This window comes from Streptomyces sp. NPDC058291 (assembly GCF_042880855.1).
Taxonomy (GTDB): Bacteria; Actinomycetota; Actinomycetes; order Streptomycetales; family Streptomycetaceae; genus Streptomyces.
In genome coordinates, this window is sequence record NZ_JBHVYK010000055.1 from 1 (window position 1) to 55111 (window position 55111).

Below are 55111 nucleotides of genomic sequence, written 5' to 3' on the forward strand. Positions count from 1 at the left end.
CCGCCCCGGCCGGCTGCCCCGCCCGTCCGACCGGCCGGCCCGCCCCGTCCGACCTGCCCGCCCGGCCGCCCCGCCCGGCCGGCCCTCCCCGGCCCGCCGGACCGCGGCCGGCGTCCGGCCCGGCGGGTTTCGACCGGTATCGTGCCGGGGTGCTGACCGTGACCTCCGTGAACGTCAATGGACTGCGTGCCGCCGCGAAGAAGGGCTTCGTGGAGTGGCTCGCGGACACCTCCGCCGATGTGCTGTGCCTGCAGGAGGTGCGGGCCGAGCCGGAGCAGTTGCCGGAGACGGTCCGGGCCCCCGAGGGCTGGCACGTCACCCACGCGCCGGCCGCCGCCAAGGGCCGCGCCGGCGTCTCCCTCTACACCCGCCGCGAGCCGGACGCCGTCCGTGTCGGCTTCGGTTCCGCCGAGTTCGACGGCAGCGGCCGCTACGTGGAGGCCGACCTGCCCGGCGTGACGGTCGCCTCTCTCTACCTGCCGTCCGGCGAGGTCGGCACCGACCGCCAGGACGAGAAGATCCGCTTCATGGACCAGTTCCTCGCCCACCTGAAGGAATTGCGCCAACGCGCCGCCGCCGACGGCCGCGAGGTCCTGGTCTGCGGCGACTGGAACATCGCACACCAGCAGGCCGACCTGAAGAACTGGCGCGCCAACCAGAAGAGCTCGGGCTTCCTGCCGGAGGAGCGCGACTGGCTGAGCCGGGTGCTGGCCACGGCCGACGGCGGCTACGTGGACGTCGTACGGGAGCTGCACCCGGACCTGGAGGGCCCGTACACCTGGTGGTCGTACCGGGGGCGGGCCTTCGACAACGACTCAGGTTGGAGGATCGACCTGCACGTCTCGACGCCCGGTCTCGCGGGCAAGGCGGTGAAGGGGTTCGTGGAGCGGGCGGCCACGCACGCCGAGCGCTGGTCGGACCATGCCCCGGTGACCGTCGTCTACGACCTGTAGGCCGTCGCCCACGTCTCACGGCTCACGGCTCACGGCCTGCGGCTCACGGCTCACGGCCTGCGGCTCACGGCTCACGGCCTGCGGCCCACGGCCGTCGCCCACGGCCCACGGCCGTCGCCCACGGCCCACGGCCGTCGCCCACGGCCTGCGGCCCACGGCCTGCGGGCGGCGCCCAACGCTCCACAGGAGGGCTCCTCAGGGCTCTTTGCGCAGCCGTCGGTCCAACGCCAGGGAGAGTTCCGCCTCCACCACGCTTCGAGCGAGGGGGCGCAGGCGGGGCAGGTCGTGCTCGGTGGCGTGACGCAGGATCAGGTCGGTGAAGAGTTCGGCGAGGGCGTCGGCGTGTTCGCGGACGCGGACGCCCGCCGCCAGGACCTCGGCGAGCGGGATCCCCTCGCCCACCAGGGCGGTGGAGACGTCCAGGAGCCGTCGGCTGATGTGGACGATGTCGTCGCCGTCGGTGCCCAGGTAGCCGAGGTCCAGGGCGGTGGCCAGGTTCTCGGGGGTGACCTGGCCCTCGAAGCGGGCGGCGAGTTCCTCGGGGGTGAGGCGGACCGGCTCCTCCTCGGTGGGGCCGCCGACGCCGATCAGCTCGGCGACGTCGCTGCCCTGGTCCAGGGCGTTCGCCAGTTCGGCGATGCCGGTGAGGGTGTGGCCGCGTTCGAGGAGGGCGGAGATCGTGCGCAGCCGGGCCAGGTGGTGGTCGTCGTACCAGGCGATGCGGCCCTCGCGCCGGGGCGGTGCGAGCAGTTTGCGCTCGCGGTAGAAGCGCAGGGTGCGCACCGTGATGCCGGCCTCGGCCGCCAGCTCCTCCGTCCGGTACTCGCGCTTGTCCGTCACGGGCGAAGCCTATGTTGTACCGCCGGTAACTTTCCTTCTCCCGGCCCCTACCCATCGGTACGGACCTGCTCTACCCTCCGATTGCGCCAGTGTTCACTGGCAGGGTCGATGAGAGTCGCACGGCTGGGAGGTGTCGGGATGACCGAACACGTACGGGTGGCGGTGATCGGGTCCGGCTTCGGCGGACTGGGAGCCGCCGTGCGGCTGCGCCGGGAGGGGATCACGGACTTCGTGATCCTGGAGCGGGCGAGCAGCGTGGGCGGGACCTGGCGGGACAACAGCTACCCGGGGTGCGCCTGTGACGTGCCGTCCCACCTCTACTCCTTCTCCTTCGCACCCAACCCGGACTGGCCGCGCACCTTCTCCGGCCAGGAGCACATCCGCGCCTACCTGGAGCACGTCACCGACGTCTTCGGGCTGCGGCCGCACCTGCGGCTCGACTCCGAGGTGCTGCGGATGACCTGGGACGCGCAGGAGCTGCGCTGGGACGTCGAGACCAGCGCCGGCCGCTACCTCGCCGACATGGTCGTCTCGGCCACCGGGCCGCTCTCCGACCCGAAGATCCCGGCGATCCCCGGCCTGGACTCCTTCCCCGGCAAGGTCTTCCACTCGGCCCGCTGGGACCACGACCACGACCTCACCGGCAAGCGGGTCGCCATGGTCGGCACCGGCGCCTCGGCCGTCCAGATCGTGCCGGCCGTCCAGCCGGACGTCTCCCGGCTGACCCTCTTCCAGCGCACCCCGCCGTGGGTGATGCCGCGCGTCGACCGGGCCGTCAGCGGCGCCGAGCGCGCCCTGCACCGGGCCCTGCCCTTCACCGCGCGGATGCGGCGCGGTCTGCTGTGGGGGATCCGCGAGCTGCAGGTGCAGGCGTTCACCAAGCACCCGAACGAACTCGGCTTCGTCGAGCAGCTCGCCCGGCGCAACATGGCCCGCGCCGTCAAGGATCCGGCCCTGCGCGCCAAACTCACCCCGGACTACCGCATCGGCTGCAAACGGATCCTGCTGTCCAGCACCTACTATCCGGCCCTCACGCGCCCCAACGTGGACGTCGTGGCGAGCGGCCTGAGCGAGGTGCGCGGGTCCACCCTGGTCGCCGCCGACGGCACCGAGGCGGAGGCCGACGTGATCGTGTTCGGCACCGGGTTCCATGTCACCGACATGCCGATCGCCGACCGGGTGGTGGGCGCGGACGGGCGGACGCTCGCGGAGACCTGGAAGGGCGGCATGGAGGCCCTGCGGGGCGCGTCCGCCGCCGGTTTCCCCAACTGGATGACGATCATCGGCCCGAACACCGGCCTCGGGAACTCCTCCATGATCCTGATGATCGAGTCCCAGCTGAACTACCTCGCCGACTATCTGCGTCAGCTCGACGTCCTAGGGGGCCGCGCGGCACTGGACGCCCGTCCGAGCGCCGTGCACGCCTGGAACCGCCGGGTGCAGGACCGGATGAAGCGCACGGTGTGGAGCACGGGCGGCTGCACCAGCTGGTACCTGGACGAGAGCGGTCGCAACACCACCGTCTGGCCGGGGACCACCGCCGAGTTCCGGCGGGCGACGCGCCGCGTGGACCTCGCGGAGTACGAGGTCCTGCGCGCGCCCGCCGGTGCGCGGGCCGCGGGAGAGCGCGACGCCGAGGACACGGGGGTGACGGCGTGACCGCCCTCGACGACCCGGCCGCCGACCCGGCCGCCGACCCGGCCGCCGGGCCGGTCCGCGTGCGGGAGCTGTCCGCCGTCTCGGCCGACGGCGCCCGCCTGCACGTGGAGATCCACGGTCCGGCCTCGGGAGCCGAGGCCGCGCCCGCCGTCGTCCTCGCCCACGGCTGGACCTGCTCGACCGCGTTCTGGGCGGCGCAGATCCGCGAACTCGCCGTCGACCACCGGGTGATCGCGTACGACCAGCGCGGCCACGGTCGCACCCCGGCGAGCCCGGCGTGCAGCACGGACGCCCTCGCCGACGACCTGGAAGCCGTCCTCGAGGCGACGCTCGCGCCCGGGGAGAAGGCTGTCATCGCCGGTCACTCCATGGGCGGCATGACGGTGCTGGCGGCGGCCGGCCGGGACGTCTTCCGGGAGCACGCGGCCGCCGTCCTGCTGTGCAGCACCGGCGCCTCGCGGCTCGTCGCCGAGTCCACCGTCGTCCCGCTGCGGCCGGGCCGGCTGCGCACCTGGCTGACCCGGCGGGTCCTCGGGTCCAGGGCGCCCCTCGGACCGGTCACGCCGGTCGCGATGCGGATCCTGAAGTACGCCACGATGGGCGCCGGCGCGGCCCCGCACATGGTGCAGGCGTGCGCCCGGATCGTGCACGCCTGTCCGCGCCGGGTGCGGCACGCCTGGTCCGACGTGCTGCACCTGCTCGATCTCGACCAGGGCGTCGGACGGTTGGACGTGCCGACGGCGGTGCTGGTGGGCACCGCCGACCGGATGACGCCGCCGGTGCACGCCCACCGGATCGCCGCCGCGCTGCCCCGCTCCCTGGGGGTCACCGAACTGCCCGGCGTCGGCCATATGACGCCGGTCGAGGCGCCCGACCTGGTCACCGGTCGGATCCGCGAACTCGTCATCGCATACACGCAGTCGAAGGAGGGCGCATGAGCAGGGTCCAGCTCGAGGGACAGGTCGTCGTGGTCACCGGGGCGGCGCGGGGCGTCGGGGAGCTGCTCGCCCGCAAGCTCTCCGCGCGCGGCGCGAGGATCGCGCTGGTCGGTCTGGAACCGGACGCGCTGAAGCAGGTGTCCGAGCGGCTGCACGGCGACAGCGACCACTGGTACGCCGACGTCACCGACCACGAGGCGATGGCCCGGGTGGCGTCGGAGGTGAAGGAGCGCTTCGGCAAGGTGGACGTCGTGGTGGCCAACGCCGGTGTGGCCAACGGCGGTCCGTTCGCGGACTCCGACCCGGAGTCCTGGCGCCGGGTCGTCGAGGTCAACCTGATCGGCTCGGCCGTCACGGCTCGCGCGTTCCTGCCGCTGCTGCGGGAGAGCCGCGGTTACCTGCTGCAGATCGCCTCGCTCGCGGCCATCACCCCGGCGCCCATGATGACCGCGTACTGCGCGTCCAAGTCGGGCGTGGAGGCGTTCGCACACAGTCTGCGCGCCGAGGTCGCCCACCAGGGCGTCCGGGTGGGCGTGGGCTATCTGTCCTGGACCGACACGGACATGGTGCGCGGGGCCGACCAGGACGAGGTGATGCGGGAGTTGAGGCAGCGGCTGCCGTGGCCGGCGAACAAGACGTACCCGCTGGGACCGGCGGTGGACCGGATCGTGGCGGGCGTCGAGCGGCGCGCCGCGCACGTGTACGCGCAGGGCTGGCTGCGCGGGATGCAGGGTGTGCGCGGCTACCTGCCCGGCCTCATCGGGACGGTCGGCAGGCGGGAGATGCAGCGGTTCGCGCCCCGCCTGCAGGGGATGCGGACGGGACTGGTGGGAGCAGGCGGGTCCGCCGACGAACAGGCCAGGACTACGCAGCGTAGTTGATCGACATGCGCACCGTGACCGCCCGTGTGAATCTGGTCGAGGCCCCACCACGGGGCTCCAGCCCCCTCATCTCCTACAGGAGTGAACCCACATGGGTATGAAGGACAAGTTCCAGGACCAGTCCGAGCAGCGGCAGCAGCAGGTCAAGCAGAAGGCCCAGCAGGCCAAGGAGCAGGTCCAGCAGCGCGGCAAGCAGCGTCCGGGCGAGGACGCGGAGCGCATGCGTCCGGAGCGCGAGGCGTCGGAGCGCATGCGCCCCGAGCACGAGGCGTCGGAGCGTCGCACCCCGCAGGAGCGGGACCGCGAGCGCGAGCGCGTCGGCTTCGACGAAGAGAGCTTCTGACCCCCCGCTCCGGCGGACGGTGAACGGTGAGCAGGGGCGCCCCGGGCCCGGGGCGCCCCTCCTCGCGTTCCGCGCTCCTCGCGTCCTGCGCGGCTCAGCTCGTACGCGGTGGCAGCCCGGGGCGGGAGCGGTCGGGGACGCCCGTGTGGTCGGGCGGGGTCGCCGGCGGGTTCGTGGCGAGGAGGTCCAGGGCCAGGCGTACGGCGTCGTCGAGTTGGGCGTGGCGGCCCTCGGCCCAGTCGAGGGGGGTGCGCAGGATCTCCAGGTCGGGGGTGACGCCCCTGTTCTCCACCGACCAGCCGTACGCGTCGAACCAGGCCGCGTTCATCGGGACGGTGATGACCGTGCCGTCGCCCAGCTGGTGCCGTCCGGTCATGCCGACCACACCGCCCCAGGTGCGCTGGCCGACGACCGGGCCCAGTCCGAGCAGTTTGAAGGCGGCCGTGATCATGTCGCCGTCGGAGGAGGTCGCCTCGTCCGCCAGCGCCACCACCGGCCCGCGCGGGGCGTTGGACGCGTAGGACACCGGCTGGGCGTTGCGGGTCAGGTCCCAGCCGAGGATCTTCCGCGTCAGCTTCTCCACCACCAGTTCGCTGATGTGGCCGCCCGCGTTGCCGCGCACGTCGACGATCAGCGCCGGTCGTGAGACCTCCCCGCGCAGGTCGCGGTTGAACTGGGCCCAGCCCGAGCCGCCCATGTCCGGGATGTGCAGATAGCCGCACCGGCCGTCGCTCGACTCGCGTACCACCTCGCGCCGTTTGGCCACCCAGTCCTGGTAGCGCAGCGGGCGTTCGTCGACGAGCGGGACGACGGCCACCCGGCGTGGGCGGTCCGCGTCACCGTCGGCCGGGATGAAGGTGAGCTCGACCGTGGTCCCGCCCGCGCCGGCCAGCAGCGGGTAGGGGCCGGCCACGGCGTCCACCGCGCGGCCGTCCACGTGGGTGAGGACCGCGCCCTCCCGGATGCCGGCGCCGGCCAGCGGCGAACGCGCCCTGGAGTCGGAGGAGTCGCCGGGCAGGATCCGCCGGACCGTCCAACCGCCTTCCCGGTGCGCGAGGTTGGCGCCGAGGAGGCCCTGGAGGCGCTGGTAGTGGGGCGGTCCCTCGTTGCGGCGGGCGGCGGTGACGTACGCGTGGGAGGTGCCCAGCTCGCCCAGCACCTCGCGCAGCAGGTCGGCGAACTCGTCCGGTGAGGCGACCCGTTCGACGAGGGGACGGTACTGGTCGAGGATCGCGTCCCAGTCGATCCCGCACATGCCCGGGTCCCAGAAGTAGGCGCGGATCAGCCGGCCGGCCTCCTCGTACGACTGCCGCCACTCGGCGCCGGGGTCCACCTCGTGCAGGATGCGCCGCAGGTCGATCCAGACCGTGGAGTCCGGGTCGCCGGACTCGGTGGCGGGCACCGCGCGCAGCTCGCCCTCGTCGACCACGACCAGCCGGGTGCCGTCCCCGCTCACCGCGAACCAGTCGAGATCGCCGACGAGTTCGGACTTCTTCGCCTTGCCGATGGTGAAGTGCTCCAGGGTGGGCCGCCCGCTCGTGTCGTCCGGGTTGGCGAACGTCTCGCCGAGCGCCCCCGAGATCGGCCAGCGCAGCCACACCAGCCCGCCGCCCGCCACCGGGTGCAGGGCCGAGTACTTGGAGGCGGCGACCGGGAAGGGGGTGACCCGGCTGGCCAGCCCTTCGGTCTCCACGGTCACGGTCCCGTCGGCGCCGTCCCCGTCGTCCTCCACCGGGTCCAGTCCGCCGGCGGCCGGGCGGCCCTCCGGGGTCAGGGCGAAGGGCGAGGGCGTCGCGGAGGACAGGGGCACGAGGTAGGGGCGGCAGCCCAGCGGGAAGGACAGGTCGCCGGTGTGCACGTCGTAGACCGGGTCGAAGCCGCGCCAGGACAGGAACGCGAGGTAGCGGCCGTCCCGGGTGAACACCGGGTTCTCGTCCTCGAACCGGCCGTCGGTGACGTCGATGACCGACCGGTCCTTCATGCGGGCCATCTTGATCTGGCGCAGGGAGCGTCCGATGCCGGGGTGCGACCAGGTCAGCCAGCTGCCGTCGGGGGAGAAGGCCAGGTCGCGGACGGGCCCGTTGGCCGACGCGACCAGCTCGGTGACCTCCTCGGCGGACGCGTCCTCGGCGGACGCGTCCTCGGTCAGGTCGACGAGCAGCAGGCGGCCGTCGTGCGAGGCGACGGCGAGCCGTTCGCCCTGCGGGTCCGCCACCGTCTCCAGCACCCGGCCGAGCCTGCCGGAGGCCAGCCGCCGGGGCGGGCGCCGGCCCGTGGCCCGGGGCAGGTGGGCGATCTCGACGGCATCCTCGCCGTCCGCGTCCGTCACATAGGCGACCCGGCCGCCCGGGCCGAGCATCTCCGGCAGCCGCACCCGCACCCCGGGGGTGTCGGTGATCGTCCGGGCCGGTCCGTCGCGGTGGGTCAGCCAGTACAGACTGCCGCGGACGACGACGGCGCCGGCCCGGCCGGTCTCGTCGACGGAGAGGCCGTCCACGTGCTGGGCGGCCGGGATCTGGTAGGGGCGGCGTCCCGCGCGCGGTCCGCCGATGCGCACGTCGATCCGGCGCGGCTCGGAACCGGCGGCGAGGTCGTCGACGATCCACAGGTCTCCGGCGCACTGGTACACCACCCGGGCGCCGTCGCTGGAGGCGTGCCGGGCGTAGAAGGCGTCGTGGTCGGTGTGCCGACGCAGGTCGGAGCCGTCGTGGGCGCAGGAGTACAGGTTGCCGACGCCCTCGTGGTCGGAGAGGAACGCGATCCGGCCGCCGACGAAGAGGGGGCAGGCGAGGTGGCCTTCGACGTTTTCCAGGAGGCGCTGCCCGTGCAGCCACAGCCGGCCGGTGGCGCCGCCCCGGTAGCGCTTCCAGGCGGCCGGCTCGTGCGGCGGGGTGCCGGTGAGCAGGAGGGTGCGGCGTTCGCCGTCGAGGTCGGCGCACTGGAGGTCGCTGACCGGGCCCCAGGGGAGTTTCCGGCCGGGGGAGCCGTCGGGGGAGACCTTGTAGGCCCAGGTGAAGTAGGAGAAGGGCTCGCCGTGCGAGGCGACGGCGAGGATGTCGGCGTTTCCGTCGGCGTCCGGGGGCGTCCAGCCGCAGACCCGGGTGTCGGAGCTGCCCCAGTAGGTCAGCCGGCGTGCCGGTCCGCCTTCCACCGGCGCGAGGTGGATCTCCGGGACGACGTTGCGCCAGCTCGTGTACGCGATCAGGCGGCCGTCGGGGGAGAACCGGGGGTGTCCGGCCTTCGTGCGGTCCACGGTGAGCCGCCAGGCGCGGCCCGGGTCGGCCAGCGGGGCCAGCCACAGGTCGTCCTCGGCCACGAAGCACAACAGGTCACCATGGAGATGGGGCAGGCGCAGATAGCTCACCTCCCCATGCTTTTCCGGGGGATGGACCCGAGCAACTTATGACATGTGTGCGGAACCGGGCGCGCGTGAGACAGGGCACGTACGAAACGGTTTCGTTTCGCAGTGGACTGCGCTACATTCGGAACGTACGAAGACGGACCCTGCGCCGGTCCGGTCTGGTTCGGTTCGGTCCGCAGCGGGAAGGGGAGCGGAATGACTGAGGTCGCAACGGCGCGTCGCAGCCGCATCACCCCCGAGCGTGAGGCAGAGCTGTACGAGGCCGTGCTCGAGCTGCTCCGCGAAGTCGGCTACGACGCCCTCACCATGGACGCCGTCGCCGCTCGCACCCGGTCCAGCAAGGCCACGCTCTACCGCCAGTGGGGCGGCAAGGCCGAACTGGTGGCCAAGGCGGTCCGCCACGGCAAGCCGGGCAGCTCCGCCGACGCGGTCGACACCGGGACGCTCCGGGGTGACCTGCACGCCCTCACCCTGCGCTCGGACGACTGCGAGATGGAGCAGAACTCCGCGCTGATGCGGGGTCTGGCCATGGCGGTGCACGGCAACCCCGACCTGCTGAAGGCCTTCAAGGAACACCTGGTCGAGCCGGAGATGGCGGAGTTCCGCCGTGTGCTGCAGCGGGCCGTCGACCGGGGCGAGATCCGTGCGGACAACCCGGCGATGGACTTCATGCCGCACATGATGATCGGCGCGTTCGCCGCCCGCACCATGCTCGACGAGCAGCCGCCGACGCAGACGTTCCTTCTGTCGTACATCGACGCCGTGGTCCTCCCCGCCCTCGGCGCACCCACCACCTGACCGTCCCCACGGTCCGCCCATCCTGACGTCACCGCTCACGTCGTCGGGCCGATCAGCCCTGCCTCGCGCCGGGCCGGTCAACCCTGCCCTGCACGCACACGACCTGACCGGGAGTACGCCTCCGTGGCCACGTTCCTCTACAAACTCGGCCGTTTCGCCTTCCGGCGACGCGCCTTCGTCGCCCTCATGTGGGTCGCGCTGCTGACCCTCGCCGGAGTGGGCGCGGCGACCGCGCCCGCGCCGGGCACCACCTCCTTCTCCATTCCCGGCGTCGAGGCCCAGAAGGCCTTCGACCTGCTGGAGCAGCGTTTCCCCGGAGCCAGCGCCGACGGCGCGACCGGGCGCATCGTCTTCAAGGCCCCCGAGGGCCAGAAGATGACGGACGCCGCCAACCGGGCGGCCGTCGACAAGGCCGTCAAGTCCCTGAGCGACGGCTCCGAGGTCGTCTCCGTCGCCGACCCGTTCACGACGCACGCCGTGAGCAAGGACGAGACGGTCGCCTACACCTCCGTCCGGTACGACGCGCCCGGCATGGAGCTGAAGGACGCGACCAGGAACGCCCTGGAGAAGGCCGCGGACGACGCCCGGTCCGCCGGGCTGACCGTCGACGTCGGCGGCGACGCGCTGCAGGCCGGGGCCGAGCCGGGCGCGGTAGGCGAGATCGTCGGTCTCGCCCTCGCCGCGGTGGTCCTCGTCGTCACCCTGGGCTCGCTGGTCGCGGCCGGACTGCCGCTGCTGACGGCGATCATCGGCGTCGGCATCGGCGTCTCGACCATCACCGCCCTCGCCAAGGCGCTGGACCTCGGCGACACCACCTCCACGCTCGCCCTGATGATCGGGCTCGCGGTCGGCATCGACTACGCCCTGTTCATCGTCTCGCGCTACCGCGGCGAGCTGGCCGAGGGCCGCAGCCGCGAGGAGGCGGTCGGACGCGCCACCGGCACCGCAGGGTCGGCCGTGGTCTTCGCGGGCCTCACGGTCGTGATAGCCCTGGCGGGCCTCGCGGTCGTCAACGTGCCGATGCTGACCAAGATGGGCCTCGCGGCGGCCGGCACGGTCGTGGTCGCCGTCCTCATCGCGCTGACCATGATCCCCGCGATGCTCGGATTCGCCGGCGGGAAGGTCAGGGCGACCGGCGAGAAGCGCCGGTCGCGCGGCGGCGTGGCCGAGGCGTCCGCGCCGTCCGGTCCGGCGACGGCGACGGCCGAGCCGTCCGGTCAGGCCGGTTCGTCCGGTCCGGCCAAGCCCGGTCTCGGTGTGCGCTGGGCCAGCTTCGTCATCCGCCGGCCGGCCGCCGTGCTGGTGCTGGGCGTGATCGGGCTGGGCGCGATCGCCGTCCCCGCCGCCGAGCTGGAGCTGGGCCTGCCGGACGACGGCTCGCAGCCGACGTCCACGACCCAGCGCCGGGCCTACGACCTGCTGTCGGACGGCTTCGGCCCCGGCTTCAACGGCCCCCTGATGATCGTGGTCGACGCGCAGAAGAGCGACGACCCGCAGGCGGCGGCCACCTCGGTGACCGACGGAATCAAGGGCCTCAAGGACGTCGTGACGGTGACCCCGGCCGCCTTCAACAAGGCCGGCGACACCGCGACGATCACCGTGATCCCGGACTCCAAGCCCTCCTCGACGCAGACGGAGGACCTGGTCCACGCCATTCGCGACCAGGGCGCCGAGGTCAGGTCCGACACGGGCGCACAGGTGCTCGTCACCGGCACCACGGCCATGAACATCGACTTCTCGCAGAAGCTCAACGACGCGCTGATCCCGTACCTGGGCCTGGTCGTCGGACTGGCCTTCCTGCTGCTGATCGTGGTGTTCCGTTCCATCCTGGTTCCGCTGAAGGCGGCCCTCGGCTTCCTGCTCAGCGTGCTCGCCGCGCTCGGCGCCGTCGTCGCGGTGTTCCAGTGGGGCTGGCTCGGCGGCCTGATCGGCGTCGAGGAGACCGGACCGATCATGTCGATGATGCCGATCTTCATGGTGGGCGTCGTGTTCGGCCTCGCGATGGACTACGAGGTGTTCCTCGTGACCCGGATGCGTGAGGCGTACGTCCACGGCGAGAGCCCGAGCCAGGCCGTGGTGACCGGCTTCCGGCACAGCGCCAAGGTGGTGGCCGCGGCCGCGATCATCATGATGGCCGTGTTCGGCGGCTTCATCAGCTCCAGCGAGTCGATGATCAAGATGATCGGCTTCGGCCTCGCGATCGCCGTCTTCTTCGACGCGTTCCTCGTGCGCATGGCCATCGTGCCCGCCGTCCTCGCCCTGCTGGGCAAGAAGGCCTGGTGGCTGCCGAAATGGCTGGACCGCGCACTGCCCAACGTGGACGTCGAGGGCGAGGGCCTGAAGGCGCTGGACCGGGCGGCCGACGCCGAGGGCGCGGACCCGGACGACGACCGGGAGCTCGTGCGCGCCTGACGCGCGAGACCGGCTGGGAAAGACCGCCGGTGAGGGCTCCGTGGGGACGGGGCGCCCTCACCGGCCTTTCTCTGCCTGTGACCCACTTTCGGGTGACGGGCGGCGGCGGTGAGGGCCCGCAGGGCAGTAACGCCAACGGTTCGGAGCCTTCAGTACATATATGGACATGGAAGCCTACTGTCACCGTAATGTGGACGGTTCGTAACGTGAGGTGGCAATTAGGCGCGCGGAACGGGGTGGGTGGTCGAGTGTTGGCCATGCGGCCGATCTGGCCGTGAACCCGCACCACGCAAGGAGACCTTGTGTCTGCTAACGCTGTTTCCGCCCGCTGTCTCGCCGCCGCCGCGATCGCCGCGGCCGTCGTCGGGACGGTGGCGCTGCCGGCCTCCGCCGCCGACCACCCGCACCACAACCGGTCGAAGGTGGAGATCAGCGCCGTGCAGTACGACGCACCGGGCCGAAACGACCGCTCCGCCCGCTCGCTGAACAGGGAGTGGGTCGAGCTGACCAACAGCAGCCGCCACACCGTCAACCTGGACGGGTGGACCCTCTCGGCCGAGCGCGGCGAGAGCTACACCTTCCGCCACTACCGGCTGGCCCCCCGCACCACCGTCCGCGTCCACACCGGTGAGGGCCGCGACACCAGCACCGACCTGTTCCAGGACCGCCACCGCGAGGTGTGGGACAACTACTCCGACACCGCCACCCTGCGCGACGACCGCCACCGCTTCGTGGACGACGAGTCCTGGGGCCGCGACCGTCACGGCCGTGACGACCGCTACAACCGCCACGACCGCGACGACCGTCACGACCGCGACAACCGTCACGACCGCGACGACCGCGACGACCGTCACGGTGACGGCCACCACCACGGCGGCCGCGGCTGACGTCCACACCCCGGCCATCCCGGCCTGACGGCGAAGCGCCCGACCCCCTCCCCGGGGGCCGGGCGCTTCGCCGTCCCACCGTCCAGTCGTCCCAGCGTCGGCCGCAGGAGGCGCGGTGAAGGCTGGTAACCCCTCAGCTGTGCTGACATGATCCCGATAGCTGCAGCAGGGCAGCAGGGCAACGTCATCATCCCCACGCCGCACCGCGTCGGCTGAGCTGTCCCGGAGGACCGATATGCCGTGCCGAACCCGGGCCGTACTGGGCGTCGCGTGGGGCGCGGCCCTTCTTTCCCTCGCCGCGTGCACGACGGACCGTTCGGACGCCGAGCAGAGCGCGCAGCCCCGGGGCGCCACGGCGCCCGGCAGGACACCGGCAGGGGCCGCGCCCAGCGCCACGCCGCCCCCGCTGCGGAAGCCGCCGGAGTTGGACGCCGACTCATCGGTCGCCGGCCGCCGGCAGGTGACCACCGGCAACGCCGAGGTCCTGTACAGCCGGGGCAAGAAGGGTGACGCCCTCACCGTCGCGGTGAGTTGCCAGGGCAAGGGGAAGATCACGGTAGCGGTGGAGTCTGTGCACGTCTCCTTCCCCCTGGAGTGCGGGGCCCACGGGACCAGCACCGTCGTCAACCAGTTCGCGCTGTCCGAGGCGGAGCGCAGCGGAGTCGTGTCCGTCGAAGCGTCCCCGGCCGTGCGGTGGTCGATGACCATAGGCCATGGCGCCCCGGCACAGGCGGAGCCACCGGACGCCGGTTGAGCTCGGCCGTCGTGGGAGCGGCGACCGGTGCCCTGCCGTCGACCGGTGCCCGGTCGTTCAAGGAGCGCTTCGGTGTTCCTCGCCTCGCCTCGCCTCGCCGCGCCGCGCCGCGCCGCGCCCTGCCGCGCCGCGCCGCGGCAGGGCGCGTGGGTGCGGGGGGCGGTCGGGAGGAGCACTCTGGAAGCAGGAGCTTCGGAGGTGATCGTCATGGCCGCGATGCATACCACGGTCGGCTGGCACGTCGAGCTGGAGTTCGAGGAGGACGACCGGCACACGCGGGCGGTCGCGTTGGTGCGGCTGCCCGACGGGACCGAGGTCCGGGCGCACGGGCATGCCTCACGGCACGACGTGGACTCGAACCAGCCCCGGGTGGGGGAGGAGATCGCGGGCGCCCGCGCCCTCAACGAGATCGCCATGCAGTTGCTGACCAAGGCGCGTCTGGAGATCGACGACGCCTCGGGCCGGAGATCCCACTCGATCAACGTGTAGGCGTCGGGAGGGTGGCCGGCGGACCGGCGGGTCAGCGCGCCGTCGTCGCCGTGCGCAGGGCGCGGAGCAGGGCCTGTGCGCGCGGGTCCGCCGTCACGCTCGACCGGAAGCCGTTGGTGACGTAGCCGAAGGCGGTCCCCGACTCCGGGTCGGCCAGGCCGAGCGCTCCGCCGCGGCCCGGGTGGCCGAAGGAGGCGGGGGACAGCAGGGGGGACGCGGCGCCGTGCAGCATGGGGCCGAGACCGAAGCGGGTGTTCACCACGAGCACCCGGTCCGGGCCGGACGACTGCTCGCCGCGTGCCAGTTCCACCGTCTCCGGCCGCAGCAGGCGTATGCCGCCCTCGACCTCGCCGATCAGAGAGGCGTAGAAGCGGGCCAGACCGTCGGCGGTGGCGATGCCGTTGGACGCGGGCAGGGCCGCGGCCCGGTAGGCGGGGTCGTTCTCGTCGGGCAGCGGAGTGATCGCGGCGAAGGCGCGGCGGGTGAGGGAGGACGGATCGGCGTAGGCGGCCGCGACAGCGGGCTTGGGCCGGGTCTTCAGCGCCCCGGTCTGGGCCGGCGCCTCCACCTGCCCCACGCGCCCCACCCGCCCGCGCTGCGCCGCCGGCAGGCCGAGCCACAGGTCGGCCCCGACCGGTGCGGCGATCTCGTCGGCGATCCACTCCCCGACGGGCCGTCCGGTGATCCTCCGCACCAGTTCGCCGGTCAGCCAGCTGTACGTCTGCGCGTGGTAGCCGTGGTCCGTGCCGGGTTCCCAGGCGGGCGTCTGGGCCGCGACCGCCGCCGCGCCGAGATCGGGGTCGGCGGCCTCGGCGGGAGTCAGCGGCCGGTCCAGCACCGGCACGCCCGCGCGGTGCGCGAGCACGTGCCGGACGAGCGTGCGTTCCTTGCCGGCCGCCTTGTACTCCGGCCAGTACGCCCCGACCGGCGCGTCCAGGTCCAGCTCGCCGCGCTGGTGCAGCAGCAGGAGGCCGGCGGCGACGACGCCCTTGGTCGCCGACCGCACGATCTGGGCGGTGCCCCGCTCCCAGGGGGCCGTCGCCGCCGTGCCGTCCACGTCCCGTGCGCCGGCCCAGAGGTCGACGACCTTGCGCCCGTCGCGGTAGACGGCCACCGCGGCGCCCCGGTCCCCGAGCGTCTCGAAGTTGCGGACGAACGCCTCCCGGACCGGCTCGAAACCCTCGGCCACCGCACCGCTCACGTCCACGCCCGCCCCTTTCGACGAATCGGCCTTCAACTCCTGGGCAACGCCCCCGGCAGGCCTGCGATTCCTCGGTTCGGCTACCCCAGAATGATCGTTACATCGATGTTGCCGCGGGTGGCGTTGGAGTAGGGGCACACCTGGTGTGCCGCGTCCACCAGCTTCTCCGCGAGACCCGGGTCGAGGACGGGGAGCGAGACGCTGAGCGCGACCGCGAGACCGTAGCCCTTGCTCCGGTTGGGGCCGATGCCGACCTTCGCCGCCACCGTCGACCCGGTGAGGTCGTAGCCCGCCCGGTTGCCGACGAGGATCAGCGCGTTGTGGAAGCAGGAGCTGTAACCGGCCGCGAAGAGCTGTTCCGGGTTGGTGCCGTTGCCGTCGCCGCCGAGCTGCGGCGGCATCGCGACCTTCAGCTCGATCTGGCCGTCCTGGCTGGTCACATACCCGTCGCGGCCCCCGTGCGCGGTCGCCTCGGCAACGTACATGATCTTCGTCGGGCGGGTGTCGGCGGTGCCGCCCGCGTCGGCGGTCTCGGTGGTGCCGACTGCGGCGCCTTCTGTCACGGCGGACCCTCCCCAGCGTCTTCCCCAACTGCGTCGAACTACATCGTGCACAAGGTACCGGCCGGTAGGTGGACAGGTTCCCGCCAGGGGGTGGTAACCGCAGGTAACGCCGGTGCGGAGGTGCGGAGGTGCGGAGGTGCGGGGGTGCGGAGGTGCGGGGGTGCGGAGGTGCGGGAGTGTGGGGGTGCGGGGTTCGTGGGGGTTCGTGGGTTCGCGGGTTCGGGGTTCGGGGTGCGGGAGTGCGGGGGTGCGGGTTCGGGGGTCCGGGGCTTAGGGGGTGCGGTCGGCCGCCGCGTGTGCCCGCTGCGCGAGGCCCCACAGCTCCTCGCGCAGCCGGGCGACCTCCGACGCCTCCAGACCGGTGGACGCGAGGAGGGCGCCGGGCACCCGCCTCGCGCGCCCCTTCAGTTCCTCGCCGCGCCCGGTGCACGCGACGAGCACCGAGCGTTCGTCGCGCGCCGAGCGCTCCCGGCGCACCAGGCCCGCCGCCTCCAGCCGCTTCAGCAGCGGCGACATCGTGCCGTAGTCCAGCCGCAGGGCCGCCGCCAGCTCCTTGACGGTCGTCTCACCGCGCTCCCACAACACCAGCAGCACCAGGTACTGGGGATAGGTGAGGCCCAGCTCGTCCAGGAGCGGCCGGTACGCGGCCGTCACCGCGCGCTGGGCCGCGTACAGCGCGAAGCACAACTGCTCGTCGAGGAGCGGCGAGCCGTCGGCGGTAAGTCCGTCGTTCGTCACGCGCCCATTGTCGCGGAGCGCGGGTCGAACCCGAAGGGCAGCTCCAGACGGTGGGCGCGCATGAGGGAGTCGTCGGCGAGCAGATCGCCGGTCCGGCCGTCCGCCGCGATCACCCCCTCGCTGAGGATCAGGGCGCGCGGGCACAGCTCCAGGGCGTACGGCAGGTCATGCGTGACCATGAGCACCGTGACGTCCAACGACCGCAGGATGTCGGCCAGTTCGCGGCGCGAAGCCGGGTCGAGGTTGGAGGACGGCTCGTCCAGGACGAGGATCTCCGGCTCCATCGCGAGCACCGTCGCGACCGCGACGCGCCGCCGCTGGCCGAAGGACAGGTGGTGCGGCGGGCGGTCCTTGAACTCCGCCATGCCCACCTGCGCGAGGGCGTGGTCGACGCGCGCCTCCAGCTCCGCGCCCCGCAGTCCGGCCGCCGCCGGGCCGAACGCCACGTCCTCGCGGACGGTCGGCATGAACAGCTGGTCGTCGGGGTCCTGGAAGACGATGCCGACCCTGCGCCTGATCTCGGCCATGTGCTGTCTGCCGACCGGCAGCCCGGCCACCGTCACGGTGCCGGCGCCGCCGCTCAGGATGCCGTTGAGGTGCAGCACCAGGGTCGTCTTGCCGGCGCCGTTCGGCCCGAGCAGTGCGACCCGCTCGCCGCGCGCGACGGAGAAGTCGACGCCGAACAGGGCCTGATGGCCGTCGGGATAGGCGAAGGCGAGGCCGGAGACCTCCAGGGAAACGTCAGTCACAGGGCCCATCCCAACACGCGGACGACGAGGGCGGCGAACGGGAGGGCCAGCGCGTACGACCACTGCGCGCGGGTCGCGGTGGCCTCGTCGATCACCGGCATCGAGCCGGCGTACCCCCGGCTGATCATGGCCAGGTGCACGCGCTCGCCGCGTTCGTAGGAGCGGATGAACAGCGCGCCCGCGGACTTCGCGAGCACCCCCCAGTGCCGCACGCCCCGCGCCTCGAAGCCGCGCGACTCCCGGGCGACCCGCATGCGCCGCATCTCGTCCGTGATGACGTCGCCGTAGCGGATCATGAAGGAGGCGATCTGCACCAGCAGCGAGGGCAGCCGCAGCCGTTGCAGGCCGAGCAGCAGCTCGCGCAACTCCGTCGTGGACGCCAGCAGGACGGACGCGGCGACGCCCAGGGTGCCCTTCGCGAGCACGTTCCAGGCGCCCCACAGGCCGTTGACGCTGAGGGACAGCCCGAGGACGTCCACCCGCTCGCCCTCGGCCACGAACGGCATCAGCACGGCGAACGCGACGAACGGCACCTCGATCAGCAGCCGCTTCAGCAGGAATCCGGCCGGCACCCGCGCCCGCTGCGCGACGGCCGCGAGCAGGACGGCGTACAGCGCGAACGCCCACATCGCCTCCCGCGGCGTCGACACCACGACCACCACGAAACCGAAGGCGGCGGCGAGCTTGGTGTGCGGCGGCAGGCCGTGCACGGGCGAGTGCCCGTGCCGGTAGAGCCGGTGCGCGTGTCCCGCTCCCATGACGTCAGACGCCGCTCGTGGAGGCCGGGGACACGTCGCCCGTGCGGCGTCGGCGTACCGTCCAGAACACCGCGCTGCCCGCGACGACGGTCGTGCCGACGCCGATCACGCCCGCCAGGCCACCGGAGAGGCGGGCGTCGGCGACGTCCTTGACGCCGTAGCCGGCGAGCGGGGAGTCGGAGGAGGCGTGCTTCTGGGTCCTCTTGTCGATGCCGTGGTCGGTGGCGACCTTCTCCAGACCGTCGGGGTTCGCGGAGGCGTAGAAGCTGACGAAGCCGGCCAGGACGAGGGAGGCGACCAGGCCGGTCGCCCACACCGTGCGCCGCGAGGCGCGGGCCGCCACCGGCGCCGTGCTCGTCCCCTCGGCCGCCGGGACGTCGACGAGGCGGCCGTCCACCCGCAGCTGGAGCCGCTGCCGCAGATCGCGGGCGCCGTGGACGAGGTCCGGCCGGACGGCGACGACGGCGCCCACGGTCAGCGCGGTGATCACGGCCTCGCCGACGCCGATCAGGACGTGCACGCCGATCATGGCGGTGGCCACCTTGCCGATCGCCACGTCGGTGGTGCCGCCGATCCAGTAGATGAGCGTGAAGGCCACGGCGGCGGCGGGCACGGACAGCACGGCGGCCACGAAGGAGGCGGCCGTGACGGACCGGCGCGAGCGCGGCAGCACCTTCACCAGGCCGCGGAAGACGGCGTACGACACGACGGTCGTCACGATCGCCATGTCGGTGATGTTGACGCCGAGCGCGGTCAGTCCGCCGTCGGCGAAGAGGACGCCCTGCATCAGCAGGACCACGGAGACGCACAGGACCCCGGTGTAGGGGCCCACGAGTATCGCGGCGAGCGCGCCGCCGAGCAGATGACCGCTGGTCCCCGCCGCGACGGGGAAGTTCAGCATCTGCACGGCGAAGATGAACGCCGCGACCAGGCCGGCGAGCGGCGCGGTCTTGTCGTCGAGTTCACGGCGCGCGCCGCGCAGGCTCACGGCGATGGCGCCGGCGGCGACGACTCCGGTCACGGCGGAGGTCGGGGCGTTGATGAATCCGTCGGGTACGTGCACCCGACGATGATAGTGGCTTAATGCGAACGGTTCGCAAGAGCGAGGGACTCGTTCGCGCCTCGGAGTCGCGACCCGTGCATCGCACAAGTGAGATATGTCGGCGCAAGCGAGCGCAATCCGCAAAATATGCGACATTGGAGAGGGAGCGGACGCATAGCTTCCGCACAGGTCACGCTGCGTGAGAGGGCCGGCCGATGTCTGTAGTCGAGCAGTACACGCGAGCCCACATCGTCACCGATGCCGACCGGGTCGAGGACACGGCCGTACCCGTGGTGCTGCGCTACGACCCCGAGCGCGATCCCCGTTCCGTGCGCGTCGGGCTGCCCGACCGCCGGGAGTGGACGTTCTCCCGCACGCTCCTCGAACAGGGCCTGCGCGCTCCGGTCGGCACCGGCGAGGTGCGCGTCTGGCCGTGCGGGCGCGTCCAGGCCGTGGTCGAGTTCCACTCCGCGCACGGCGTCTCGGTGGTCCAGTTCGAGTCCAAGACGCTGCTGCGGTTCCTGCGCCGCACCTACACGGCGACGGTACAGCCGGTCAGCCACTAGCCCCACCGCCGGCCGCGCACGGGCCACGCATCGGCCGCGGGCCGTGCACCGGTCGCGGGCCACCGGTCGGTGGCCGTCGGCGCGCGCCCCGGTGTCCGGGAGCCGCTCAGCCGCCCATCCGCAGCAGGGTCGCCACGATCGGGCCGGCCGTGTCGCCGCCGTGGCCGCCCGCCTGGACGACGCCCGCGGCCGCCAGGTCGCCGCGGTAGGCGGTGAACCAGCCGTTGGGCTTGTCCTGGTTGTCGACCTCCGCCGAGCCGGTCTTGGCGCCGTAGTCGGGGCCCAGACCGGACATCGCCTCGGCGGCGGTGCCGGCCGCGGCCGTGTAGTTCATCAGCTCGCGCACCTGCGACAGCGTCGACGACGACATCGTGCGCGAGGCCTTCGCCAGCGTGCGGCCGTCCACCGACGGGGCGACCAGGTACGGCTGGTGGAAGGCGCCCGCCTTCACGGTGGAGGCGACCGACGCCATGTTCAGCGGGTTCATCCGCACCCCGCCCTGTCCGATGAGCGAGGCCGCCATCTGGGCCGCCGACTGCACCGGCACCGCGCCGTCGAAGGACGGGACGCCGATCGACCAGTTGTTCATCGACAGGCCAAACACCTGCTGCGCCTGCCGGGTCAGGCTGTCGTTGTCCAGTTCCGGGGCCTGGCTGATGAAGGCGGTGTTGCAGGAGCGGGCGAAGGACGCCTTGAACGAACCGTCCTTGATCTCGAAGTCGTCGTCGTTGTGGAACTTCCAGCCGCCGTAGGCGAACGTCTTCGGGCAGGGGTGGGTCTTGTCGGCCGAGGCCAGGCCCTTGTCGATGAGCAGCGACGAGGTGATGACCTTCATCGTGGAGCCGGGTGCGAGCGAGCCGTTGAACGCGGTGTTGAAACCGGGGCTCGCGTTGGCCACCGCGAGGATCTCGCCCGTGGAGGGCCTCATCACGACGACCGACGAGCGCACCGTCTTCGCCACCTGCTGTTCGGCGGCGGCCTGGAGGGTCGGGCTCAGCGTCGTCCGCACGGTGCCCGGGGTGCCCTCGCTGAGTTCCAGCAGCGTCTTGTCGGAGGCCTTCTTCGCCTTGGACGCCTTGCCGCGGACGACCCGGAGCTCCACGCCCGCCCTGCCGCCCGCCTTCTTGCCGTACTTCTCCCTCAGCCCGTCCAGCACGGTGCCCAGCGAGGGGTACTTCGCGGCCGTCAGCACGCCGCCGTCCCGGTCGACGGCCTTGACCGGCGGAGTGCCCGATTCGCCGGTGACGAGCCGGTCGCCGTCCTGGAGCTCGGGGTGGACGACGGACGCGTGCCAGTCGACCTGTGCCTTGCCGTTCCTGGGGTTGCGCACCACGGTGAGCGCGCTGTCGTACGTCAGCGGCTTGCCGACGTTCTTGTACTTCACCGTGCCCTTCACGGAGAACGGGACCTTGAGGCCGGCGGCCTTGCCCGGGGTGAGGGTGACGTCCGTGATGTGGGCGTCCCGGGCGTAGCCGGTCAGCAGGGCGGCGGCGGCCGCGGAGTCGTCCGTGACGGCGGCCGCGCGGGCCGTCTCGCCCTGCTGCCAGGCCGTCAGGAACCGGGTGGCCAGGGTCTTCGCCTCGGCCGCCGAGGGAGCGTCGGCCCGGACCCGGGGCACCTGACCGCCGTTGGCCGCGGCGGCGGAGCCGTCGTCGGCGGCGGCTCCGCCGTACAGCGCGTAGACGCCGAGCCCGGCTCCGCCGACCACGACGGCGATCATGCCGCCGACCACGGCCGGTCGCCGCTTGCTGCTTCGTTCCTCGACGCGCCTTCTCTTGCCCACTGTCAGATCCTCCGGATCCCCAGGGGCTCTCCCCCCAGCCCCGCTGCCCTCGTTGCCCTCGATGACCCCAACGACGGCTACCACCCTAGAGTCCCGTCACCCGCGGCGACGTCACGTGTGACGTCAGCCACCCCGGACGCCCGGCCCCCGACCGAGTCGTGCCCGCGCCTGCCCGAGCCTGCCCGCCCCTGTCCGTGCGTGTCCGTCCCTGCCCCTTCCCCGGGGCCCGCGGCCCGCCGGTGTTCAGCCGGCCCTCAGCACCTCGGCCACGAGCGGGCCGGACGCGTCGACGCCGTGACCGCCGTCCTGGGTCATCGCCGCCGCCGCGACGTCGTCGCGGTACCCGGTGAACCAACTGTCGGACCTGCTCTGTCCGTCGACCTCGGCGGAGCCGGTCTTCGCGCCGATCCGGCCGCTCAGCCCGGACATCACGTCGGCGGCGGTGCCGCTGGTGGCGGTGCGGTTCATCATCGAGCGCAACTGCTGCACCGTGCTCGACGACAGCCCGCGCGCCTGCGCCGGTTCACGGCCGTCGAGACCGAGCGGGACGATCACCGGCTGGCGGAAGGCGCCCGTCATCGCGGTCGCCGTCACCGACGCCATGTTCAGCGGGTTCATCTGGACCTGGCCCTGGCCGATCAGACCGGCGGCGGTGTCCGGGCCGGTGGAGGCGGGGACGGAGCCGTCGAAGGACGGGATGCCGGTCTTCCAGTCGAGCCCGATCCCGAACCGGTCCCGTGCCTCGTTCGTCAGCCAGTCGTCCTTGACGTCGTCCGCGAACTTCACGAACGCCGTGTTGCAGGAGCGGGCGAAGCTCTCGGAGAGCGTGGCGCTCTCGTTCGGCTTCATGCCCTTGAGGTTGTGGAAGGTCTGGCTGTCCGAGACCGCCGAGGGCGGACAGGGCGCGGGCCCGTTCGCGGTCGTGAGCCCCTTGTCGATGAGGGTGGCCGCGCTGACGATCTTCATGGTGGAGCCGGGTGCGACCTCGCCCAGGAAGGCTGCGTTCCAGCCGTCGGTGCGGTTGTTGGCGACCGCCAGCACCTCGCCGCTGCTGGGCTTGACCGCCACCACGGACGACTGGGGGTACTTCTGCGCCGCCTTCTCGGCGGCCGCCTGCACGCCCGCGCTGAGGGTGGTGGGGAGCTTGCCGGGCTTGCCCTCGGCGAGGGTGAGCAGCGTGGTGTCGGCGGTGTCCGGGGCGGCGTGTCGGATCGTCAGCTCGACGCCGGGCGTGCCGCCCGCCTTGTCGCCGTACTTGGCGCGCAGCTCGTCCAGGATCGGCCCCAGCGAGGGGTACCTCTCCTTCGTCAGCACCTTGCCGTCACGGTCCACCGCCTCGATCGGCGGCTTCGACGACGCGCCCGTGACCAGCGTGTCGTCCATGTCCTTCAGCTGCGGGTGGACGACCGAGGGCTGCCAGTCCACCAGCGCCTTGCCGGTGGTCACGCCCCGCACGACCGTGAGCCGGCTCGCGTAGGAGAGCGGCTTGGACTTCCCCCCGTACGACACCGTCGCCTTGACCGTGTAGGGAACGACGGCGCCGGACGCCGCGCCCGGCGTGATCTTCACACCGGTGAGGTGCGCGGCGCCGAAGGAGGCCAGCAGCGGCTCGGCCTTGGCCGCGTTGTCGGTGAGATCGGCGGCCGCCGCGGCCCGCCCCTCGGTCCAGGCGGCGAAGAAGGCGGCGCTGGCGTCCTTGACCTCGGACCCGCTCGGCGGCCCGCTCCTGACGGCCGCCGGCGCCGCGTCCCCGGCACCGGTGGCCACGCTCCCGTTCAGCGCGTCGACGATGTTGAAGGCCCCGTAGCCGGCCCCGCCCACCATCACGGCGAAGACGGAGCCGATCACGGCTGCCTTGGCCCCCTTGCGCATCTGTGAACCCCTCCCCGTCGGTGCTTTCGGGCCGCGTCATTTCTGAACGCGTTCAGAAAGCTCTTCTCGGCTCACAGTAAGCGGAAAGGGCGGTGCGTGGCGCGTCGGTTTCCGGAATCGTTAGACCCACGTATCCAGCCACATACGTGAACGCCAGCTGTCGATCGGGATGGCCTGCCCCGTGTACAGGGGCCAGAAATAGATGAAGTTCCAGGCGATGAGCAGGACGAGGACGCCCGCGCCGGTCGCCCCCGCGACGCGGCGGGTCTCGGTCGAGCCCGGTGGGCCGACGAGTGCGCCGATCATCATGGCCACCGCCAGACAGAGGAAGGGCAGGAAGACGACCGCGTAGAACAGGAAGATCGTGCGTTCCTGGTACAGGAACCACGGCAGGTAGCCGGCCGCGATGCCGCAGGCGATCGCGCCCGCCCGCCAGTCCCGGCGGAACAGCCAGCGCCACAGCACGAACAGGACGGCGAAGCAGGCCGCCCACCACAGCAGCGGCGTGCCGATCGCGAGGACCTCACGGGCGCACTTCTGGCTCGCGTCGACCGGACAGCCGTCCTTGCCGGGCGCGGGCGACTCGTAGAAGTACGAGACCGGACGGCCGAGGACGAGCCAGCTCCACGGGTTCGACTGGTACCGGTGCGGCGAGGTGAGGTGCGTGTGGAACTCGTACACCTCGTGCTCGTAGTGCCACAGGCTGCGCAGCCAGTCCGGCAGCCACGTCCAGCTGCCGCCCTTGCCGTCGGTGGCCGCCCAGTTGCGGTAGTAGCCGCCCTTGCCGTCGGCGGCGGAGCGGATCCAGCCCGTCCACGACACCAGGTACGTGACCAGCGCGACCGGGACGGTGGCCAGGAAGGCGAGACCCGTGTCGCGCCGGAGCACCGTCCGGTACGGGTGGCGCGCACCGGCCACCCGGCGCGAACCGACGTCCCACAGGACCGACATCAGGCAGAACGCGGCCATGATGTACAGGCCGTTCCACTTGGTGCCGATGGCCAGCCCCAGGAACAGGCCGGCGCCCCAGCGCCAGGGCCGAAAGCCCAGGCGAGCGCTCTCGGCGACCGTCGCGTTCGGACGGTGGCGGCCGTCGGGGTCCGGCGGCAGCGCGGCGGCGAGCCGCGCGCGGGCCTGGTCCCGGTCGGCGACCAGACAGCCGAACGCGGCCAGCACGAAGAACATCAGCACCCCGTCGAGCAGCGCGGTGCGGCTCATCACGAAGTGCAGCCCGTCCACGGCCATCAGGGCGCCCGCCAGGCACCCGAGGAACGTGGAGCGGAAGAGGCGGCGGCCGATCCGGCACAGCAGGAGGACCGAGAGCGTTCCGAGCAGGGCGGTCATGAACCGCCAGCCGAACGGGTCGAACCCGAAGATCAGCTCGCCCAGCCCGATCACGTACTTGCCGACCGGCGGATGCACCACGTAGGCCGCGTCCCCCGGGATCCGGACGTGCCCGCCCGAGGACAGGATCAGGTTGTTGGCGTTCTTGTCCCAGTTGACCTCGAACCCGCGGTGGACGAGCGCCCACGCGTCCTTGGCGTAGTACGTCTCGTCGAATATCACCGCCTTGGGGCTGCCCAGATGCCAGAACCGCAGCACCCCCGCCACCAGCGTGACCAGCAGCGGACCTCCCCAGGGCGACCAGCGCGTAATCCGGTCCGCCCACCCGTGCGGGACGCCCAGCGCCTGCCACAACCGCGGGCTGGGCTGCGCGTACGGCGGCGACAGCCGCTCGCGGACGTCGGCGGAGGGCTCCGCCGCGTATCCGAAGCGGCGCAGCCGCTGCTGCCACGACGGCCGCCGGTCGTGCGGCGTCCGGCCCTGCCGGTAGTCCGTTGAGTCCATGGAGGACGCGGTACTGGTCACCGCGCCATCGTAGGGAACAGGTCTGTGTGAGTCCCGTGTCTCTGCCCTGCGAGGATGGAAACGTGACAGCCACGCCCCGAACCGCCCCCGGACTCCTCGTGCTCGCCGGCACCCCCATCGGCGACGTCGCGGACGCCCCGCCCCGCCTCGCCGAAGAGCTGACCGGCGCCGACGTCATCGCCGCCGAGGACACCCGCCGGCTGCGCCGGCTGACCCAGGCGCTGGGCGTGACGCCCAAGGGGCGGGTGGTGTCCTACTTCGAGGGCAACGAGTCCGCCCGCACGCCCGAGCTGGTCGAGGAGCTCGTGAACGGCGCTCGGGTACTGCTGGTCACCGACGCCGGGATGCCCTCCGTCTCCGACCCCGGCTACCGGCTGGTCGCCGCGGCCGTGGAGCGGGACGTCCGCGTCACCGCCGTCCCCGGCCCGTCCGCCGTGCTCACCGCGTTGGCCCTGTCCGGGCTGCCCGTGGACCGGTTCTGCTTCGAGGGGTTCCTGCCCCGCAAGGCGGGGGAGCGGCTGTCGCGGCTGCGCGAGGTCGCCCGGGAACGGCGCACCCTCGTCTACTTCGAGGCCCCGCACCGGCTCGACGACACCCTCGCCGCGATGGCCGAGGTGTTCGGCGCGGACCGGCGGGCCGCCGTCTGCCGAGAGCTGACCAAGACGTACGAGGAGGTGCGGCGCGGGCCGCTCGGCGACCTCGCGGAGTGGGCCGCGCAGGGCGTGCGCGGCGAGATCACCGTCGTCGTCACCGGCGCCCCCGAGCGCGGGCCCGAGGAGCTCGACGCGGCGGAACTGGTGCGCCGGGTCCGGGTGCGCGAGGAGGCGGGCGAGCGGCGCAAGGAGGCCATCGCGGCGGTGGCGGCGGAGACCGGACTGCCCAAGCGCGAGGTGTTCGACGCGGTGGTGGCGGCGAAGAACGCGGGGGGCCTGTGACGGCTCCCGCCCCCTCGCGAGGCGGGCGGGCCGGGAGTCTGTGACGGCTGGGGCCGACGTGCTGTGAAGCAGCTCACACCCCCTCTGAGCAGGGCGCATGTCGTCTGAGCATGCGCCCCATGCGGGGGCAAAGGGCTGTCGCCGAAGGCAAAGCCCAGCCCCCTCGCCGGGGCCGCTTCGGCAAGGACAGTCCAAATCGCCTCCAACAGTGGACAGGCCTGATGCCTTGGCGCCCGCCGAGGAGTCCACTGGTCACAGGGACGCACCCGTCCCTCGCTCCCAAGGGCGTTCCGGGGGAACACCCGCGCCGGGAGCGGCTTGCCCAGCGGACAGCAGGAGCTGGCATGAGTGACATCACCGGGCAGACCGGCCTCCGCGACGGCGCGAGCGCCGTCGTCAACGAGTCGTACTCCTTCGCCTGCATGCGGTGCGGGCACGGCTGGGAGCAGTCGTACGAGATCGAGCACCACACCGACGGCGACGGACGCCAGTTCGTCCTCTACGTGGCGGAGGGCCGGATCGTGCCGTCGCCCCTGAGCCGTCCCGCGTGCCAGAACTGCGACGGGCACGTCGTGCGGATCATGCGGGCCGGACAGGTCTCGTCGGTGCGCGACGCGGCCCGGCCGGCCAAGGCGGCGCCCGCGGCCGGACCCGTGCAGGCGCCGACGACGGCGGCCGAGGAGCGCACCGGCGGGACGGACGAGCACCCGGACCACCACTGGCACCTCTCCGACCTCCTGCACCCCTTCCAGCGCAAGGCCGGCTAGCAGGCGGCCCCGGTGAGCACGGAGCCCTTCCGTAGGATCGGGGCATGTCTTCGAACGCCGGCAGGAACGCCGACACCAGCGCCGCGCCGCCGCTTCCGGCCCCCCTAGGGGTGCCGGTGGCCGACTCCCACACCCACCTCGACATGCAGTCGGGCACGGTCGAGGAGGCCCTCGCGAAGGCGGCGTCGGTCGGCGTGACGACCGTCGTCCAGGTCGGCTGCGACGTACGGGGCTCCCGGTGGGCGGCCGAGACGGCGGCGGCGCACGACAGCGTCCACGCGGCGGTCGCCCTGCACCCGAACGAGGCGCCGCGCATCGTGCACGGCGACCCCGGGGGAGACTGGTCCCGGCTGGGCGCCCGCAAGCCGGGCGGCGCGGCGGCGCTCGACGAGGCGCTCGCCGAGATCGACCGCCTGGCCGCGCTCCCGCACGTCAAGGGCGTCGGCGAGACGGGGCTGGACTACTTCCGCACCGGCCCCGAGGGCAAGGAGCCCCAGGAGTACTCGTTCCGCGCGCACGTCGAGATGGCCAAGCGGCACGGAAAGGCGCTGGTCATCCACGACCGGGACGCCCACGCCGACGTCCTGCGCGTGCTGAAGGAGGAGGGCGCCCCCGAGCGCACCGTCTTCCACTGCTACTCCGGCGACGCCGAGATGGCGGAGATCTGCGCCCGCGCCGGCTACTTCATGTCCTTCGCCGGCAACGTCACCTTCAAGAACGCGCAGGGCCTGCGCGACGCCGTCGCCGTGGCCCCGGCGGAACTGCTCCTGGTGGAGACCGACGCCCCGTTCCTGACCCCCGCGCCCTACCGGGGACGGCCCAACGCCCCGTATCTCGTCCCGATCACGGTGCGTGCGATGGCCGCCGTGCGCGGCGTCGACGAGGACGCCCTGGCCACCGCACTCGCCGCCAACACGGCACGCGCGTTCGGCTACTGACGGCGAGGGGACCGGATCGAACACGACTCTCGGTAGTCGCGCCACTTTGGAGAGTGACCGTCCCTCCGCTAGGTTCTGGGGGCCCGATCCGGAGCCCACCCCCTGGAGCGTGTCGGCGTGAGCAACTCGCAGCGCATCGAGTACGAGCCGTGCGGCGGTGGCGGGTCGTACGTGGACCTGCACGACGCCGAGACGGTCGCGTACGGCGTGTACGCGGCCCCCGGGACCTACGACGACACCTACCGGCCCGCCTACGAGAGCTGCGAGCCGCACCCGCCGCACCAGCTCTGCCCGCCGCACGGACCGCACGAGCCCTACGGGTCGCCGCCGCGGCCGCCCGCGACGCTCCAGCTCCCCGCGTCCCTGGTGATGCCCGCGCCGCCGTCCCCGAGGGAGGACCTGGGCGGGCGGGCCGCGCGCCGACGCAGATCGCGCTCCGCCGAGCGCCCGGAGTCCGCGATGCGCCGGCTTCTCCCGCAGGCGCTCGTCGTCGCGTTCCTGGCCGGCGGCACCACCGCGTTCGTCGCCGAGGACAAGGCGGTCGAGCTGACCGTCGACGGCAAGCCGCGCACCCTGCACACCTTCGCCGACGACGTGAGCGAACTCCTCGCCGAGGAGGGCGTGAAGGTGGGGGCGCACGACGTGGTGGCGCCCGCCCCCGGCACGGCCCTGGCCAGCGGTGACGAGATCGCCGTCCGCTACGGACGTCCCGTCCGGCTCACCCTGGACGGGCAGCGGCACGAGCTGTGGACGACCGCGCACACCGTGGAGGAGGCGCTGCGGCAGCTCGGGGTGCGGGCGGAGGGCGCCTACCTGTCCGTCTCGCGCGCACAGCGCATCGGACCCGCCGGGCTCGCGCTGGACGTGCGCACCGAGCGCCAGGTCACCGTCATGGCCGACGGCCGGGCCCGCACCGTCCGCACCAACGCCGCCACGGTGCGCGAGGCGGTCCAGGCGGCCGGGATCACCCTGCGCGGACAGGACACCACCTCCGTCGACCTCGGCAGCTTCCCGCGCGACGGGCAGACGGTCACCGTGCTGCGGATCACCGGCTCCCAGGAGGTGCGCGAGGAGCAGATCCCGTTCTCCGTGCGCCGCACCGAGGATTCCTCGCTGTTCCAGGGCACGGAGGTGGTGGAGCGGACCGGGCAGCCCGGACTGCGGCGCATCACGTACGCCCTGCGCACCGTCAACGGCGTGCGGCAGAGGCCGCGGCGGATCCGCGACGAGGTCGTGCGCACACCGCGCACCCAGGTGGTGAAGGTCGGCACGAAGCCGCGTCCGTCGTCCGTGCGGGGGGCCGATGGCCTGGACTGGCAGTCGCTGGCCGCCTGCGAGTCGGGCGGCCGGCCGAACGCCGTCGACCCCTCGGGCACCTACGGCGGGCTCTACCAGTTCGACACCCGCACCTGGCAGAGCCTCGGCGGCAGCGGGCGCCCCCAGGACGCGCCGGCGGCGGAGCAGACGTTTCGCGCGAAGAAGCTGTACGTCCGCCGCGGCGCCGGCCCCTGGCCGCACTGCGGGACGCGGCTGCACGGGTGAGGCCCGGCGGCGGACGGGAGGGCCGGCGGACCCCCGTACCCTGGTCCCGTGAGTAGCAGCCCCACCCCCGACGCCCTCCTGGGCCCCGCCGACATCCGCGAGCTCGCGGCGGTCCTCGGCGTGCGGCCCACCAAGCAGCGCGGCCAGAACTTCGTGATCGACGCGAACACGGTCCGCCGCATCGTCCGCACCGCACAGGTCCGGCCCGACGACGTCGTGGTCGAGGTCGGGCCGGGGCTCGGCTCCCTCACCCTGGCGCTGCTGGAAGCCGCCGACCGGGTCACGGCCGTCGAGATCGACGACGTCCTGGCCGGCGCGCTGCCGGCGACGATCGCGGCGCGCATGCCGCAGCGCGCCGAGCGCTTCGCGCTGGTGCACTCCGACGCCATGCACGTGACGGCGCTGCCGGGCCCCGCCCCGACCGCGCTGGTCGCCAACCTGCCGTACAACGTGGCCGTGCCCGTGCTGCTGCACATGCTGGAGACCTTCCCGAGCATCGAGCGCACCCTCGTCATGGTCCAGTCGGAGGTCGCCGACCGGCTCGCCGCCGGGCCCGGTTCGAAGGTGTACGGCGTGCCGTCCGTCAAGGCCAACTGGTACGCCGAGGTCAAGCGGGCGGGCGCGATCGGCCGCAACGTGTTCTGGCCCGCGCCGAACGTGGACAGCGGGCTGGTGTCGCTGGTGCGGCGGACCGAGCCCGTCGCGACCACGGCGTCTCGGCGCGAGGTGTTCGCCGTCGTCGACGCGGCGTTCGCGCAGCGCCGCAAGACCCTGCGGGCCGCGCTGGCCGGCTGGGCCGGCTCGGCCGCGCGTGCCGAGGAGGCCCTCGTGGCGGCCGGGATCTCCCCGCAGGCCCGCGGCGAGGCCCTCACGGTCGAGGAGTTCGCCAGGATCGCCGAGCACCGCGACGCCGAGCACCGCGACGCCGAGCGGGCGGAGGACTCCGCGTGAGCGCGGGAGCCGCCGGGGTGACCGTGCGGGTGCCCGCCAAGGTCAATGTGCAGCTGGCGGTGGGCGCCGCCCGCGCGGACGGCTTCCACGACCTGGCGAACGTCTTCCTCGCGGTCGGTCTGTACGACGAGGTCACCGTGACCGAGGCCGCCGGGCTCCGCGTCACCTGCGCCGGCCCGGACGCCGGGCAGGTGCCTCTGGACCGTACGAACCTGGCCGCGCGGGCCGCGATCGCGCTGGCCGAGCGGTACGGCCGCAGCCCCGACGTGCATCTGCACATCGCCAAGGACATCCCCGTCGCCGGGGGCATGGCGGGCGGCAGCGCGGACGGCGCCGGCGCCCTGCTGGCCTGCGACGCGCTGTGGGGCACCGGCGCCTCCCGCGCCGAACTCCTCGCAATCTGCGCCGAGTTGGGCAGTGACGTGCCGTTCAGCCTGGTCGGCGGGGCGGCTCTGGGCACCGGCCGGGGCGAGAAGCTGACGGCCCTGGAGACCGGCGGCGCCTTCCACTGGGTGTTCGCGATGGCCGAGCGGGGGCTGTCGACGCCGGCGGTGTTCCGGGAGTTCGACCGGCTCACGGCCGGACTGGACGTCCCCGAGCCGGTCGCCTCGCGCGAGCTCCTCGACGCCCTCGCCAAGGGCGATGCCGCCGCGCTGGCGGCCACCGTCTCCAACGACCTCCAGCCCGCGGCCCTCTCGCTCTTCCCCGAGCTGGCCGACACGCTCGCCGCGGGGCGCGCGGCCGGGGCCCTCGCCTGCCTCGTCTCGGGCTCCGGTCCGACCACCGCGTTCCTCGCCCACGACCCCGACTCCGCCGCGCACATCGCGCGGGCGCTGGGCGCGTCGGGCACCTGCACAAGCGTGCGCACGGCGTCGGGACCCGCGCCGGGGGCGACGGTCGTCGGAGGCACGCGGTAGGACGGCGGTCGTCGGGGCACGCGATCGGACGGCGGTAATCCGGCTGCCCCGGTGGCCCGCGCCCTCTAAGCTCCGACGGTCGGCCGCACCCTGGGACCGGCACGGGGAGGCAGGCGCGTGGCACCGACGGAACTGGTCGCGGCCGTTCGGCGGGGCGACGCCGAAGCGGTCCGGGAACTGCTGGACGCCGGGGCGGACCCGGAGACCTGCGACCCGGCCGACGGCACGCCCCTGCTGTGCCTGGCCGTCGCCGCCTACGACGAGAAGGTCGCCGAGGCGCTGATCGCGGCCGGCGCCGACCCGCTGCGCCCGCTGCCCGACGGCGACACCCCGCTGCTGCGGGCGGTGGACGGCGGCTCCACGGAGATCACCGCGGCGCTGCTGCCGCAGACCGTGCGGCTGACGCCCGAGGCGCGCGCGGAGCTGCTGGACAGAGCGCGGTTCTGGGCCGGGACCGGAACCGGAACCGGCCTGGCGGCCGAGCTGCGCCGCAGGACGGGGGCCCCGGGACCCGCCGCACGCACGCGGGTCGAGGACCCGGACGCCTTCTGCCACTACGAGCAGATCACCCTCGGCGGGCTGACCGTGCGCGACGGCCATGCCGGAGTGCTCATCGGGCTGGAGGAGAGCTTCGGGGTGGGCGCTCCGTTCGACGAGGTGGTCGCCCGGGCGCTCGTGCGCCCGGACCGGGGTCACGCGGTATGGACGGAGGCGGTGGTCCGGCTGTCCTGGCGAGGGCACGAGGCGACCTGGGCGGACGCCGCCGATCTGCGCGACCACCCGGACCGGCTGCGCCGCCTCTTCGCCGCCGACCTGCTGCGGCTCATGGCCGTCAGTGGCCCGCACGACGGTTACCGACCGCCCGCGGGGCGGGACATCGCGCTGTTCTTCCCCTGGGCGTCGAAGGAGGAGGACCCCGAGGTGCTGGCGCTCGTGCTGGACGCGGTGATCGACGAGGGCGAAGGGTACGCCGAGGACATCGAGGCCCTCGGGCTGCGGTACGCGACGCATCCCGATCCCCGGGTGCGCTGTGTGGTGCCGTCCCTCCTGTCCGGGGACGAGGGGAGCGCGGACGCTCCTTCCGCACGCCTGAAGGCGCTGTACGCGCTGGCGCGCGATCCGGATCCCGCCGTGCGCGAGAGGGCGGCCTACGGGCTGACGCACGTCCGCGGCGATGCGCCCGGCATCGAGGACGCCCTCGCCGGACTTCTCGACGACGAGCTTCGGGAGACCCGGGTGCATGCCGCGCGCGGGCTCGCGCTGCGCGGTGACCCGCGCTGTGTGGACGCCAAGCGCCGGCTGCTTCCCCTCGACCCCGACGGCTGGCCCGACGGGGACCTCGTGCGGGCGATGTGGACTTACGAGCAGACCACGGCGGCGGAGGCAGGAGAGGAACGCGAACGCCCGTTCCGAACCGGCGCGTGAGCCGGGCTCGCGGGGGGTGGCGTCCGCCGGGGGCGCGCAACCAGTCGCCGGCCGCCCGTCCGCCCGTCGGCCCGTCCGCCGGCCGTCGCCGCACGCCCCGACGCCCGCCGGCGCGAGCGAGACGCGCACGCGCCGCCGCTGAACAGCGTGCACGATCTTCACGCGCCCGTGACGGACATCGCGCGCCTCGGAGAGCCGCTCCCCCCGCACGCCCCCTCCGCTCCCGTGGGGTCCCGCCTCCCCCCACCTGGACGGGTGGGAGGGCAGTGCGGGCCGCCGGACTACCCTGGAGGGTCGATCGATCCCCCCGGGCAGGAGAGAAATGGCCGTCAATCTGGTCAATGTCGAGAACGTCAGCAAGGTGTACGGCACCCGTGCACTCCTCGACGGCATCTCGCTCGGCGTGTCCGAAGGGGACCGGATCGGCGTCGTCGGCCGCAACGGCGACGGCAAGACGACGCTGATCCGCATGCTCGCCAAGCTGGAGGACGCCGACACCGGCCGGGTCACCCACTCCGGCGGGCTGCGCATGGGCGTGCTCACCCAGCACGACTCCCTGGACCCGGCCGCGACCGTCCGGCACGAGGTCATCCGCGACCTGGCCGACCACGAGTGGGCCGGCAACGCCAAGATCCGGGACGTGCTGACGGGCCTGTTCGGCGGGCTCGACCTGCCCGGCTTCCCGCAGGGCCTGGACACCGTCATCGGCCCGCTGTCCGGCGGCGAGCGCCGCCGGATCGCGCTGGCCAAGCTGCTGATCGACGAACAGGACCTGATCGTCCTGGACGAGCCCACCAACCACCTCGACGTCGAGGGCATCTCCTGGCTCGCCCGGCACCTGCGCGAGCGCCGCTCGGCCCTCGTCTGCGTCACCCACGACCGCTGGTTCCTGGACCAGGTCTGCACCCGCATGTGGGACGTGCAGCGCGGCGACGTCCACGAGTACGAGGGCGGCTACTCCGACTACGTCTTCGCCCGCGCCGAGCGCGAGCGCATCGCCGCGACCGAGGAGACCAAGCGGCAGAACCTGGTCCGCAAGGAGCTCGCCTGGCTGCGGCGCGGCGCCCCCGCGCGCACGTCCAAGCCGCGCTTCCGGGTGGAGGCCGCCAACGAGCTCATCGCGGACGTGCCGCCGCCGCGCGACAGCAGCGAGCTGATGAAGTTCGCCTCCTCACGCCTCGGGAAGACGGTCTTCGACCTGGAGGACGTCACCGTCCAGGCCGGCCCCAAGGTGCTGCTCAAGCACATCACCTGGCACCTCGGCCCCGGCGACCGCATCGGCCTCGTCGGCGTCAACGGCGCCGGCAAGACCTCCCTGCTGCGGGCCCTGGCCGAGGCCGCCCGCACCGAGGGCGAGACCCAGCCCGTGGCCGGGCGGATCGCCGTCGGCAGGACGGTCAAGCTGGCCTACCTCTCCCAGGAGGTCGGCGAACTCGACCCCGGACTGCGGGTCCTGGAGGCCGTCCAGCAGGTGCGCGAGCGCGTCGACCTCGGCAAGGGGCGCGAGATGACCGCCGGGCAGCTGTGCGAGACGTTCGGCTTCAACAAGGACAAGCAGTGGACGCCGGTCGGGGACCTGTCCGGCGGTGAGCGTCGCCGTCTGCAGATCCTGCGCCTGCTCATGGACGAGCCCAACGTCCTCTTCCTCGACGAGCCCACCAACGACCTCGACATCGAGACCCTCACCCAGCTGGAGGACCTCCTCGACGGCTGGCCCGGCTCGATGATCGTCATCTCCCACGACCGCTTCTTCGTCGAGCGCACCACGGACCGGGTCTTCGCCCTCCTGGGCGACGCCTCCCTGCGGATGCTCCCGCGCGGCATCGACGAGTACATCGAGCGCCGGCAGCGCATGGAGGAGGCCGCCGCGGCCTCCGCCCCGGCCGCGCAGAAGACCGCGCCCGAGAAGAGCGCCGCCGACCAGCGCGCCGCCAAGAAGGAACTGCAGAAGATCGAGCGGCAGTTGGACAAGGTCTCGGAGAAGGAGGCCAAGCTGCACGCCCAGATCGCCGATCACGCCACCGACTTCGAGAAGGTCGCCGGACTGGACGCCCAGCTGCGGGCGTTGGCCGGCGAGCGCGAGGAACTGGAGCTGCGGTGGCTCGAACTCGCCGAGGACGCGTGAAGGGTGCGTGAAGGCGCATAACGACGGCGTCACGGGCCGGTCCGCCCTTGGGAACAGGGGCGGATCCGGCCCGTTGGCCTGTCGGCGCCGGGTGATAGAAAGAGCCGTCTGTACGTTCTGAAGACGGCTCCGGGTGGTCACTGACCTGGGGGCGTGGCTAAAAACAGTGGCAAGGGGGAACACGCTGATGGCTCAGCCGCCCGATCAGCCGCCGCAGCAGGGTGGTTTCGGAGCACCGCAGGACCGGCCGCCGCAGCCGCCGGCCGGACAGACGCCGCCGCAGGGCGGTTTCGGCGCACCGCAGCTGCCACCGCAGCCACCCCAGGGCCCGCCCGCTCCGCAGCCCGGTTACGGCTACCCGCAGCAGCCGGGCCCCTACGGGCCGCCCCAGCAGCCGGGCCCCTACGGGCCGTCCGGCCCCTATGGACAGCAGCCCGGTCCGTACGGTCAGCAGCCCGGCCCGTACGGTCAGCCGAGCGGCCCGTACGGACAGCAGCCCGGCTACGGCTATCCGCAGCAGCAGCCCCAGTTCCCCGGCGGACCGGGCGCCCCGGGCGCCCCGTCGGGCGGCCGCAACCCCTTCAAGGGCCGGCCCGCGCTGGTGGTGGGGGCCGCGGTGGCGGCGCTCCTGGTCATCGGCGGGACGGTGTACGCGGTCGGCGGCGGAGACGACAAGGGCGGCACGAAGCCGGTCGCCGGACCGAGCGGTGACGACAAGCCCACGTCGAGCGGCGCCCCGGTCAACCCCGGGGACGGCAGCGGCGACGGCGGCGGCGACCAGGACTTCAACGCCGACCGCAAGGCCGGCGAGGCGAAGGTGCTCTGGTACAAGGAGGCGCCCGACGCCCCCGCCTCCGGCGCCGACGCCCCCGGCATGTGGATCACCGCCAAGACGGCCGTGAAGGCCGCGTACAAGGCGATCGTCGCCTACGACGTCGGCGACGGCAGGCCGACCTGGGACACCGTCACGCTGCCGCAGAAGATCTGCGCGGTCACCCCGCAGAAGACGGCGGACGACAAGATCGTCGTCGCGTACATGAGCGGCACCAGCGACCGCGCCAAGTGCAACCAGCTCCAGCAGATCGACCTGAACACCGGCGCCAAGGGCTGGACGGGCGTGGTCGCGGACGGCGCGCTGTTCGACAGCGCGATCAGTGTGGAGCTGTCGCTGACCGGCAACACCCTGATGGTGGGCCGCTCCCAGTCCGGGACGGCGTACGACGTCCGCACCGGCAAGAAGCTGTACGACAAGCAGAAGTACGGCGACGCGTGCTTCCCCACCGCGTTCGCCGGCGGCACCCGGCTGATCGCGGTGGCGTCCTGCGACGCGACCGACCCGACCGAGCACGACGAGATCCAGGAACTGGACCCGGCGACCGGCAAGGTCAGGTGGACCCGGAAGGTCGACAAGGGCTGGACGGTCGCGAAGACGTTCTCCGTCGACCCGCTGATCGTCTACAGCACCAACGAGGACAAGAAGACCTGGAACATCTCGACGTTCACGGCGACCGGCGCGTACCGCTCGCAGGTCCGCGTCAACGAGACGTTCGCCCCCAAGTGCGACTCCGGCTTCCTGCAGCGCAACCTGACGGGCTGCGCGGGCACGGCCTCCGACGCGAACACGCTCTACCTGCCGACCGAGGCGAAGAGCGGCGCCAACGAGATCGTGGCGATCGACCTGTCCACCGGCAAGGAGAAGTGGCGCGTCAAGTCCCCGACGGACGAGGCGATGCAGCCGGTCAAGGTCGAGGGCGGCAGCCTCGTCGCCTACGTGGAGCCGTCGTACGAGGCGGCGGGCCGCGTGGTGGGCATCCCGACCGCCGGCGCCGCGCACACGCCGAAGACGCTCCTGCAACTGCCCAAGAGCACGGCCGACATCGAGGACAGTTTCTTCTCGCGGGACGTCGACTGGGCCGGCGGCCGCTTCTACATCTCCACCACCAGGCTGACGGGCAACGACGAGACGAAGGAGAAGCTGATGCTCGCCTACGGCAAGTAGGGCGACCTGCCGCCTTCCGGCCCGTCACCGCCGTCCAGGTCCGTCTTCCCCAGCCCGCCGAGCTCCCCGAGCCCTCCGAGCCCTCCCGGCTTTCCAGGGTTCGCGGGCTTTCCGGGCTCCTCAGCTTCCCGAGCGTTGTTCCGAGGTATCCACACCATGACCCAGCCGCCGCCCCCGCCGCCGAACGAGCCCCCGCAGCAGCCCTCGCAGCCGCCGCAGGGCGGGTTCGGCCCGCCCCCGCCCCCGCAGGACGCCAAGCCGCAGGAACCCAGGTCCCAGGACGCCAGGCCGCAGGAGGCCGAGCCCCAGGACGCCGTCCCGCGGGACGCGACGCCCCAGGACGCCCCGCCGCGGCCCCCCGCCCCCGACCTGACGAAAGCCCCGCAGCCGGGCTACGGATACCCCCAGGCCGAGGCCCAGCCCCAGCCGCCGGCCCAGCCGCCGGCCCAGCCGCCGGCCCAGCCGCCGGCCCAGTCGCCGGCTCCGGCTCCGGGGCAGGCTCAGGGGCAGGCGCCTCAGGCGCCCCAGCCGCCGCAGACGCCCCCGTCCGCGGCGCCGTCCGGCCCCCCGCAGCCCCAGCCGGGCTACGGCTACCCGCAGGCGCCGCCCGCGGCCGCCGCCCCCGGCTACGGCTATCCGGCCCAGTCGGGCGCCCCCACCCCGGGGCCGTCCGCGTACGGCCAGCCCCAGCCGCCGGGCCTCTACGGCCAGCCCGGCACGGCGTACGGCCAGCAGCCGGGCTACGGCTACCCGGGTCAGCCGGGTCAGCCGGGATATGCCGGTCAGCCGGGATATCCGGCGCAGCCCGGTTACGGCTATCCGGGACAGCCCACCGTGCCCCTCCAGCAGACCGGCGGCGGCCCCGCGGGATCCGGCCGGAAGATCAACGCGCAGGTGGCGATCATCGTCGCCGCCGTCGTGGCGATCGCGCTGATCGTGGGCGGCGGCTTCTGGTACGCGAACTCCGGTGACGGCGGGAAGAAGAACGAGGCGAGCTCCGGCGGCACGAACGGAGGCGGAGGCGACAAGGGCGGCGGCGGCACGACGCAGGGCGGCAGCGAGAAGGCGCCGGCCGATCCCGCCGCCGACGTCCTGTTCAAGGTGCCGATGCCCGTCGTCAAGAAGGGCGACAGCGTCGGCATCAAGGGCTCCTGGCTGACCGACAAGGCGTACGTGAAGACGGGCGTCAACGAGATCTCCGGATACGACCTGGTCAAGGGCGCCAAGCTCTGGACGGTGCCGCTGCCCGGACCGGTCTGCGAGGCCAGCAGGTTCGCCACCGAGGACCACCGCACGGCGGTCACCTTCCAGGCGAGCACCGCCGAGACGGCCGGCTGCGACCAGGTCGCGGCCATCGACCTCGTCGCGGGCAAGCAGCTCTGGAGGAAGACCGTCGCCACCGGGGACAGGACCGTCACCTTCGACAACGTGACGGTCAGCGCGAAGACGGTCGCCCTGGGCAGCACCGAGGGCGGCGCGGCCTTCGACATCGACTCCGGCAAGGCGCTGTGGGCGCCGAAGCCGGCGGACACCTGCTACGACGACGGCTACGGTGGCGGTCCCAAGCTGGTGGCGGTGCGCAAGTGCGGCGCCTACGACAACCCGGAGCTGCACATCCAGACCATCGACCCGGTCTCCGGGAAGGTGATCTCCGAGTACAAGCTGGCCTCGGGCATCGAGTACGCGTCCATCGTGTCCACCGACCCGCTGGTCGTCGCCGCCGACGTCGGCGACAGCGCCGGTGACGGCAGCGGCATCTCGGACTTCTTCTCCATCGACAACAAGACCGGCAAGCTGCGCACCCGCATCTCGGTGCCCGGCGACGAGTACGCGGCCGACTGCGAGGGCATCACCCGGGTCGAGGCCTGCATGGGCCTGGCCGTCGGGAACGACCGGATCTACGTGCCGACCGAGGAGCACGACAACGGCGGTGACCACGGCCGGTCGAACGAGATCGTCGCCTTCGACCTGGCCACCGGCAAGCCGACCGGCCAGCGCGCGGACGCCGGCGACGGCTACACCATCTACCCGCTGCGCATGGACGGCGCCAACCTGATCGCCTACAAGCGGCCGCCGTACGACAAGGGCGGACAGGTCGTCAGTCTCGGCGGCGGCTCCTTCAAGGAGACCAAGCTGCTGGAGAACCCGGCCACCGAGGAGGTGCACAAGGTGGAGATCGCCATGTCCCCGGAGTACTCCGAGGTCCTGTTCGCCAAGGGACGCCTGTTCATGTCGGAGGTGTACGCCGACGACGGCGCGATCGCGGCCGGCGACCCGCAGTACCTGGCGGTCGCGTTCGGCACCGCGGGCAGCTGATCGGCTTTATCGCCGTCACGGCCCCGCCCCCGCTCGGGGGCGGGGCCGTGCGCTTATCGCGCATGACCCTCCGATGCGAGGAATTTCGGCGATCCGGGCAGTTCTCGCCGGTAGGGGGAGCGCAACGTCGAACAAGCGTGTAGCTTCCTCGGGCATGAAGAGAGGGGGTGCCGGGGGGCGCCCCCCGTTGGTGCGTGTGGGTGGATCCGTGTGGGCATCCATGGGGGGACTGGGGGGCTGCTCGATGGGAGTGCGGCTGATGGTGGTCGACGACCACCGGCTGCTGGCCGAGGCGCTGGCCTCGGCGCTGAAACTGCGGGGGCACCGGGTGCTCGCCGCGGCGGCGCCGGCCGCGGGCGCGGCGGAACTGGTGATCAACCGCGCTCCGGAGGTGTGCCTGCTGGGTACGGCGGTCCCGGCCGAGCCGGGCATCTTCGACCCCGTGGTGCGCATCAAGCGGGAGCGTCCGCAGGTGGCCGTGCTGGTCCTCGGACCGGTGCCGAGCCCGCGGGGCATCGCCGCGGCCTTCGCCGCCGGCGCCTCCGGCTACGTACGCCACGACGAGCGCATAGAGGGCGTGGAGCGGGCCATCATGAAGGCGAGGGCGGGCGAGGCCGCGGTGGCTCCGCAGCTGCTGCAGGGCGCGTTCAGCGAGTTGCTCAACCCGGCCGCGCAGCCGGACGACGAGGGCCGGCGTCTGCTGGAGATGCTCACCCCGCGCGAGGTCGAGGTGCTGGTCCGGGTCGCCGACGGCGAGGACACCCGGCTGATCGCCGCCGGCATGGGCATCGCCCCTTCCACGGCGCGCACCCACGTCCAGCGGGTCCTGATGAAACTCGGCGTGGGCTCCCGCCTGGAGGCGGCGGCCCTGGCGGCCCGTACGGGGCTCCTGGACCGCGCGGGCCCGCTGCCGCACCGTTCGCGCGCCACGGCGAGCGAACCGGAACAGCCCGTATGAGAGCACGCGCGGTCGTCTGGCGCGGCACGCGCCTCGGCGTGCTGATCGGGGCGTGGCCGGCCGGCATCGCCGGTGTCCTGTGCCTGGTGGCGGCGTTCGTCTTCCTGACCGGCGGCCTGTACGCGACCGCGCGGGCGCTGACCGCCGCGGCCGCGTTCGCCGTGCTCGGCAGCCTGGCGGTGGGCGTCACCGTGGGCACGGCCACCGGCCTCGCCCTGGCGCTCGCCCCGCGGTGGCTGCTGGCGCGCCCCCTGCTGCGCGGCCTGCTGGCGGCCCTCACCGCGGGTCTGCCGATCGCGGCGCTCCTCGTCGTGTTCCTGACCCCGGACGGCTACACCCTGGCGAGCTACCCGCCGTCGACGCACTTCGTCGGCGCGGCGGTGATCGTGACGATCGCCCTGGTGGCGGCGGCCCGCAGCGGCGAGATCGCCGGACACGACGCCGACGACCGAACCCCGTGAGGCCGATGCCGGCGTCCCCCGTCCGCCGCTTGAGGTGCGGATCCGATCAACGCGACATACGGTCGGTGATCGTACCGTTCCATTCAGTGACGAACCGTGTCACTCCGCCGGAAAAGGGAATGTCATGCGCAAGCTTCACAAGACCGTACTCGTGGCTGTCATGATCGGAAGCCTCGGCCTGGCCGGGGCCGGGGCGGCCTCCGCCCACGAGTCCGGGTCGGACGGCGACTCCCGGCAGTGCGCCAACCACGTGGAGAACATCTCGTTCGGTCTGATCAACATCCCGAACCTGAACCTCCCGCTGCTCGGGTCGTCGTCGAACCAGGACGCGACCCAGCAGATCTGCAACAACGGTGACGACGCGGTCAACGCCAACGTCGCCCACCACGAGGACTAGACACGACGCGAGGCGGCTCCGGGGCCCGGCGTTTCGAGGCCGGTCCCCGGAGCCGCCCGTTTCGAGACCGGGCCCCGGAGCCGCCCTGTGCGTGGCGGCGCCGTCGCTACTCGCCGTGCGGGTGCTTGCCCTCCACCGCCTCCGGCGGCAGCGTGGGCGTCACCGGCGCCGCCGGCCGCAGCTTCAGCCAGACCAGGAAGAAGACGCCCAGGGCCAGCATGCCCAGGCCGGTCCACAGGTTGATGTTGATCCCCTGGGCCTTGTCGATCTCCGCGTCGCTGTCCGTGAGGCCGGCGATCGTGACGATCACGCCGTAGACGACGAACAGGCCGCCGATGATGCGGCGCAGGTCGAAGATGCGGGCCGCGGTGGCGGACTTCTCCTCCAGTTCCGTGACCTCGCGCTGGACGTCGGCCTCGGAGTATCCCGCCCGCCGCAGCCGCTCGGCGGCCTCGTCGCGCTCGGACGGTTCGGATTGCTCGGACATGGTCTCTCCAGTCTCCCGCGGTGGTCGCGGCCGGGCTCAGAACGAGAACGGGATGTAGCAGGCGGCGGCCAGGACGATCGCGCCCCAGCCCAGCAGCGCCGGGCGCCGGTACCAGGCGTCGTCGCCCGCGGCGGGCGGCTCGGCCATGCCGGGGGAGACGGTGCCGTAGACCAGGCCCTGGAGCTCCTCGGCGGGCTTGGGGGCGGTGAACAGCGACACCGCCCCCATGACCACCGCGCCCGCCACGAAGCCCGCGATCGCGGAGACGAAGTTGGCGCCCTGGTCGGTGGGGATGCCGATGACGTCCTGCTTGTAGAGGACGAAGTAGTTCACCATCGCCGCCGTGGTGCCCGCGAGCAGACCCCAGAAGCCCGACTTCTTCGACGCCCGCTTCCAGAACATGCCGACGATGAAGACGACGAACATCGGCACGTTGAAGAAGGAGAACAGCGTCTGGAGGTAGCTCATGATGTTGGAGAAGGACGACGCCAGGAACGCCGTGCCCACCGACGCGGCCACGCCGATCGCGGTGATCAGGCGGCCGAACCGGACGTAGTACGCGTCCTCCCGGCCCAGCACCACGTACCTCGCCCAGATGTCGGTCGTGAACACCGTGTTGAACGACGAGATGTTCGCGGCCATGCCCGCCATGAACGCCGCCAGCAGACCCGTCACCGCGATGCCCAGCACCCCGTTCGGCAGCAGTTCCTGCATGAGGTAGGGGATCGCGTCGTTGTACTGCAGGTCCGAGCCGCTCGTGCCGATCTTCGGGACCAGGACCGCCGCCACCAGGCCCGGGATCATCACCAGGAACACCATGAAGACCTTCGGGTAGGCCGCGATGAGCGGCGTGCGCTGGGCCGCCGACAGGTTCTTCGCCGACAGGGCGCGCTGCACCTCCGCGAAGTTCGTCGTCCAGTAGCCGAAGGACAGGACGAAGCCGAGGCCGAGCACGATCGTCAGCCAGTTCGCGCCCAGCGGGTTGGCGCTGCCGATGCCCGTGCCGCCCCAGGCGGTGACGAAGTCGTCCCCGTGGGTCGCGGTCAGCTTGTCGGTCAGACCGCCCCAGCCGCCCACCTTCTTGAGGCCCAGCACCGACAGCGGGATGAGGGCCGCCAGGATCACGAAGAACTGCAGGACCTCGTTGTAGATCGCCGAGGACAGACCGCCGAGCGTGATGTACGCCAGCACGAAGAAGCCCGCGACCACGATCGCCACCCACTGCGGCCAGCCCAGCAACGCCTCGACGACGATGGCCAGCGCGTACAGGTTCACCCCGGCGATCAGGATGGCGGCGAAGGCGAACAGGGCCGAGCTGAGCAGGTGGGCCCCCTTGTCGAAGCGCAGGAGCAGGAACTCCGGGACCGAGCGGACCTTGCTGCCGTAGTAGAACGGCATCATCACCAGGCCCAGGAACACCATCGCCGGGATGGCGCCGATCCAGTACCAGTGGACGGTGTACGCGCCGTACTGCGCGCTGTTCGCGGCCATGCCCAGGATCTCGGTGGCGGCCAGGTTGGCCGAGATGAACGCGAGGCCCGTGATCCAGGCGGGCAGGGAGCGGCCGGAGAGGAAGAAGTCGAGGGTGGTCTTCACCGACCTGCGGGCGGCGAAGCCGATGCCCAGGACCACGACGAAGTAGATGCCGAGGATGGTGTAGTCGAGCCAGTTCGTCGGGAGGCGCAACTCCGCCGCAAGCTGTGGCGCCGCGTATGTGGGGGTTCGCATGCCCTGCTCACTTCTTCTTGGTGTTCTTTGTTTGGTTGTGCCGGTGACTCGCGTGGGGGTTTATGGTTTTATGTGTTTGGTTCTGTTGGAAGCTTCGCTAGGTGTACGGGTCTAGGTCCGAGGATCTAGAAGTACGGATGGAGAGTCGCGGTGAAGAAGACCTCGACCCGCTTGGCCGACGGTCGTGAGCTGATCTACTACGACCAGCGGGACGACGCGGTGCGCGACGCGGTGGACAAGCGTCCGCTGGACCCCACGGTCACCACTTCGGAGGTACGACGGGACCCGCTGCTCGGCGATTCCATCGCCGTCGCCTCGCACCGGCAGGGCCGCACCTACCACCCGCCGGCCGACGAATGCCCGCTCTGCCCCTCGCAGGGCGACCGGCTGAGCGAGATCCCGGACTCGTCGTACGACGCCGTCGTGTTCGAGAACCGCTTTCCCTCGCTGGCCGGCGACTCCGGACGCTGCGAGGTGGTCTGCTTCACCTCCGACCACAACGCGTCCTTCGCCGACCTCACCGAGGAGCAGGCGGCACTGGTCCTCGAGGCGTGGACGGACCGCACGTCCGAGCTGTCGCATCTGCCCTCCGTGGAACAGGTGTTCTGCTTCGAGAACCGCGGCGCCGAGATCGGTGTGACTCTGGGTCACCCGCACGGGCAGATCTACGCCTACCCGTTCACCACCCCCCGCACCGCCCTGATGCTGCGTTCGGTGGCGGCGCACAAGGAGGCGACCGGCGGGGAGAACCTCTTCGACGCCGTCCTGGAGCGTGAACTCGCGGGCGAGCGGATCGTCCTGGAGGGTGAACACTGGGTCGCGTTCGTGCCGTACGCCGCCCACTGGCCCTACGAGGTGCACCTGTATCCCAAGCGCCGGGTGCCCGACCTGCTCGCCCTCGACGAGGACGCGCGCACAGAGTTCCCCCAGGTCTATCTGGAACTCTTGAGGCGCTTCGACCGGATCTTCGGGGAGAACGAGCCTCCGACGCCGTACATCGCCGCCTGGCACCAGGCGCCGTTCGGCGCGCTGGAGGAGTTCGAGGGCGTCAACCGCGACGACTTCGGACTGCACCTGGAGCTTTTCACCATCCGCCGCACTTCCGGCAAGCTGAAGTTCCTCGCGGGCTCCGAATCCGGCATGAACGTCTTCATCAACGACGTGCCGCCGGAGTTCGCGGCCCGGCGACTGCGAGAGGTAGCGAGTTCATGAGCGGGACCACCGGCACGAGCGGCAAGTATCTGGTCACGGGCGGCGCGGGCTATGTCGGCGGCGTCGTCGCCCAGCACCTGCTGGAGGCGGGCCATGAGGTCGTCGTCCTCGACAACCTCTCCACCGGCTTCCGCGAAGGCGTCCCGGCGGGCGCCACGTTCATCGAGGGCGACATCCGCGACGCGGCCAAGTGGCTCGACGACTCCTTCGACGCCGTCCTCCACTTCGCCGCGTTCTCGCAGGTCGGCGAGTCCGTCATCAAGCCGGAGAAGTACTGGGACAACAACGTCGGCGGCACCATGGCGCTGCTCGGCGCGATGCGCGAGGCGGGCGTGCGCAAGCTGGTCTTCTCCTCCACCGCCGCCACCTACGGCGAGCCCGATGAGGTGCCGATCCTCGAGTCGGCGCCCACGAAGCCGACCAACCCCTACGGCGCCTCCAAGCTCGCCGTCGACCACATGATCAGCGGCGAGGCCGCGGCCCACGGCCTGGGCGCCGTCTCGCTGCGCTACTTCAACGTGGCCGGCGCGTACGGCGCGCAGGGCGAACGCCACGAGCCCGAGTCGCACCTCATCCCGCTCGTCCTCCAGGTCGCCCAGGGCCGCCGCGAGGCCATCTCGGTCTACGGCGACGACTACCCGACCCCCGACGGCACCTGCGTGCGCGACTACATCCACGTCGCCGACCTGGCCGAGGCCCACCTGCTCGCCGTCGCGGCCGCGAAGCCCGGCGAGCACCTCGTCTGCAACCTCGGCAACGGCAACGGCTTCTCGGTCCGCGAGGTCGTCGAGACCGTCCGCAAGGTCACCGGGCACCCGATCCCCGAGGTCGTCGCCCCCCGCCGCGGCGGGGACCCGGCCGTCCTGGTCGCCTCGGCGGCCACCGCCCGCGAGCAGTTGGGCTGGAACCCGTCCCGCGCGGATCTCGCGGGCATCGTCGCGGACGCGTGGCAGTTCGCGCAGCACATCGCCGGCAGCGCAAAGGAGTCGTAGTGGGGGCACAGGAAGTGCGCGAGGGGTTCGTCCGGCTGTACGGGGCCGAGCCCGACGGGGTGTGGGCGGCCCCCGGCCGCGTCAACCTCATCGGTGAGCACACCGACTACAACGACGGCTTCGTGATGCCCTTCGCGCTGCCGCACATCGCCGTCGCGGCGGTCTCCCGGCGTACGGACGGCGTGCTGCGGCTGCACTCGGCCGACCTCGACAGCGGCGTCGCCGAACTGCGTCTGGACGACCTGACGCCCGAGTCCGACAAGAAGTGGACGGCGTACCCCGCCGGGGTCGTCTGGGCCCTGCGCGAGGCCGGTCACCCGGTGACCGGCGCCGACGTCCACCTGTCCTCGACGGTCCCGTCGGGCGCGGGCCTGTCGTCGTCCGCGGCCCTCGAGGTCGTCGTGGCCCTGGCCCTGAACGACCTGTTCGAGCTCGGGCTCCAGGGCTGGCAGCTCGCCCGCCTGTGCCAGCGCGCCGAGAACGTCTACGTCGGCGCCCCCACCGGCATCATGGACCAGACGGCGTCCGCGTGCTGCGAGGCCGGCCACGCGCTGTTCCTCGACACCCGCGACCTCTCCCAGAAGCAGATCCCCCTCGACCTGGCCGCCGAGGGCCTGCGCCTGCTGGTCGTCGACACCCAGGTCACGCACGCCCACAGCGGCGGCGAGTACGGCAAGCGGCGGGCCGGCTGCGAGAAGGGCGCCGCGCTCCTCGGCGTCGACGCACTGCGCGACATCGCCTACGCCGACCTGGACGCGGCGCTCGCCCGCCTCGACGACGAGGAGGTCCGCCGCCTGGTGCGCCATGTGGTGACGGAGGACCAGCGCGTGGAGCAGGTGGTCGCCCTCCTGGAGTCGGGCGGCGACACCCGGGCCGTCGGGCCGGTCCTGACGGCCGGTCACGCCTCGCTGCGGGACGACTTCCGGGTCTCCTGCCCCGAACTGGACCTCGTCGTCGACACCGCGCTCGCGCACGGCGCGCTGGGCGCGCGGATGACCGGCGGCGGGTTCGGCGGCTCGGCGATCGTCCTCGCGGAGGCCGCCGACGTCGACGCGCTCACCAAGGCCGTCGAGGAGGCGTTCGCCGCCGCGGGGCTGAAGGCTCCGCGGGTGTTCGAGGCGGTCCCGTCCGCGGGGGCGCGACGCGTGGGCTGAACCGGGCCGGACGCACGGGAACGGACGTCACCGGGGTGGGGCGCAGAACGCCTCACCCCGGTTCGTGCGTGAGGCGCTTGATCAGCGTGTACTCCGTGATGCCCGGCGGGTAGTCCTCGATCGTGCAGACCACCTCGTAGCCGTGCCGCCGGTAGAAGTCCGGGGCCTGGAAGTCCCAGGTCTCCAGGCGGACCCGGGTGCAGCCCCGTTCGTCGCGGGCGGCGCGTTCCGCCTCGGCCAGGAGCCGGGAGCCCAGGCCCGCGCCGCGATGGCGGGCGTCGACCCAGAGATGGGCGACGTGCAGCCAGGCCGTCCAGGTGTGGCCCACCAGGCCGCCGGCCAGTTCGCCCCCGGGACCGCACGCCCACACGTGCAACGGCGACTCGCGTTCGGCCGGGGTGCCGCGCAGGGCGCGCAGCACCGGTGAGGCCTCCGTGTTGGCGGCCAGCAGCCGGGAACGGAGAAGATCGCGCCGAGTCCTGTCGACTTCTGTCTCAAGACGAAACATGCGGCACACCATAAACGCGTCGGTCCATTAGTTCTGCAAATCGCCTTCCGCTGTCAGCCCGCGGCCCTACCCTGTGAACAACACCGGTGGGGGCCGGCGCTGATCAGGGGGCGAGACAGCCGGGTACGACGCCCGCGGTGGGGTAGCAGTCTCTGCACGGCGGCGGCCGTGCGGTCATGACGCCCTCTCCGGGCGTCGTCTCCGCGCCGGTCGTCGTTCTCCGTCTCCGGGCCTTTGGGGTATCCCCTGCTCTGTCAAGGAGCTTGGGGAAGGGGGTTTCGTGGTTCGCATCCGTGTACTGGTCGTCGACGATCACCGTATCTTCGCCGAGTCGCTCGCCGCGGCTCTGGCCGCCGAGCCGGACGTCGACGTGTCCGCGGCCGGCAGCGGCCCGGCGGCGCTGCGCAGTCTGGAGCGCGCGGCCGCCGAGGGGCGCCGGTACGACGTGCTCCTCGTCGACGCCGACCTGGGCGGCACGCTGCCCGGCATACGGCCCGCCGTGCCCGTGCAGGAACTGGGGGAGGACGGGCTCGTCGACGGGATATCGCTGGTCACCGGCGTGCGCAGCGCGCAGCCCCACCTCCGCGTCGTCGTGCTCGCCGAGAAGGACGACCCGCGCCGCGCGGCCCTCGCGCTGCAGGCGGGGGCGTCGGGCTGGGTGGCGAAGGATTGCTCGCTGTCCCGCCTGCTGAGCGTCATCCGGGGCGTGCTGCGCGAGGAGACGCATCTGCCCCCGGCACTGCTGACCGGCGTCCTGCGGGAGTTGACGGCCGCCCGCAGACACCGCACGGAGAGCGAGCGCCTGGTGGAGTCCCTCACGCCCAGGGAACGCGAGGTGTTGCGGTGCATGGTGGCGGGGCTGGGGCGCAAGGCCGTCGCCGAGCGCCTGTTCCTGTCCCCGCACACCGTCCGCACCCATATGCAGAACGTCCTCGGCAAACTGGGCGTGCACTCCACGCTCGCCGCGGTCGCCCTCGCGCGCCGGGCGGGCGTCGGGCCGGTCGATCTCGAGCCCGCCGCGCAGATCAGGCCGGAGGAGACCCACACCGCCTGAGAGCGGCACGACCGATCAGCCCGGCTGGCCCTCAGCCGGGGATGTTGTCGAACGGGGCGGTCAACTGGCGTAGCAGGCCCGCCAGTTCGCCCCGCTGGGCCGACGAGAGCTCGGCGAGGATCGCCCGCTCCTGGTCGAGCAGGCCGGCGAGCGCCTGATCGGCGCGGTCCTTGCCGTCGTCGGTGAGGCGGACCAGCACCCCGCGCCGGTCGCTCGGGTCCGGCAGCCGCTCCACCAGGCCCTTCTTCGCGAGGCGGTCGATGCGGTTGGTCATCGTGCCCGAGGTCACCAGCGTCTGCGTCAGCAACTGCCCGGGCGAGAGCTGGTACGGCGCTCCCGCGCGCCGGAGCGCCGTCAGGACGTCGAACTCCCACGGCTCCAGCTGGTGCTCGGAGAACGCCAGCCGGCGGGCCCGGTCCAGGTGCCGGGCCAGTCTGCTCACCCGGCTGAGTACTTCCAGCGGCTCCACGTCGAGGTCCGGGCGCTCCCGGCGCCACGCTGCGACCAGCCGATCGACCTCGTCCTCCATGACGATCAGTGTAGTGGTTGTGTCGACATGAAGTCTCTTGATGTCGAGTCTCTTGACGTCAAGATAAATCAGGGGGAGAGTCGGGCCATGACGACGAACCCCTCCTGGGACCCGGCCCAGTACCTGCGCCACGCCGGTCACCGCGCCCGGCCCTTCGCCGACCTCCTCGCCCGTGTCCCCGGCCTGCCCGGCGATCCGCCCCGCGTCGCCGACCTCGGCTGCGGCCCCGGCCACCTCACCGTCGTCCTCGCCGACCGCTGGCCCACCGCCCGTATCACCGGCTACGACAACTCGCCCCGGATGCTCGCCGAGGCGGCCGCCCACGCGGGCCCGAGCCTCGACTTCGCCCACGCCGACCTCGCCGACTGGGCGCCCGCCGAGACCTACGACCTGCTCGTGTCCAACGCCGCCCTGCAGTGGGTCCCCGGCCACCTCGACGCCTTCGCCGGCTGGCAGGACGGCCTCGCCCGGGGCGGAACCCTCGCCTTCCAGGTGCCCCACAACAGCGACGCGCCCCTGCACGCCCTGATGCGCGAGCTCGCCGGCGGCGTCCGCTGGAAAAGCCGCCTCGGCCACGTCCTGCGCCACGAGGACTCCGTCCACCCACCCACCGTCTACCTCGACCGGCTGGCCCGCCTCGGCTGCGCCACCGACGTGTGGACCACGACCTACCTGCATGTCCTGCAGGGCGAGGACCCCGTCCTGGACTGGGTCAAGGGCACCGGACTGCGCCCCGCCCTCGACGCCCTCGCCGACGACCCCGAGGCCCGCGACGCCTTCGTCGCCGAATACCGCGACCTGCTGCGCGAGGCCTACCCGAGAGCCGGGTACGGCACCGTCCTGCCGTTCCGCCGCCTGTTCGCCGTCGCCACGAAGGCGGGCTGAATTCAGGGGGTGCGGCCCAGATGGGTGACGAGGAGGCGGACGACGTCGTCGTCGATGGCGTGCAGGACGCGGTAGCCGCCCACGCGGAGGCGCCGGAGGTCGGGTGATCCGTAGGGAGCCGAGCCCACCGGGCGGGGATCGTGGGCCAGCTCGTCGATGGCGTCGAGCGGCAGGTTTGAAGCGGGCCAGGCGGGTCACCCGCTGTTCAGAGAGCGCACGCAAACCTGACTGGGAGTGATGAACAGTGGCAGGCGAGCAGAAGTCCAAGGCGAAGATGGAGCAGGCCAAGGGCAAGGCCAAGGAAGCGGCCGGCCGCGCCGTGGGCAACGAGCGGCTCGAAGCCGAGGGTCGCGCCGACCAGGCCAAGGGCGACGCGCGCCAGGCGAAGGAGAAGACGAAGGACGTCTTCAAGCACTGACCGGCCCACGCGTACGGATCCACGCACACGGATCCACGCACACGGATCCACGCACACGGATCCACGCAAGCGGAACAGGCCCCCCGTCCCACGGACGGGGGGCCTGTTCCGCGCATCGGACCGTGTGCGCGCCCACGCACGCTTCGCGCACGGCGTGCGCGACGCGCGGGCGGCGCGCTGCCGCCGCTCAGCTCTTGCGGTGCCCGATCAGCCGGGGCTTGGCCTCCAGACCGTCCAGGCCGTGCCAGGACAGGTTCACCAGATGCGCGGCCACCTCCGCCTTCTTCGGGCGACGCACGTCCAGCCACCACTGCCCGGTCAGGGCGACCATGCCGACCAGGGCCTGCGCGTACAGCGGAGCCAGCTTCGGATCGAAACCGCGGTTCTTGAACTCACGGCCCAGGATGTCCTCCACCTGCGTGGCGATGTCGGAGATCAGCGAGGCGAACGACCCCGTGGACTGCGGGATGGGGGAGTCGCGGACCAGGATGCGGAAGCCGTCCGTGTACTCCTCGATGTAGTCCAGGAGCGCGAACGCCGCCTGTTCGAGGAGTTCGCGCGGATGGCCCGCCGTCAACGACGACGTGACCATGTCCAGCAGTCGGCGCATCTCCCGGTCCACCACGACCGCGTACAACCCCTCTTTGCCGCCGAAGTGCTCGTACACCACCGGCTTGGACACCCCGGCCTTCGCCGCGATCTCCTCCACCGACGTGCCCTCGAAGCCCTTCTCCGCGAACAGGGTGCGACCGATCTCCAGCAACTGCTGCCGACGCTCCGCCCCCGTCATCCTGGTGCGACGCGCGCGCCGCGGTTTTACTTCACCGTTGGGACTGGAGGTATTGCTGGGATCGGTCGCCACACCGTCAATCATGCCGCCTCGGCGGCCGCCCTCCCCTGCCGGGAGCCGCCCTCACCGGTGTTACGGCGCGAATCGATACGCGAGCGTGACGGCCAGCGCACGTCGTACGCCCAGCCGAGCATCTCGAACCACCGGATGAAGCGGGCCGAGGAGTCCACCTGGCCCCGCATCACCCCGTGCCGCGCCGACGTCGGGTCGGCGTGGTGCAGGTTGTGCCAGGACTCGCCGCAGGACAGGACCGCCAGCCACCACACGTTGCCCGACCGGTCCCGGGACTTGAAGGGACGCTTGCCCACCGCGTGGCAGATCGAGTTGATCGACCACGTCACGTGGTGCAGCAGAGCCACCCGCACCAGCGAGCCCCAGAAGAACGCCGTGAACGCGCCCCACCAGGACATCGTCACCAGCCCGCCCACCAGCGGCGGGATCGCCAGCGACAGCACCGTGAACAGCACGAACTGGCGCGAGATCGCACGGATCGCCGGGTCCTTGATCAGATCCGGCGCGTACTTCTCCTGCGACGTCTGCTCCTCGTCGAACATCCAGGCGATGTGGGCCCACCACAGGCCCTTCATCAGCGCCGGCACGCTCTCCCCGAACCGCCACGGCGAATGCGGGTCGCCCTCCGCGTCGGAGAACTTGTGGTGCTTGCGGTGATCGGCCACCCAGCGCACCAGCGGCCCCTCCACCGCCATGGAGCCCATGACCGCCAACGCGATCCGGAGCGGCCGCTTCGCCTTGAACGAACCGTGCGTGAAGTACCGGTGGAAACCGATCGTGATGCCGTGGCAGCCGAGGAAGTACATGAAGACCAGCAGCCCCATGTCCAGCCAGCTCACCCCCCAGCCCCATGCCAGCGGCACCGCCGCCAGCACCGCGAGGAACGGAACGACGATGAAGATCAGCAGCATGATCTGTTCGATCGATCGCTTCTGCTCGCCACCCAGAGTGGCCGAGGGCGGAGTGGTGCCGTCCGGCGCCTTCGAATGGTCCTGGATCACGTTGGAGCCTGTGGTCATGCGCGTCCCCTGGGGGGTCTTGGGAGAAGGGAGGGTGCCGTACCGCGGAACCTGGGCGCCATCCCTACGGTTCCGTAACCTACGGCTTCGTAAGTATGGCAGCGCACCGCCCCGCGGCAAGAGCCCGCCAACCTGCGCGTCCCCGAGGACACCTATCCTTGGAGACGGTCGGACAGCGCGGTCCGCTTCTGTTTTTCTTCCCGGATGTCCGGCCCGTATGCGGCCTGTGCCGCCAGGCCGGACGCCGAGTTCCCTCCCGGACGAGCTTCAACACTGCAAGGAGCCGCACCTGTGAGCAGTGCCGACGACCTTGGCCAGGCCACCACGACCACCAGCACCGAGCTGCGCGCCGACATCCGCCGACTGGGTGATCTCCTCGGGGAGACCCTCGTCCGGCAGGAGGGTCCCGAGCTCCTCGACCTGGTCGAGAAGGTCCGCCGCCTCACCCGAGAGGACGGCGAAGCCGCCGCCGAACTCCTGCGGGGCATCGAACTGGAGACCGCGGCCAAGCTGGTCCGCGCCTTCTCCACCTACTTCCACCTGGCCAACGTCACCGAGCAGGTCCACCGCGGCCGCGAACTGCGCGAGCGCCGCGCCGCCGAGGGCGGCCTCCTCGCCCGCACCGCCGACCGCCTCAAGGACGCCGACCCCGAGCACGTCCAGCAGATGGTCCGCCACCTCAACGTCCGCCCCGTCTTCACGGCGCACCCCACCGAAGCCGCACGCCGGTCGGTGCTCAACAAGCTCCGGCGCATCGCCGCACTCCTCGAGACCCCCGTCATCGAGTCCGACCGCCGCCGCCACGACACCCGCCTCGCCGAGAGCATCGACCTCGTGTGGCAGACCGACGAACTGCGCGTCGTACGCCCCGAGCCCACCGACGAGGCGCGCAACGCCATCTACTACCTCGACGAACTCCACGCGAACGCCGTGGGCGACGTCCTCGAAGACCTGACGGCGGAACTGGAACGCGTCGGCGTCACGCTCCCCGACGACACCCGCCCCCTCACCTTCGGCACCTGGATCGGCGGCGACCGCGACGGCAACCCCAACGTCACCCCCGCCGTGACCTGGGACGTCCTCATCCTCCAGCACGAGCACGGCATCAACGACGCCCTGGAGACCATCGACGAACTCCGCGGCTTCCTGTCGAACTCCATCCGCTACACCGGCGCCACCGAGGAACTCCTCACCTCCCTCGGCGCCGACCTCGAACGGCTCCCCGAGATCAGCCCCCGCTACAAGCGCCTCAACGCCGAAGAGCCCTACCGGCTCAAGGCCACCTGCATCCGCCAGAAGCTCGAGAACACCAAGCAGCGCCTCGCCAAGGGCACCCCCCACGAGCCCGGCCGCGACTACCTCGGCACCGGCGAGCTCCTCCACGACCTCACCCTCATCCAGACCTCCCTGCGCGAACACCGCGGCGGCCTGTTCGCCGACGGCCGCATGAACCGCACCATCCGCACCCTCGCCGCCTTCGGCCTCCAGCTCGCCACCATGGACGTCCGCGAACACGCCGACGCCCACCACCACGCCCTCGGCCAGCTCTTCGACCGCCTCGGCGAGGAATCCTGGCGCTACGCCGACATGCCCCGCGAGTACCGCACCAAGCTCCTCGCCAAGGAACTCAGGTCACGCAGGCCGCTCGCCCCCACCCCGGCCCCCGTCGACGCCGCCGGGGAGAAGACCCTCGGCGTCTTCCTCACCGTCAAGCGCGCCCTGGAGGTCTTCGGACCCGAGGTCATCGAGTCCTACATCATCTCCATGTGCCAGGGCGCCGACGACGTCTTCGCCGCCGCCGTCCTCGCCCGCGAAGCCGGACTCGTCGACCTGCACGCCGGCTGGGCCAAGATCGGCATCGTCCCCCTCCTGGAGACCACCGACGAGCTCAAGGCCGCCGACACCATCCTGGAGGACATGCTCTCCGACCCGTCGTACCGCCGACTGGTCGCACTGCGCGGAGACGTCCAGGAAGTCATGCTCGGCTACTCCGACTCCTCCAAGTTCGGCGGCATCACCACCAGCCAATGGGAGATCCACCGCGCCCAGCGCCGACTGCGCGACGTCGCCCACCGCTACGGCGTCCGCCTGCGCCTCTTCCACGGCCGCGGCGGCACCGTCGGCCGCGGCGGCGGCCCCTCCCACGACGCCATCCTCGCCCAGCCCTGGGGCACCCTGGAGGGCGAGATCAAGGTCACCGAACAGGGCGAGGTCATCTCCGACAAGTACCTCATCCCCTCCCTCGCCAGGGAGAACCTGGAACTGACGGTCGCCGCCACCCTGCAGGCCTCCGCCCTGCACACCGCGCCCCGCCAGTCCGACGAAGCCCTCGCCCGCTGGGACGCGGCCATGGACGTCGTCTCCGACGCCGCCCACGCCGCCTACCGCGCCCTCGTCGAGGACCCGGACCTGCCGACGTACTTCCTCGCGTCGACACCGGTGGACCAGCTCGCCGACCTGCACCTGGGCTCCCGGCCCTCCCGCCGCCCCGGCTCCGGCGTCTCGCTCGACGGCCTGCGCGCCATCCCGTGGGTGTTCGGCTGGACCCAGTCGCGGCAGATCGTCCCCGGCTGGTACGGCGTCGGCTCCGGCCTCAAGGCCCTGCGCGAGTCGGGCCTGGACACCATGCTCGACGAGATGCACGAACAGTGGCACTTCTTCCGCAACTTCATCTCCAACGTCGAGATGACCCTCGCCAAGACCGACCTGCGCATCGCCCAGCACTACGTCGACACCCTCGTCCCCGACGAGCTCCGCCACGTCTTCGACACCATCAAGGCCGAACACGCCCTCACCGTCGCCGAAGTCCTCAAGGTCACCGGTGAACGCGAGCTGCTCGACGCCACCCCCGCCCTCAAGCAGACCTTCAGCATCCGCGACGCCTACCTCGACCCGATCTCCCACCTCCAGGTCACCCTGCTCAAGCGCCAGCGCGACGAAGCCGCCGCCGGCGCCGAACCCGACCCGCTCCTCGCCCGGGCCCTCCTCCTCACCGTCAACGGCGTGGCGGCGGGCCTGCGCAACACCGGCTGACCCGCACCGACGACAGCGGGGCGCCCCCGGGTTCACCGAACCC

49 protein-coding genes are annotated in these 55111 nt (G+C 72.4%); 31 read left to right on the top strand and 18 right to left on the bottom strand.

What is annotated here, in order from left to right; translation table 11 throughout:
- Positions 1 to 149 precede the first annotated feature (149 nt).
- Positions 150 to 953 (top strand): exodeoxyribonuclease III, encoded by an 804-nt coding sequence (locus ACFVYK_RS25035; RefSeq protein ID WP_389777850.1) that lies wholly within the window; start codon positions 150 to 152, stop codon positions 951 to 953.
- 195 nt (positions 954 to 1148) lie between these two features.
- Here the strand turns inward: ACFVYK_RS25035 and ACFVYK_RS25040 are convergent, their stop codons facing one another.
- On the bottom strand, positions 1149 to 1793 hold the full coding sequence (locus ACFVYK_RS25040) for a MerR family transcriptional regulator (protein ID WP_389777852.1): 645 nt from the start codon (positions 1791 to 1793) through the stop codon (positions 1149 to 1151).
- A gap of 138 nt (positions 1794 to 1931) precedes the next feature.
- Here ACFVYK_RS25040 and ACFVYK_RS25045 point away from each other — a divergent pair, with 138 nt between their 5' ends.
- From ACFVYK_RS25045 to ACFVYK_RS25060, 4 genes are all read left to right on the top strand, one after another.
- The gene (locus ACFVYK_RS25045; RefSeq protein ID WP_389777854.1) at positions 1932 to 3452 is read left to right on the top strand and encodes a flavin-containing monooxygenase; all 1521 of its coding nucleotides are present in this window, start codon (positions 1932 to 1934) and stop codon (positions 3450 to 3452) included.
- Positions 3449 to 4390, top strand: coding sequence for an alpha/beta fold hydrolase (locus ACFVYK_RS25050; protein ID WP_389777856.1), 942 nt, complete (start codon positions 3449 to 3451; stop codon positions 4388 to 4390). Before ACFVYK_RS25045 ends, ACFVYK_RS25050 begins: the two co-directional genes overlap by 4 nt.
- Positions 4387 to 5271, top strand: a complete 885-nt coding sequence (locus ACFVYK_RS25055) for an SDR family oxidoreductase (RefSeq protein ID WP_389777858.1) — start codon at positions 4387 to 4389, stop codon at positions 5269 to 5271. Before ACFVYK_RS25050 ends, ACFVYK_RS25055 begins: the two co-directional genes overlap by 4 nt.
- 91 nt (positions 5272 to 5362) lie before the next feature.
- Positions 5363 to 5614: a hypothetical protein gene (locus ACFVYK_RS25060; RefSeq protein ID WP_389777859.1), complete on the top strand. Its 252-nt coding sequence runs from the start codon at positions 5363 to 5365 to the stop codon at positions 5612 to 5614.
- 94 nt (positions 5615 to 5708) lie between these two features.
- Here ACFVYK_RS25060 and ACFVYK_RS25065 read toward each other — a convergent pair whose 3' ends face one another.
- Positions 5709 to 8978 carry a S41 family peptidase gene (locus ACFVYK_RS25065; RefSeq protein WP_389777861.1) on the bottom strand — a complete coding sequence of 1090 codons (3270 nt, stop codon included), beginning with the start codon at positions 8976 to 8978 and terminating at the stop codon, positions 5709 to 5711.
- 192 nt (positions 8979 to 9170) lie between these two features.
- On the opposite strand from ACFVYK_RS25065, the gene ACFVYK_RS25070 reads away from it, so the two are divergent.
- The 5 genes from ACFVYK_RS25070 (at position 9171) to ACFVYK_RS25090 (ending at position 14315) form a co-directional block, all read left to right on the top strand.
- Positions 9171 to 9773 carry a TetR/AcrR family transcriptional regulator gene (locus tag ACFVYK_RS25070; RefSeq protein ID WP_389777862.1) on the top strand — a complete coding sequence of 201 codons (603 nt, stop codon included), beginning with the start codon at positions 9171 to 9173 and terminating at the stop codon, positions 9771 to 9773.
- A 123-nt stretch (positions 9774 to 9896) separates the two neighbouring features.
- On the top strand, positions 9897 to 12185 hold the full coding sequence (locus ACFVYK_RS25075; protein ID WP_389777864.1) for an MMPL family transporter: 2289 nt from the start codon (positions 9897 to 9899) through the stop codon (positions 12183 to 12185).
- A gap of 302 nt (positions 12186 to 12487) precedes the next feature.
- On the top strand, positions 12488 to 13072 hold the full coding sequence (locus ACFVYK_RS25080) for a lamin tail domain-containing protein (RefSeq protein WP_389777866.1): 585 nt from the start codon (positions 12488 to 12490) through the stop codon (positions 13070 to 13072).
- 235 nt (positions 13073 to 13307) lie between these two features.
- Positions 13308 to 13826: a hypothetical protein gene (locus tag ACFVYK_RS25085; RefSeq protein ID WP_389777868.1), complete on the top strand. Its 519-nt coding sequence runs from the start codon at positions 13308 to 13310 to the stop codon at positions 13824 to 13826.
- A 207-nt stretch (positions 13827 to 14033) separates the two neighbouring features.
- Positions 14034 to 14315 carry a DUF1876 domain-containing protein gene (locus tag ACFVYK_RS25090; protein ID WP_389777870.1) on the top strand — a complete coding sequence of 94 codons (282 nt, stop codon included), beginning with the start codon at positions 14034 to 14036 and terminating at the stop codon, positions 14313 to 14315.
- A gap of 31 nt (positions 14316 to 14346) precedes the next feature.
- On the opposite strand, the gene ACFVYK_RS25095 is transcribed toward ACFVYK_RS25090, so the two are convergent.
- The 6 genes from ACFVYK_RS25095 to ACFVYK_RS25120 form a co-directional block, all read right to left on the bottom strand.
- A complete protein-coding gene (locus ACFVYK_RS25095; protein WP_389777872.1) occupies positions 14347 to 15522 on the bottom strand; it encodes a serine hydrolase domain-containing protein in 1176 nt (391 codons plus the stop codon).
- A 74-nt stretch (positions 15523 to 15596) separates the two neighbouring features.
- Complete coding sequence (locus tag ACFVYK_RS25100; protein ID WP_109005312.1) at positions 15597 to 16001, bottom strand: organic hydroperoxide resistance protein; 405 nt, start codon at positions 15999 to 16001, stop codon at positions 15597 to 15599.
- A 348-nt stretch (positions 16002 to 16349) separates the two neighbouring features.
- Positions 16350 to 16817, bottom strand: a complete 468-nt coding sequence (locus ACFVYK_RS25105) for a MarR family winged helix-turn-helix transcriptional regulator (RefSeq protein WP_389777874.1) — start codon at positions 16815 to 16817, stop codon at positions 16350 to 16352.
- Complete coding sequence (locus tag ACFVYK_RS25110) at positions 16814 to 17575, bottom strand: energy-coupling factor ABC transporter ATP-binding protein (RefSeq protein ID WP_389777876.1); 762 nt, start codon at positions 17573 to 17575, stop codon at positions 16814 to 16816. Before ACFVYK_RS25110 ends, ACFVYK_RS25105 begins: the two co-directional genes overlap by 4 nt.
- A complete protein-coding gene (gene cbiQ, locus ACFVYK_RS25115) occupies positions 17563 to 18324 on the bottom strand; it encodes a cobalt ECF transporter T component CbiQ (RefSeq protein WP_389777878.1) in 762 nt (253 codons plus the stop codon). The genes ACFVYK_RS25110 and cbiQ overlap by 13 nt, the downstream gene beginning before the upstream one ends.
- A gap of 4 nt (positions 18325 to 18328) precedes the next feature.
- On the bottom strand, positions 18329 to 19387 hold the full coding sequence (locus ACFVYK_RS25120; protein WP_389777879.1) for an energy-coupling factor ABC transporter permease: 1059 nt from the start codon (positions 19385 to 19387) through the stop codon (positions 18329 to 18331).
- Positions 19388 to 19581: 194 nt separating this feature from the next.
- Here ACFVYK_RS25120 and ACFVYK_RS25125 point away from each other — a divergent pair, with 194 nt between their 5' ends.
- The gene (locus ACFVYK_RS25125; protein ID WP_389777881.1) at positions 19582 to 19932 is read left to right on the top strand and encodes an SsgA family sporulation/cell division regulator; all 351 of its coding nucleotides are present in this window, start codon (positions 19582 to 19584) and stop codon (positions 19930 to 19932) included.
- Between the two features lie 106 nt (positions 19933 to 20038).
- Here the strand turns inward: ACFVYK_RS25125 and ACFVYK_RS25130 are convergent, their stop codons facing one another.
- The 3 genes from ACFVYK_RS25130 to ACFVYK_RS25140 form a co-directional block, all read right to left on the bottom strand.
- On the bottom strand, positions 20039 to 21715 hold the full coding sequence (locus tag ACFVYK_RS25130) for a penicillin-binding transpeptidase domain-containing protein (RefSeq protein WP_389777883.1): 1677 nt from the start codon (positions 21713 to 21715) through the stop codon (positions 20039 to 20041).
- A 243-nt stretch (positions 21716 to 21958) separates the two neighbouring features.
- Positions 21959 to 23587: a penicillin-binding transpeptidase domain-containing protein gene (locus tag ACFVYK_RS25135; RefSeq protein ID WP_389777885.1), complete on the bottom strand. Its 1629-nt coding sequence runs from the start codon at positions 23585 to 23587 to the stop codon at positions 21959 to 21961.
- A 120-nt stretch (positions 23588 to 23707) separates the two neighbouring features.
- Entirely contained in the window at positions 23708 to 25456 is a 1749-nt protein-coding gene (locus ACFVYK_RS25140; RefSeq protein WP_389777886.1) for a dolichyl-phosphate-mannose--protein mannosyltransferase, read from the bottom strand.
- Between the two features lie 62 nt (positions 25457 to 25518).
- Between ACFVYK_RS25140 and rsmI the strand changes: the two genes are divergently transcribed.
- The 13 genes from rsmI (at position 25519) to ACFVYK_RS25205 (ending at position 41187) form a co-directional block, all read left to right on the top strand.
- Complete coding sequence (gene rsmI / locus ACFVYK_RS25145; protein ID WP_389777887.1) at positions 25519 to 26391, top strand: 16S rRNA (cytidine(1402)-2'-O)-methyltransferase; 873 nt, start codon at positions 25519 to 25521, stop codon at positions 26389 to 26391.
- Positions 26392 to 26735: 344 nt separating this feature from the next.
- Positions 26736 to 27158 (top strand): hypothetical protein, encoded by a 423-nt coding sequence (locus ACFVYK_RS25150; protein WP_389777889.1) that lies wholly within the window; start codon positions 26736 to 26738, stop codon positions 27156 to 27158.
- 44 nt (positions 27159 to 27202) lie between these two features.
- Positions 27203 to 28096: a TatD family hydrolase gene (locus ACFVYK_RS25155; RefSeq protein ID WP_389777891.1), complete on the top strand. Its 894-nt coding sequence runs from the start codon at positions 27203 to 27205 to the stop codon at positions 28094 to 28096.
- A 117-nt stretch (positions 28097 to 28213) separates the two neighbouring features.
- The gene (locus ACFVYK_RS25160) at positions 28214 to 29638 is read left to right on the top strand and encodes a ubiquitin-like domain-containing protein (RefSeq protein ID WP_389777893.1); all 1425 of its coding nucleotides are present in this window, start codon (positions 28214 to 28216) and stop codon (positions 29636 to 29638) included.
- A gap of 48 nt (positions 29639 to 29686) precedes the next feature.
- Positions 29687 to 30589 carry a 16S rRNA (adenine(1518)-N(6)/adenine(1519)-N(6))-dimethyltransferase RsmA gene (gene rsmA / locus ACFVYK_RS25165; RefSeq protein ID WP_389777895.1) on the top strand — a complete coding sequence of 301 codons (903 nt, stop codon included), beginning with the start codon at positions 29687 to 29689 and terminating at the stop codon, positions 30587 to 30589.
- Complete coding sequence (locus ACFVYK_RS25170) at positions 30586 to 31506, top strand: 4-(cytidine 5'-diphospho)-2-C-methyl-D-erythritol kinase (protein ID WP_389777897.1); 921 nt, start codon at positions 30586 to 30588, stop codon at positions 31504 to 31506. The genes rsmA and ACFVYK_RS25170 overlap by 4 nt, the downstream gene beginning before the upstream one ends.
- Positions 31507 to 31623: 117 nt before the next feature.
- A complete protein-coding gene (locus ACFVYK_RS25175) occupies positions 31624 to 32931 on the top strand; it encodes an ankyrin repeat domain-containing protein (RefSeq protein ID WP_389777899.1) in 1308 nt (435 codons plus the stop codon).
- Positions 32932 to 33253: 322 nt separating this feature from the next.
- Positions 33254 to 35056, top strand: a complete 1803-nt coding sequence (locus ACFVYK_RS25180; RefSeq protein WP_389777900.1) for an ABC-F family ATP-binding cassette domain-containing protein — start codon at positions 33254 to 33256, stop codon at positions 35054 to 35056.
- 187 nt (positions 35057 to 35243) lie between these two features.
- Positions 35244 to 37055 carry a PQQ-binding-like beta-propeller repeat protein gene (locus tag ACFVYK_RS25185; protein WP_389777901.1) on the top strand — a complete coding sequence of 604 codons (1812 nt, stop codon included), beginning with the start codon at positions 35244 to 35246 and terminating at the stop codon, positions 37053 to 37055.
- A gap of 156 nt (positions 37056 to 37211) precedes the next feature.
- Complete coding sequence (locus ACFVYK_RS25190) at positions 37212 to 39371, top strand: hypothetical protein (protein ID WP_389777903.1); 2160 nt, start codon at positions 37212 to 37214, stop codon at positions 39369 to 39371.
- Positions 39372 to 39615: 244 nt separating this feature from the next.
- Complete coding sequence (locus ACFVYK_RS25195) at positions 39616 to 40329, top strand: LuxR C-terminal-related transcriptional regulator (RefSeq protein ID WP_389777927.1); 714 nt, start codon at positions 39616 to 39618, stop codon at positions 40327 to 40329.
- Positions 40326 to 40790, top strand: coding sequence for a hypothetical protein (locus tag ACFVYK_RS25200; RefSeq protein WP_389777905.1), 465 nt, complete (start codon positions 40326 to 40328; stop codon positions 40788 to 40790). Before ACFVYK_RS25195 ends, ACFVYK_RS25200 begins: the two co-directional genes overlap by 4 nt.
- A 124-nt stretch (positions 40791 to 40914) precedes the next feature.
- Positions 40915 to 41187 (top strand): hypothetical protein, encoded by a 273-nt coding sequence (locus ACFVYK_RS25205; RefSeq protein WP_389777907.1) that lies wholly within the window; start codon positions 40915 to 40917, stop codon positions 41185 to 41187.
- Positions 41188 to 41293: 106 nt separating this feature from the next.
- Here ACFVYK_RS25205 and ACFVYK_RS25210 read toward each other — a convergent pair whose 3' ends face one another.
- Together ACFVYK_RS25210 and ACFVYK_RS25215 are read right to left on the bottom strand one after the other, a co-directional pair.
- Positions 41294 to 41674, bottom strand: coding sequence for a hypothetical protein (locus tag ACFVYK_RS25210; RefSeq protein ID WP_389777909.1), 381 nt, complete (start codon positions 41672 to 41674; stop codon positions 41294 to 41296).
- 36 nt (positions 41675 to 41710) lie between these two features.
- Entirely contained in the window at positions 41711 to 43402 is a 1692-nt protein-coding gene (locus ACFVYK_RS25215) for a sodium:solute symporter family protein (RefSeq protein ID WP_389777910.1), read from the bottom strand.
- A gap of 150 nt (positions 43403 to 43552) precedes the next feature.
- On the opposite strand from ACFVYK_RS25215, the gene galT reads away from it, so the two are divergent.
- The 3 genes from galT to galK are packed head-to-tail and all read left to right on the top strand — an operon-like array spanning position 43553 to position 46760.
- A complete protein-coding gene (galT, locus tag ACFVYK_RS25220; RefSeq protein ID WP_389777912.1) occupies positions 43553 to 44614 on the top strand; it encodes a galactose-1-phosphate uridylyltransferase in 1062 nt (353 codons plus the stop codon).
- Positions 44611 to 45606, top strand: a complete 996-nt coding sequence (galE, locus tag ACFVYK_RS25225; RefSeq protein ID WP_389777913.1) for a UDP-glucose 4-epimerase GalE — start codon at positions 44611 to 44613, stop codon at positions 45604 to 45606. The genes galT and galE overlap by 4 nt, the downstream gene beginning before the upstream one ends.
- Positions 45606 to 46760, top strand: a complete 1155-nt coding sequence (gene galK / locus ACFVYK_RS25230) for a galactokinase (protein ID WP_389777915.1) — start codon at positions 45606 to 45608, stop codon at positions 46758 to 46760. The genes galE and galK overlap by 1 nt, the downstream gene beginning before the upstream one ends.
- Before the next feature lie 52 nt (positions 46761 to 46812).
- Here galK and ACFVYK_RS25235 read toward each other — a convergent pair whose 3' ends face one another.
- Positions 46813 to 47280, bottom strand: a complete 468-nt coding sequence (locus ACFVYK_RS25235) for a GNAT family N-acetyltransferase (protein WP_389777917.1) — start codon at positions 47278 to 47280, stop codon at positions 46813 to 46815.
- A 268-nt stretch (positions 47281 to 47548) separates the two neighbouring features.
- Here ACFVYK_RS25235 and ACFVYK_RS25240 point away from each other — a divergent pair, with 268 nt between their 5' ends.
- Positions 47549 to 48322 carry a LuxR C-terminal-related transcriptional regulator gene (locus tag ACFVYK_RS25240; RefSeq protein WP_389777918.1) on the top strand — a complete coding sequence of 258 codons (774 nt, stop codon included), beginning with the start codon at positions 47549 to 47551 and terminating at the stop codon, positions 48320 to 48322.
- A 31-nt stretch (positions 48323 to 48353) separates the two neighbouring features.
- Here ACFVYK_RS25240 and ACFVYK_RS25245 read toward each other — a convergent pair whose 3' ends face one another.
- Positions 48354 to 48851 carry a MarR family transcriptional regulator gene (locus tag ACFVYK_RS25245; RefSeq protein WP_314222142.1) on the bottom strand — a complete coding sequence of 166 codons (498 nt, stop codon included), beginning with the start codon at positions 48849 to 48851 and terminating at the stop codon, positions 48354 to 48356.
- Positions 48852 to 48938: 87 nt separating this feature from the next.
- Here ACFVYK_RS25245 and ACFVYK_RS25250 point away from each other — a divergent pair, with 87 nt between their 5' ends.
- Complete coding sequence (locus ACFVYK_RS25250) at positions 48939 to 49736, top strand: trans-aconitate 2-methyltransferase (protein WP_389777920.1); 798 nt, start codon at positions 48939 to 48941, stop codon at positions 49734 to 49736.
- A gap of 2 nt (positions 49737 to 49738) precedes the next feature.
- Here the strand turns inward: ACFVYK_RS25250 and ACFVYK_RS25255 are convergent, their stop codons facing one another.
- Entirely contained in the window at positions 49739 to 49864 is a 126-nt protein-coding gene (locus ACFVYK_RS25255; RefSeq protein WP_389777922.1) for a type II toxin-antitoxin system RelE/ParE family toxin, read from the bottom strand.
- Positions 49865 to 49980: 116 nt separating this feature from the next.
- Here ACFVYK_RS25255 and ACFVYK_RS25260 point away from each other — a divergent pair, with 116 nt between their 5' ends.
- The gene (locus ACFVYK_RS25260; protein ID WP_328481426.1) at positions 49981 to 50154 is read left to right on the top strand and encodes a CsbD family protein; all 174 of its coding nucleotides are present in this window, start codon (positions 49981 to 49983) and stop codon (positions 50152 to 50154) included.
- A 187-nt stretch (positions 50155 to 50341) separates the two neighbouring features.
- On the opposite strand, the gene ACFVYK_RS25265 is transcribed toward ACFVYK_RS25260, so the two are convergent.
- A complete protein-coding gene (locus ACFVYK_RS25265; RefSeq protein WP_389777923.1) occupies positions 50342 to 51028 on the bottom strand; it encodes a TetR family transcriptional regulator in 687 nt (228 codons plus the stop codon).
- Positions 51025 to 52035, bottom strand: coding sequence for an acyl-CoA desaturase (locus ACFVYK_RS25270; protein ID WP_389777924.1), 1011 nt, complete (start codon positions 52033 to 52035; stop codon positions 51025 to 51027). Before ACFVYK_RS25270 ends, ACFVYK_RS25265 begins: the two co-directional genes overlap by 4 nt.
- 291 nt (positions 52036 to 52326) lie before the next feature.
- Between ACFVYK_RS25270 and ppc the strand changes: the two genes are divergently transcribed.
- Positions 52327 to 55068, top strand: a complete 2742-nt coding sequence (ppc, locus tag ACFVYK_RS25275) for a phosphoenolpyruvate carboxylase (RefSeq protein WP_389777925.1) — start codon at positions 52327 to 52329, stop codon at positions 55066 to 55068.
- Positions 55069 to 55111 lie beyond the last annotated feature (43 nt).

Bases quoted from the DNA above. Each gene is read 5' to 3' on its own strand.
- ACFVYK_RS25125 (WP_389777881.1), top strand. From the start codon at position 19,582: ATGTCTGTAGTCGAGCAGTACACGCGAGCCCACATCGTCACCGATGCC.
- ACFVYK_RS25235 (WP_389777917.1), bottom strand. From the start codon at position 47,280: ATGGTGTGCCGCATGTTTCGTCTTGAGACAGAAGTCGACAGGACTCGG.
- ACFVYK_RS25185 (WP_389777901.1), top strand. From the start codon at position 35,244: ATGGCTCAGCCGCCCGATCAGCCGCCGCAGCAGGGTGGTTTCGGAGCA.
- ACFVYK_RS25190 (WP_389777903.1), top strand. From the start codon at position 37,212: ATGACCCAGCCGCCGCCCCCGCCGCCGAACGAGCCCCCGCAGCAGCCC.
- ACFVYK_RS25090 (WP_389777870.1), top strand. From the start codon at position 14,034: ATGGCCGCGATGCATACCACGGTCGGCTGGCACGTCGAGCTGGAGTTC.
- ACFVYK_RS25245 (WP_314222142.1), bottom strand. From the start codon at position 48,851: ATGGAGGACGAGGTCGATCGGCTGGTCGCAGCGTGGCGCCGGGAGCGC.
- ACFVYK_RS25085 (WP_389777868.1), top strand. From the start codon at position 13,308: ATGCCGTGCCGAACCCGGGCCGTACTGGGCGTCGCGTGGGGCGCGGCC.
- galE (WP_389777913.1), top strand. From the start codon at position 44,611: ATGAGCGGGACCACCGGCACGAGCGGCAAGTATCTGGTCACGGGCGGC.
- ACFVYK_RS25060 (WP_389777859.1), top strand. From the start codon at position 5,363: ATGGGTATGAAGGACAAGTTCCAGGACCAGTCCGAGCAGCGGCAGCAG.
- ACFVYK_RS25070 (WP_389777862.1), top strand. From the start codon at position 9,171: ATGACTGAGGTCGCAACGGCGCGTCGCAGCCGCATCACCCCCGAGCGT.
- ACFVYK_RS25200 (WP_389777905.1), top strand. From the start codon at position 40,326: ATGAGAGCACGCGCGGTCGTCTGGCGCGGCACGCGCCTCGGCGTGCTG.
- ACFVYK_RS25250 (WP_389777920.1), top strand. From the start codon at position 48,939: ATGACGACGAACCCCTCCTGGGACCCGGCCCAGTACCTGCGCCACGCC.
- ACFVYK_RS25180 (WP_389777900.1), top strand. From the start codon at position 33,254: ATGGCCGTCAATCTGGTCAATGTCGAGAACGTCAGCAAGGTGTACGGC.
- cbiQ (WP_389777878.1), bottom strand. From the start codon at position 18,324: ATGGGAGCGGGACACGCGCACCGGCTCTACCGGCACGGGCACTCGCCC.
- ACFVYK_RS25135 (WP_389777885.1), bottom strand. From the start codon at position 23,587: ATGCGCAAGGGGGCCAAGGCAGCCGTGATCGGCTCCGTCTTCGCCGTG.
- ACFVYK_RS25045 (WP_389777854.1), top strand. From the start codon at position 1,932: ATGACCGAACACGTACGGGTGGCGGTGATCGGGTCCGGCTTCGGCGGA.
- ACFVYK_RS25215 (WP_389777910.1), bottom strand. From the start codon at position 43,402: ATGCGAACCCCCACATACGCGGCGCCACAGCTTGCGGCGGAGTTGCGC.
- ACFVYK_RS25270 (WP_389777924.1), bottom strand. From the start codon at position 52,035: ATGACCACAGGCTCCAACGTGATCCAGGACCATTCGAAGGCGCCGGAC.
- ACFVYK_RS25195 (WP_389777927.1), top strand. From the start codon at position 39,616: ATGGGAGTGCGGCTGATGGTGGTCGACGACCACCGGCTGCTGGCCGAG.
- ACFVYK_RS25205 (WP_389777907.1), top strand. From the start codon at position 40,915: ATGCGCAAGCTTCACAAGACCGTACTCGTGGCTGTCATGATCGGAAGC.
- ACFVYK_RS25100 (WP_109005312.1), bottom strand. From the start codon at position 16,001: ATGTACGTTGCCGAGGCGACCGCGCACGGGGGCCGCGACGGGTATGTG.
- ACFVYK_RS25265 (WP_389777923.1), bottom strand. From the start codon at position 51,028: ATGATTGACGGTGTGGCGACCGATCCCAGCAATACCTCCAGTCCCAAC.
- ACFVYK_RS25110 (WP_389777876.1), bottom strand. From the start codon at position 17,575: ATGGGCCCTGTGACTGACGTTTCCCTGGAGGTCTCCGGCCTCGCCTTC.
- ACFVYK_RS25210 (WP_389777909.1), bottom strand. From the start codon at position 41,674: ATGTCCGAGCAATCCGAACCGTCCGAGCGCGACGAGGCCGCCGAGCGG.
- ACFVYK_RS25150 (WP_389777889.1), top strand. From the start codon at position 26,736: ATGAGTGACATCACCGGGCAGACCGGCCTCCGCGACGGCGCGAGCGCC.
- ACFVYK_RS25055 (WP_389777858.1), top strand. From the start codon at position 4,387: ATGAGCAGGGTCCAGCTCGAGGGACAGGTCGTCGTGGTCACCGGGGCG.
- ACFVYK_RS25155 (WP_389777891.1), top strand. From the start codon at position 27,203: ATGTCTTCGAACGCCGGCAGGAACGCCGACACCAGCGCCGCGCCGCCG.